Annotated in this window: 52 protein-coding genes and 1 pseudogene (1 of these 53 only partly in view); 23 read left to right on the top strand and 30 right to left on the bottom strand. The window is 70.8% G+C overall.

The features are described from left to right. A protein-coding gene (locus ACFRFH_RS14535) for a multifunctional oxoglutarate decarboxylase/oxoglutarate dehydrogenase thiamine pyrophosphate-binding subunit/dihydrolipoyllysine-residue succinyltransferase subunit (RefSeq protein ID WP_382463706.1) crosses the window boundary here: on the top strand, positions 1-3327 show its 3' portion. It extends 543 nt beyond the left edge of the window; the window shows 3327 of its 3870 coding nt (coding positions 544-3870); its start codon lies off the left edge, out of view; its stop codon occupies positions 3325-3327. A 93-nt stretch (positions 3328-3420) separates the two neighbouring features. On the opposite strand, the gene ACFRFH_RS14530 is transcribed toward ACFRFH_RS14535, so the two are convergent. Further along, positions 3421-3828, bottom strand: coding sequence for an arsenate reductase ArsC (locus tag ACFRFH_RS14530; protein ID WP_382463705.1), 408 nt, complete (start codon positions 3826-3828; stop codon positions 3421-3423). 216 nt (positions 3829-4044) lie between these two features. On the opposite strand from ACFRFH_RS14530, the gene ACFRFH_RS14525 reads away from it, so the two are divergent. Beyond that, positions 4045-4395, top strand: a complete 351-nt coding sequence (locus tag ACFRFH_RS14525; protein WP_370056612.1) for a metalloregulator ArsR/SmtB family transcription factor — start codon at positions 4045-4047, stop codon at positions 4393-4395. Positions 4396-4402: 7 nt separating this feature from the next. On the opposite strand, the gene ACFRFH_RS14520 is transcribed toward ACFRFH_RS14525, so the two are convergent. Both ACFRFH_RS14520 and ACFRFH_RS14515 read right to left on the bottom strand, forming a co-directional pair. Beyond that, entirely contained in the window at positions 4403-5509 is a 1107-nt protein-coding gene (locus tag ACFRFH_RS14520) for an epoxide hydrolase family protein (protein WP_382463704.1), read from the bottom strand. Between the two features lie 37 nt (positions 5510-5546). Continuing rightward, on the bottom strand, positions 5547-7904 hold the full coding sequence (locus ACFRFH_RS14515; protein WP_382463703.1) for an arylsulfatase: 2358 nt from the start codon (positions 7902-7904) through the stop codon (positions 5547-5549). 167 nt (positions 7905-8071) lie between these two features. Between ACFRFH_RS14515 and ACFRFH_RS14510 the strand changes: the two genes are divergently transcribed. The 5 genes from ACFRFH_RS14510 (at position 8072) to ACFRFH_RS14490 (ending at position 12052) form a co-directional block, all read left to right on the top strand. Beyond that, positions 8072-9469 (top strand): MFS transporter, encoded by a 1398-nt coding sequence (locus tag ACFRFH_RS14510; protein ID WP_382463702.1) that lies wholly within the window; start codon positions 8072-8074, stop codon positions 9467-9469. 58 nt (positions 9470-9527) lie between these two features. Next, positions 9528-9944 carry a hypothetical protein gene (locus ACFRFH_RS14505; protein ID WP_382463701.1) on the top strand — a complete coding sequence of 139 codons (417 nt, stop codon included), beginning with the start codon at positions 9528-9530 and terminating at the stop codon, positions 9942-9944. 44 nt (positions 9945-9988) lie between these two features. Further along, complete coding sequence (locus ACFRFH_RS14500) at positions 9989-10768, top strand: VOC family protein (RefSeq protein WP_382463700.1); 780 nt, start codon at positions 9989-9991, stop codon at positions 10766-10768. Positions 10769-10877: 109 nt separating this feature from the next. Next, on the top strand, positions 10878-11564 hold the full coding sequence (locus ACFRFH_RS14495) for a hypothetical protein (protein WP_382463699.1): 687 nt from the start codon (positions 10878-10880) through the stop codon (positions 11562-11564). Continuing rightward, positions 11540-12052: a hypothetical protein gene (locus ACFRFH_RS14490; protein WP_382463698.1), complete on the top strand. Its 513-nt coding sequence runs from the start codon at positions 11540-11542 to the stop codon at positions 12050-12052. The genes ACFRFH_RS14495 and ACFRFH_RS14490 overlap by 25 nt, the downstream gene beginning before the upstream one ends. Before the next feature lie 75 nt (positions 12053-12127). Here the strand turns inward: ACFRFH_RS14490 and ACFRFH_RS14485 are convergent, their stop codons facing one another. After that, positions 12128-12373 carry a zf-HC2 domain-containing protein gene (locus tag ACFRFH_RS14485; RefSeq protein WP_179607524.1) on the bottom strand — a complete coding sequence of 82 codons (246 nt, stop codon included), beginning with the start codon at positions 12371-12373 and terminating at the stop codon, positions 12128-12130. After that, a complete protein-coding gene (locus ACFRFH_RS14480; protein WP_370056606.1) occupies positions 12370-12978 on the bottom strand; it encodes a sigma-70 family RNA polymerase sigma factor in 609 nt (202 codons plus the stop codon). Before ACFRFH_RS14480 ends, ACFRFH_RS14485 begins: the two co-directional genes overlap by 4 nt. 160 nt (positions 12979-13138) lie before the next feature. Between ACFRFH_RS14480 and aroA the strand changes: the two genes are divergently transcribed. The 4 genes from aroA to ACFRFH_RS14460 all read left to right on the top strand — a co-directional run bounded on the left by aroA (position 13139) and on the right by ACFRFH_RS14460 (position 16836). After that, the gene (gene aroA / locus ACFRFH_RS14475; RefSeq protein WP_382463697.1) at positions 13139-14503 is read left to right on the top strand and encodes a 3-phosphoshikimate 1-carboxyvinyltransferase; all 1365 of its coding nucleotides are present in this window, start codon (positions 13139-13141) and stop codon (positions 14501-14503) included. After that, a complete protein-coding gene (gene rsgA / locus ACFRFH_RS14470) occupies positions 14504-15574 on the top strand; it encodes a ribosome small subunit-dependent GTPase A (RefSeq protein WP_382463696.1) in 1071 nt (356 codons plus the stop codon). It begins immediately after the preceding gene. A 67-nt stretch (positions 15575-15641) separates the two neighbouring features. Further along, positions 15642-16115 carry a thioredoxin-dependent thiol peroxidase gene (bcp, locus tag ACFRFH_RS14465; protein WP_382463695.1) on the top strand — a complete coding sequence of 158 codons (474 nt, stop codon included), beginning with the start codon at positions 15642-15644 and terminating at the stop codon, positions 16113-16115. A 103-nt stretch (positions 16116-16218) separates the two neighbouring features. Further along, a complete protein-coding gene (locus ACFRFH_RS14460; protein ID WP_382463694.1) occupies positions 16219-16836 on the top strand; it encodes an acetate uptake transporter in 618 nt (205 codons plus the stop codon). A gap of 12 nt (positions 16837-16848) precedes the next feature. On the opposite strand, the gene ACFRFH_RS14455 is transcribed toward ACFRFH_RS14460, so the two are convergent. From ACFRFH_RS14455 to ACFRFH_RS14425, 7 genes are all read right to left on the bottom strand, one after another. Then, positions 16849-17613 carry an ABC transporter ATP-binding protein gene (locus tag ACFRFH_RS14455; protein ID WP_382463693.1) on the bottom strand — a complete coding sequence of 255 codons (765 nt, stop codon included), beginning with the start codon at positions 17611-17613 and terminating at the stop codon, positions 16849-16851. Next, complete coding sequence (locus ACFRFH_RS14450; RefSeq protein ID WP_382463692.1) at positions 17610-18398, bottom strand: ATP-binding cassette domain-containing protein; 789 nt, start codon at positions 18396-18398, stop codon at positions 17610-17612. The genes ACFRFH_RS14455 and ACFRFH_RS14450 overlap by 4 nt, the downstream gene beginning before the upstream one ends. Continuing rightward, the gene (locus tag ACFRFH_RS14445) at positions 18395-19273 is read right to left on the bottom strand and encodes an ABC transporter permease (protein WP_382463691.1); all 879 of its coding nucleotides are present in this window, start codon (positions 19271-19273) and stop codon (positions 18395-18397) included. Before ACFRFH_RS14445 ends, ACFRFH_RS14450 begins: the two co-directional genes overlap by 4 nt. Then, on the bottom strand, positions 19270-20232 hold the full coding sequence (locus tag ACFRFH_RS14440) for an ABC transporter permease (RefSeq protein ID WP_382463690.1): 963 nt from the start codon (positions 20230-20232) through the stop codon (positions 19270-19272). Before ACFRFH_RS14440 ends, ACFRFH_RS14445 begins: the two co-directional genes overlap by 4 nt. 99 nt (positions 20233-20331) lie before the next feature. Then, entirely contained in the window at positions 20332-21831 is a 1500-nt protein-coding gene (locus tag ACFRFH_RS14435; protein WP_382463689.1) for an ABC transporter substrate-binding protein, read from the bottom strand. Positions 21832-21925: 94 nt separating this feature from the next. Next, positions 21926-22681 carry a DUF1684 domain-containing protein gene (locus ACFRFH_RS14430; RefSeq protein ID WP_382463688.1) on the bottom strand — a complete coding sequence of 252 codons (756 nt, stop codon included), beginning with the start codon at positions 22679-22681 and terminating at the stop codon, positions 21926-21928. A gap of 36 nt (positions 22682-22717) precedes the next feature. Further along, positions 22718-23188, bottom strand: a complete 471-nt coding sequence (locus ACFRFH_RS14425; protein ID WP_382463687.1) for a hypothetical protein — start codon at positions 23186-23188, stop codon at positions 22718-22720. Positions 23189-23414: 226 nt separating this feature from the next. Here ACFRFH_RS14425 and ACFRFH_RS14420 point away from each other — a divergent pair, with 226 nt between their 5' ends. Then, on the top strand, positions 23415-23663 hold the full coding sequence (locus ACFRFH_RS14420) for a WhiB family transcriptional regulator (protein WP_018190103.1): 249 nt from the start codon (positions 23415-23417) through the stop codon (positions 23661-23663). Positions 23664-23868: 205 nt separating this feature from the next. Here ACFRFH_RS14420 and ACFRFH_RS14415 read toward each other — a convergent pair whose 3' ends face one another. Further along, positions 23869-25362, bottom strand: coding sequence for a sensor histidine kinase (locus tag ACFRFH_RS14415; protein WP_382463686.1), 1494 nt, complete (start codon positions 25360-25362; stop codon positions 23869-23871). A gap of 140 nt (positions 25363-25502) precedes the next feature. On the opposite strand from ACFRFH_RS14415, the gene ACFRFH_RS14410 reads away from it, so the two are divergent. After that, positions 25503-26063, top strand: a complete 561-nt coding sequence (locus ACFRFH_RS14410) for an Rv3235 family protein (protein WP_382463685.1) — start codon at positions 25503-25505, stop codon at positions 26061-26063. A 130-nt stretch (positions 26064-26193) separates the two neighbouring features. Further along, on the top strand, positions 26194-26346 hold the full coding sequence (locus tag ACFRFH_RS14405) for a hypothetical protein (protein ID WP_382463684.1): 153 nt from the start codon (positions 26194-26196) through the stop codon (positions 26344-26346). Here the strand turns inward: ACFRFH_RS14405 and ACFRFH_RS14400 are convergent. The 7 genes from ACFRFH_RS14400 to mtrA form a co-directional block, all read right to left on the bottom strand. Next, positions 26343-26546, bottom strand: a complete 204-nt coding sequence (locus ACFRFH_RS14400) for a hypothetical protein (RefSeq protein ID WP_382463683.1) — start codon at positions 26544-26546, stop codon at positions 26343-26345. The two genes, ACFRFH_RS14405 and ACFRFH_RS14400, sit on opposite strands and share 4 nt — an antisense overlap. A gap of 125 nt (positions 26547-26671) precedes the next feature. Beyond that, positions 26672-29476, bottom strand: a complete 2805-nt coding sequence (gene secA, locus ACFRFH_RS14395) for a preprotein translocase subunit SecA (RefSeq protein WP_382463682.1) — start codon at positions 29474-29476, stop codon at positions 26672-26674. Positions 29477-29675: 199 nt separating this feature from the next. Further along, on the bottom strand, positions 29676-30377 hold the full coding sequence (hpf, locus tag ACFRFH_RS14390) for a ribosome hibernation-promoting factor, HPF/YfiA family (protein WP_382463681.1): 702 nt from the start codon (positions 30375-30377) through the stop codon (positions 29676-29678). A 168-nt stretch (positions 30378-30545) separates the two neighbouring features. Further along, the gene (locus tag ACFRFH_RS14385) at positions 30546-31223 is read right to left on the bottom strand and encodes a ComF family protein (RefSeq protein WP_382463680.1); all 678 of its coding nucleotides are present in this window, start codon (positions 31221-31223) and stop codon (positions 30546-30548) included. 109 nt (positions 31224-31332) lie between these two features. Then, positions 31333-33027 (bottom strand): LpqB family beta-propeller domain-containing protein, encoded by a 1695-nt coding sequence (locus ACFRFH_RS14380; protein ID WP_382463679.1) that lies wholly within the window; start codon positions 33025-33027, stop codon positions 31333-31335. Beyond that, a complete protein-coding gene (gene mtrB, locus ACFRFH_RS14375) occupies positions 33024-34718 on the bottom strand; it encodes an MtrAB system histidine kinase MtrB (protein ID WP_382463678.1) in 1695 nt (564 codons plus the stop codon). The genes ACFRFH_RS14380 and mtrB overlap by 4 nt, the downstream gene beginning before the upstream one ends. Before the next feature lie 13 nt (positions 34719-34731). Beyond that, positions 34732-35415, bottom strand: coding sequence for an MtrAB system response regulator MtrA (gene mtrA, locus ACFRFH_RS14370; RefSeq protein WP_345836715.1), 684 nt, complete (start codon positions 35413-35415; stop codon positions 34732-34734). 226 nt (positions 35416-35641) lie between these two features. On the opposite strand from mtrA, the gene ACFRFH_RS14365 reads away from it, so the two are divergent. The 5 genes from ACFRFH_RS14365 to ACFRFH_RS14345 are packed head-to-tail and all read left to right on the top strand — an operon-like array spanning position 35642 to position 41412. Next, the gene (locus ACFRFH_RS14365) at positions 35642-37117 is read left to right on the top strand and encodes a hypothetical protein (protein WP_382463677.1); all 1476 of its coding nucleotides are present in this window, start codon (positions 35642-35644) and stop codon (positions 37115-37117) included. A gap of 2 nt (positions 37118-37119) precedes the next feature. After that, the gene (locus ACFRFH_RS14360; RefSeq protein WP_382463676.1) at positions 37120-37776 is read left to right on the top strand and encodes a DUF4129 domain-containing protein; all 657 of its coding nucleotides are present in this window, start codon (positions 37120-37122) and stop codon (positions 37774-37776) included. Beyond that, positions 37773-39050, top strand: a complete 1278-nt coding sequence (locus tag ACFRFH_RS14355; protein WP_382463675.1) for a DUF4350 domain-containing protein — start codon at positions 37773-37775, stop codon at positions 39048-39050. The genes ACFRFH_RS14360 and ACFRFH_RS14355 overlap by 4 nt, the downstream gene beginning before the upstream one ends. After that, a complete protein-coding gene (locus ACFRFH_RS14350) occupies positions 39047-40072 on the top strand; it encodes an AAA family ATPase (protein WP_382463674.1) in 1026 nt (341 codons plus the stop codon). The genes ACFRFH_RS14355 and ACFRFH_RS14350 overlap by 4 nt, the downstream gene beginning before the upstream one ends. An 8-nt stretch (positions 40073-40080) precedes the next feature. Then, positions 40081-41412: a DUF58 domain-containing protein gene (locus tag ACFRFH_RS14345; protein ID WP_382463673.1), complete on the top strand. Its 1332-nt coding sequence runs from the start codon at positions 40081-40083 to the stop codon at positions 41410-41412. 7 nt (positions 41413-41419) lie between these two features. On the opposite strand, the gene ACFRFH_RS14340 is transcribed toward ACFRFH_RS14345, so the two are convergent. Together ACFRFH_RS14340 and ACFRFH_RS14335 are read right to left on the bottom strand one after the other, a co-directional pair. After that, positions 41420-41827: a hypothetical protein gene (locus ACFRFH_RS14340; RefSeq protein WP_382463672.1), complete on the bottom strand. Its 408-nt coding sequence runs from the start codon at positions 41825-41827 to the stop codon at positions 41420-41422. 23 nt (positions 41828-41850) lie between these two features. Then, complete coding sequence (locus ACFRFH_RS14335; protein WP_382463671.1) at positions 41851-42846, bottom strand: stage II sporulation protein M; 996 nt, start codon at positions 42844-42846, stop codon at positions 41851-41853. Positions 42847-42863: 17 nt separating this feature from the next. Here ACFRFH_RS14335 and ACFRFH_RS14330 point away from each other — a divergent pair, with 17 nt between their 5' ends. Together ACFRFH_RS14330 and ACFRFH_RS14325 are read left to right on the top strand one after the other, a co-directional pair. After that, positions 42864-43742: an RDD family protein gene (locus ACFRFH_RS14330; protein ID WP_382463670.1), complete on the top strand. Its 879-nt coding sequence runs from the start codon at positions 42864-42866 to the stop codon at positions 43740-43742. A 52-nt stretch (positions 43743-43794) separates the two neighbouring features. Next, positions 43795-44697, top strand: coding sequence for a cyclase family protein (locus tag ACFRFH_RS14325; protein ID WP_382463669.1), 903 nt, complete (start codon positions 43795-43797; stop codon positions 44695-44697). Positions 44698-44719: 22 nt separating this feature from the next. On the opposite strand, the gene ACFRFH_RS14320 is transcribed toward ACFRFH_RS14325, so the two are convergent. The 4 genes and pseudogenes from ACFRFH_RS14320 to ACFRFH_RS14305 form a co-directional block, all read right to left on the bottom strand. Further along, positions 44720-45271, bottom strand: a complete 552-nt coding sequence (locus ACFRFH_RS14320; RefSeq protein ID WP_382463668.1) for a GNAT family N-acetyltransferase — start codon at positions 45269-45271, stop codon at positions 44720-44722. Continuing rightward, on the bottom strand, positions 45271-46752 hold the full coding sequence (gene ahcY, locus ACFRFH_RS14315; RefSeq protein WP_382463667.1) for an adenosylhomocysteinase: 1482 nt from the start codon (positions 46750-46752) through the stop codon (positions 45271-45273). The genes ACFRFH_RS14320 and ahcY overlap by 1 nt, the downstream gene beginning before the upstream one ends. Positions 46753-46795: 43 nt before the next feature. After that, positions 46796-48238, bottom strand: a complete 1443-nt coding sequence (locus tag ACFRFH_RS14310; RefSeq protein WP_382463666.1) for a phosphomannomutase/phosphoglucomutase — start codon at positions 48236-48238, stop codon at positions 46796-46798. A gap of 51 nt (positions 48239-48289) precedes the next feature. Continuing rightward, positions 48290-48475, bottom strand: a pseudogene (locus ACFRFH_RS14305) (DUF3499 family protein); the annotation flags it as partial. A gap of 42 nt (positions 48476-48517) precedes the next feature. Between ACFRFH_RS14305 and ACFRFH_RS14300 the strand changes: the two are divergent. After that, positions 48518-48961: a metallopeptidase family protein gene (locus tag ACFRFH_RS14300; protein WP_382457175.1), complete on the top strand. Its 444-nt coding sequence runs from the start codon at positions 48518-48520 to the stop codon at positions 48959-48961. A 36-nt stretch (positions 48962-48997) separates the two neighbouring features. Here ACFRFH_RS14300 and ACFRFH_RS14295 read toward each other — a convergent pair whose 3' ends face one another. The 4 genes from ACFRFH_RS14295 to galE form a co-directional block, all read right to left on the bottom strand. After that, positions 48998-50428 carry a DUF5719 family protein gene (locus ACFRFH_RS14295; protein ID WP_382463665.1) on the bottom strand — a complete coding sequence of 477 codons (1431 nt, stop codon included), beginning with the start codon at positions 50426-50428 and terminating at the stop codon, positions 48998-49000. Further along, positions 50421-53654 carry a glycosyltransferase gene (locus ACFRFH_RS14290; protein WP_382463664.1) on the bottom strand — a complete coding sequence of 1078 codons (3234 nt, stop codon included), beginning with the start codon at positions 53652-53654 and terminating at the stop codon, positions 50421-50423. The genes ACFRFH_RS14295 and ACFRFH_RS14290 overlap by 8 nt, the downstream gene beginning before the upstream one ends. Positions 53655-53725: 71 nt before the next feature. Continuing rightward, complete coding sequence (locus tag ACFRFH_RS14285; RefSeq protein WP_382463663.1) at positions 53726-54049, bottom strand: WhiB family transcriptional regulator; 324 nt, start codon at positions 54047-54049, stop codon at positions 53726-53728. 183 nt (positions 54050-54232) lie between these two features. Next, the gene (gene galE / locus ACFRFH_RS14280; RefSeq protein ID WP_345836732.1) at positions 54233-55195 is read right to left on the bottom strand and encodes a UDP-glucose 4-epimerase GalE; all 963 of its coding nucleotides are present in this window, start codon (positions 55193-55195) and stop codon (positions 54233-54235) included. A gap of 97 nt (positions 55196-55292) precedes the next feature. Between galE and ACFRFH_RS14275 the strand changes: the two genes are divergently transcribed. Then, positions 55293-55790, top strand: coding sequence for a hypothetical protein (locus ACFRFH_RS14275; protein WP_382463662.1), 498 nt, complete (start codon positions 55293-55295; stop codon positions 55788-55790). Positions 55791-55852: the final 62 nt, after the last annotated feature.

The raw sequence follows: 55852 nt of genomic DNA, 5'->3' as shown, positions 1-55852 counted from the left end.
AACATGGACGCCTCGCTCACCGTCCCGACCGCGACCAGCGTGCGGACCATCCCCGCCAAGCTGATGATCGACAACCGCATCGTCATCAACAACCACCTCAAGCGCGCCCGTGGCGGCAAGGTGTCGTTCACCCACCTGATCGGCTGGGCGCTCATCCAGGCGCTCAAGGACTTCCCGAGCCAGAACGTCTACTACGAGGAGGTCGACGGCAAGCCCTCCGTCGTCGCCCCCGCGCACATCAACCTCGGCATCGCGATCGACCTCCCGAAGCCGGACGGCACCCGCGCCCTGCTCGTTCCGAGCATCAAGCGTGCGGACACGATGGCCTTCGGCGAGTACCTCTCCGCGTACGAGGACCTCGTCTCCAAGGCCCGCAACAACAAGCTCACCGCGGGCGACTTCGCCGGCACCACCATCTCGCTGACCAACCCGGGCGGCATCGGCACGGTGCACTCCGTCCCGCGCCTGATGAAGGGCCAGGGCGCCATCATCGGCGCCGGCGCGCTCGAGTACCCTGCCGAGTTCCAGGGCTCCAGCGAGAAGACGCTGGCCGGCCTCGCGATCGGCAAGACGATCACGCTGACCAGCACCTACGACCACCGGGTCATCCAGGGCGCCGGCTCCGGCGAGTTCCTGAAGATCGTGCACGAGCTGCTGATCGGCAAGCGCAGCTTCTACGAGGACATCTTCGCCGAGCTGCGCATCCCCTACATCCCGATCCACTGGAACCCGGACATCTCGGTCGACCTGGCCAGCGCCGTCGACAAGACCGCCCGCGTCCAGGAGCTGATCAACTCCTACCGGGTGCGCGGCCACCTCATGGCCGACATCGACCCGCTGGAGTACGTCCAGCGCAGCCACCCCGACCTCGAGATCGAGAACCACGGCCTCACCTTCTGGGACCTCGACCGCGAGTTCGTCACCGGCGCGTTCGGCGGCGACAAGCGCAAGATGAAGCTCCGCGACATCCTCGGCGTGCTGCGCGACTCCTACTGCCGCACCGTCGGCGTCGAGTACATGCACATCCAGGACCCGGCCCAGCGCAAGTGGATCCAGGACAAGCTGGAGCGCCCCTACGAGAAGCCGACGCACGACGAGCAGCTGCGCATCATGGGCAAGCTCAACGAGGCGGAGGCGTTCGAGACCTTCCTGCAGACCAAGTACGTCGGCCAGAAGCGCTTCAGCCTGGAGGGCGGCGAGTCGACCATCGCGCTGCTCGACACCATACTGCAGGGCGCTGCCGAGGCCGGGCTCGACGAGGCCGCCATCGGCATGGCCCACCGCGGCCGGCTGAACGTGCTCACCAACATCGCGGGCAAGACCTACGGCCAGATCTTCCGCGAGTTCGAGGGCACCCAGGACCCGCGCACCGTGCAGGGCTCCGGCGACGTCAAGTACCACCTCGGCACCGAGGGCACCTTCAAGGGCGCCGACGACGCCGAGATCCCGGTCTACCTGGCCGCGAACCCGTCCCATCTGGAGGCCGTCGACGGCGTCCTGGAGGGCATCGTCCGCGCCAAGCAGGACCGCCGCCCCGCCGGCACCTTCCTCACCCTCCCGATCCTCGTCCACGGCGACGCGGCGATGGCCGGCCAGGGCATCGTCGTCGAGCAGATGCAGATGTCGCAGCTGCGTGCCTACCGCACCGGCGGCACCATCCACGTCAACATCAACAACCAGGTCGGCTTCACCACGCCTCCCGGCGAGGGCCGCACGTCGGTCTACTCGACCGACGTGTCGAAGACCATCCAGGCGCCGATCTTCCACGTCAACGGGGACGACCCGGAGGCCGTGGTCCGCGTGGCGCAGCTCGCGTTCGAGTACCGCCAGGAGTTCAAGCGCGACGTGGTCGTCGACCTCATCGCCTACCGCCGCCGCGGCCACAACGAGGGCGACGACCCCTCGATGACGCAGCCGCTGATGTACAACCTCATCGAGGCCAAGCGCTCGGTGCGCCGTCTCTACACCGAGGCCCTCGTCGGCCGCGGCGACATCACCGAGGAGGAGTACCAGGCGGCGCACGCCGACTTCCAGGACCGCCTCGAGCGCGCCTTCATGGAGACGCACGCCGCCCAGACCAACTCGGTGCCGATCATCACGCAGGGCGAGGCCACGGCCGACCTCGAGCACCCGATCGCGCAGCAGGACGAGAACGACAACGTCGGCGAGCCGGACACCACGGCCGTCAGCCCGCAAGTCATCTCGCTCATCGGCGACGCCTTCAACAACCCGCCTGCCGGGTTCACGGTGCACCCGAAGCTGCAGCAGCTCCTCAACAAGCGCAGCGACATGAGCCGCAACGGCGGCATCGACTGGGGCTTCGGCGAGCTGCTGGCGCTCGGCAGCGTGCTGCTGGAGGGCACCCCGGTGCGCCTCGTCGGCCAGGACTCGCGCCGCGGCACGTTCGTGCAGCGCCACGCCGTGCTCCACGACCGCATGAACGGCCAGGAGTGGCTGCCGCTGGCGAACCTCAGCGACAACCAGGCGAAGTTCTGGATCTACGACTCGCTGCTGAGCGAGTACGCCGCGATGGGCTTCGAGTACGGCTACTCGGTCGAGCGGGCCGACGCGCTCGTGCTCTGGGAGGCCCAGTTCGGCGACTTCGCCAACGGCGCCCAGATCATCATCGACGAGTTCATCTCCTCGGCCGAGCAGAAGTGGGGCCAGCGCTCGTCGCTCGTGCTCCTGCTCCCGCACGGCTACGAGGGCCAGGGGCCGGACCACTCCAGCGCCCGAATCGAGCGCTACCTGCAGCTGTGCGCCGAGAACAACATGACCGTCGCGCGCCCGTCGACCCCGGCGTCGTACTTCCACCTGCTGCGCCGCCAGGCCTACGCCCGGCCGCGCCGCCCGCTGGTGGTGTTCACGCCGAAGGCGATGCTGCGCCTGCGCGGTGCCTCCAGCGACGTCGCCGACTTCACGAACGGCAAGTTCGAGCCGGTCATCGACGACGCGCGGATCACCGACAAGGCGGCCGTGAAGCGCGTGCTGTTCATGGCGGGCAAGCTCTACCACGACCTCGCGAACGAGCTGGAGAAGAACCCCAACCCGGAGATCGCGCTGGTGCGCGTGGAGCAGTTCTACCCGCTCCCCGCCGAGGAGCTGAAGGCCGTGGCCGACTCCTACCCCGACGCCGAGCTGGTGTGGACGCAGGACGAGCCGGAGAACCAGGGCGCCTGGCCGTTCATCATCCTGGAGACCTCCAAGCTGGGCCCGCGCCCGATCGGCGTCATCTCGCGTCCGGCGTCCGCGTCGCCCGCCGCCGGCTCCGCCAAGCGCCACGCGCAGGAGCAGTCGCTGCTCATCCAGCGCGCGCTGACGCTCTAACCCGCGCAGACAACGGAGGAGCCGCGGCCCGATTCGGGCCGCGGCTCCTCCGTTAACTGCTTTTTGCGTGCGTGGCGGGCGGGATCTCCTCCTTTAGCCGCGCGCTACCTCTGCCAGTAGTGCCTCCACGCGCTGCCGGATCTCATCCCGGATCGGCCGAACCTCCTCGATCGGCCGCCCCGCGGGATCGGTCAGATCCCAGTCCTCATACCGCTTGCCCGGGAAGATCGGGCAGGTGTCGCCGCAGCCCATCGTGATGACGACGTCGGACTCCTTGACCGCCTCCGTGGTGAGGATCGCGGGCGTGTTCGCTGCGATGTCGATGCCCTCCTCCGCCATCGCCTGCACGGCGATCGGGTTGAGCCGGTCGGCGGGCTCGGAGCCGGCGGAGAGGACCCGCACGCGGTCTCCCCCGAGTGCGCTCAGGTAGCCGGCGGCCATCTGGGAGCGGCCGGCGTTGTGGACGCAGACGAAGAGGACGGTGGGGGTGGTGTCGGTCATCCGGTTCTCCAGGTTCGAGGGTGGTGGGCCGCCGCGTGGGCGACGGCCCGGTGGACTCAGCAGCAGTCGGGCGGGCAGGAGCCGTCCGGCAGCGGCTGGCATTCGGTCGTGTCGCAGCAACCCATGTTCATTCTCCCTTCTTCATCGACGGTTGTCGATGAACCAAGGATGAACAACTACATTGACGTTTGTCAATATATCGAGGAGGATCGAGCTATGGCGATCACCGAGCTCCTCCCCCTGCGCGACCTCCAGGCGTGCTGCGCACCGATCACGAAAGAAGTGATCAGCGAGGAGAACGCCGTCTCGGTCGCCCGGGCGATGAAGGCACTGGCCGACCCGGCCCGCCTGCGGCTGCTCTCGATGGTCGCCGCTCACGAGGACGGCGAGGCGTGCGTCTGCGACCTCACCGAGCCGCTCGACCTCTCCCAGCCGACGGTGTCGCACCACCTGAAGATCCTGGTGGAGGCCGGATTCCTCAGCCGCAGCAAGCGCGGCACCTGGGCGTACTACCGGATCGTGCCCGGCTCGCTCGACATCGTGTCGTCGTTCCTGACGTCGGTCTGACACCGGGTCAGGCTTCGGCGCGCAGCCGCGCGTGGAAACCGCGGATCGCCTCCGCCGCGGCCTCCGGGTGCTCGAACCCCGCGAAGTGCCCGCCCGCCGGCGCCTGCACGAACTCAACCAACCGTGGCGCCGCGCGCTCGGCCAGCGACCGCGGGAAGCCCGTCATGGCCGGCTCCCGTGCGAGGTAGACGCCGACCGGCGCCGCGATCGGCGGCCGGGGCGGGTTCTGCTCGTAGTCGTAGTACTGCTGGAAGGACGTCCCGATGCTGTCGGTCGTCCAGTAGAGCGTCGCGATCGTGTAGAGGATGCCGGAGTCGACCACACGCTGCCAGGCGCCGTCCTCCCGGTCGTCGATCCAGTCGTGCCATTTGTCGGCGATCCAGGCCAGCAACCCGGCCGGGGAGTCGTTCAGCGCGGCCGCGATGGTGTCGGGACGTGTGAGCATGATCTCGCTGTAGCCGCCGTCCAGCCGGTCGTACTCGTCCAGCGCGGCGAGGTAGCGGGCTTCCGCCTCGTCCGCCGCGTCGCCCTCCGGGAACGGGCCGCTCAGCAACTGGATGCCGACGAGGCTGTCCGGGTGGTCGACACCGAGCCAGGTGGAGGCCCCGCCGCCGATGTCGCCGCCGAAGGTCGCGTAGCGCTCGAAGCCGAGCACCTCCGTCATCAGCCCGTGCAGCGCGTCCGCGATGGCGCGCCGGGTCAGCGGCGGCTCCAGAGCTTCGGAGAACACGAACCCGGGAAGCGACGGGACGATGACGTCGAACGACTCGGAGAGCAGGCGCGCGAGCGGGAGGTATTCGGCGAACGCGCTCGGCCAGCCGTGCAGGAGCAGCAGCGGGGTGTGCGCGCCGGCGCCGGTGCCGCGGACGCGCGCGAAGTGCATGCGGTGGCCCGCCACCTCGGCGACGTGCTGCTCAACGGCGTTCAGCCGCTCCTCCTCGGCGCGCCAGTCGAACGCCAGCCAGCCGTCGACCAGCGCGCGCAGCTCCTCCCCGCCGAGCCCGCCCTCCCAGCCGGACCGCGGCGAGCGCAGGTGCCGCGTGCGGGCGAGGCGGTCCCTCAGGTCCGCGAGGACGTCGTCGGGCACCTGGATACGGAAGTCGTCGATGGCCATGCGGCCACCGTACCGGGAGGGCCCGACAGCCGACCCGCTACTCCCGCGCCAGCATCGCCGCGGCCTGCCGCTCCAGGTCGAGGTACGGGTCGCCGCTGACGTCCACGACCACGCGGTGCAGCGTGCCGCCGGTGAACCGGAACGGCCGCTCGCCCGGGTAGTCGTCGGTCACCGGCTCGCCGCCGTCGTACCCGACGCAGAGCCCCTCGCCGCTCAGCGAGAAGTAGCCGGGCTGCGTCGTGATGCGGCCCTCACCCACTTTGCGGTCGCCGTAGTACAGGCTCAGGACACCGGTCGCCAGGCCGGGCGCCTCCTCGCCGTCCTTTTCGAACGCGGCCGACAGGATGAGGTTCTCGCCGGTCGGGACGTCCTCGGTCGCGTCGATGCGCTGCTCCCGGCTGCCGACGAAGTTGTAGACGTAGTGCAGCCTCCCGTCCTTGAGGTAGAGGGTGTGGCCGCCGAACCGCGCGCCGTGGGCGAAGAGCACGCCCTCGGCTCCCGGAGCCGGCAGGTCCACGAGCGCACCGATCGCGTACGAGCGATTGCGGATGTTGACGGCCTGCGCCTCCGGGATCTCCGCCCCGCCCACCCGGTAGACGTAGCGGTCGCGCGGGCTCGTCAGCGTCGGGCGCGGCGTCAGCAGGATCTCGATCGCCGAGCGGTCGTCCAGCGGGAACCCCTGGTTGGCTCCCGCCTCGGCGAACCACAGGTTGACCAGCTCGCGCACCTTGTCCGGGTGGTCGGCGGCCAGGTCGTGGAGCTCCGAGCGGTCGACATCGGTGTGGTACAACTCCCAGGTGTCGTCGTTGAACCGGCTCCATCCGCTGAGCACCGGGTGGTTCGACACCGCCTTCCAGCCGTCGTGCCAGATCGAGCGGGAGCCGAGCATCGCGTAGAACTGGGTCGGCCGCGTCGTGGGCTCGTCGGCGTCCGCGACGGCCGAACGCATGCTCACCCCGTCCATCCGGGACTGCACATGCCCGCCGATCTGCTCGGGGACCTCCACCTCCAGCAGGTCGAGGATGGTCGGCACGATGTCGACGGCGTGGTGGTACTGGTGCCGCAGCTCGCCGCCGTGGCCGAGTCTCTTCGGCCACGAGATGATGCAGGGATCGGCCGTCCCGCCGTTGTAGTCGTAGCGCTTCCACATCTTGAACGGGGTGTTGAAGGCCATCGCCCAGCCGTTCGGGTAGTGGTTGTAGGTCTTCGGTCCGCCGAGCTCGTCCAGCATGGCGAGATTCTCCTCCAGGCTGTCCGGGATGCCGTTGAAGAACTTGTTCTCGTTCACAGAGCCCTCCGGCCCGCCCTCGCCGCTCGCGCCGTTGTCGGAGACCAGCACGATCAGGGTGTCGTCGAGGATCTCCGACGCCTCCAGGTAGTCGAGCAGCCGGCCGATCTGGTCGTCGGCGTGGGCGAGGAAGCCGGCGTAGACCTCAGCCATGCGCGCGTAAAGCCGCTTCTCGTCGTCGCCGAGCGAGTCCCACGGCTTGGTCACGTCGAGCGCCGGGAACGGCTGCCCTTCGGGACCGCTGCGGGTCTCGGGCGTGCCGATCGGGTTGATCGGCGGCAGCTCGGTGCCCTCCGGGACCAGCCCGAGCGCGATCTGCCGCTGCAGGATCTCCTCCCGGATCGCCTCATAGCCGCCGTCGAAGCGCCCGTCGAACTTCTCGATCCACTCCTTCGGCGCGTGGTGGGGCGCGTGCGCGGCTCCGGGCGCGTAGTAGAGGAAGAACGGCTTGTCCGGCGCGAGCGCCTTCGCGTCGCCGATGAACTGGATGGCCTTGTCCGTGAGGTCGACGGTGAGGTGGTAGCCGTCCGCCGGCGAGGCCGGCTGGTCGACGGGGTGGTTGTCGTAGACCAGGTCCGGGTACCACTGGTTCACCTCGGCGCCGAGGAAGCCGTAGAACCGCTCGAAGCCGCGGCCGGTCGGCCAGTTGCGCCGGGTGGAGGCGAGGTTCATCTCGTCCGACGGGCACAGGTGCCACTTGCCCACGATGTAGGTGTTCCAGCCCTGCTCGCCGAGAATCTGGGAGATCATCCCGTTCTCCTGCGGGATGGTGCCGCTCGCGTTCGGGAACCCGGTCGCCGCCTCCGTGATGCACGCCATCGAGTTGCGGGTGTGGTTGCGCCCGGTGAGGAGGGCGGAGCGCGTCGGCGAGCACAGCGCCGTCGTGTGCCACTGCGTGAAGCGCACGCCGGAGTCGGCGAGCCGGTCGATGTTCGGGGTGTCGATCGGGCCGCCGTAGCAGCTCATCGCCGAGAACCCGACGTCGTCCAGCACGATGAGCACGACGTTGGGCGAGCCGTCCGGTGCTTTGGGCGGCTCGAACGGCGCCCAGTCAGGCTCCGAGTCGCGGATGTCCAGGTCGATCCGGCCTCGGAACGGTGCAGGCATGATGTCCCCTCTCGGCTCCGGCTGGCCGACACCGAGCGGCGCCGGCGACCCCGGACGGCCGCACCCTAACCCGGTCCTTCCGGCGGCGGCAACCCCGATTGCACCGGCCGATCCCGGCGCAGTAGCATCCGGCCGAAGCAGCGAACGAGCAGACCCCGGGAGCCGACATGACCGGAACGACCGCAGCGGCCTCGCAGGCCACCATCCGCCGCATCATCGCACCGCTGGCGCTGGCCCAGTTCATCTGCAGCTTCGCCGGCTCGAACATGAACGTGATGATCAACGACATGTCGCGCGATCTCGGCACGACTGTCCAGGGCATCCAGGTCAGCATCACGCTGTTCCTGCTCACGATGGCGGCCCTGATGATCCCGATGGGCAAGCTGACCGACAACATCGGCCGCAAGCGCAGCTTCGTCATCGGCCTGATCGTCTACGGGGTCGGCGCGCTCGTCACGGCGTTCGCGCCGGGCCTGTGGGCCGTGATCCTGGGCAACTCGCTGCTGGAGGGCATCGGCACCGCCATGCTCATTCCGCCGGTCTACATCCTCACCACGATCTGCCTCCCGGACATCCCGACCCGCGCTGTCGCGTTCGGGATCATCAGCGGGATGGGCGGCGTCGGGGCGGCGGCCGGTCCGCTCATCGGCGGCCTGATCACGACCGGGATCAGCTGGCGAGCGGCGTTCCTGTTCCAGGCCCTCGTGATCGTGGTCATCCTGCTGCTCAGCCGTTCGCTCACCGACCCGCTCCCCGCCGACCCGTCGCGACCGTTCGACCTCGTCGGCGCGATCCTGTCGGCGCTCGGACTGTTCGTGCTGGTGACCGGCATCCTCGCCGCAGACACGAGCGTGCCGCTGATGATCGTGCTCGTGCTCGCCGGGGTCGCGATCCTGGTCGGGTTCTTCCTCTGGGTGCGCCGGCGCGAGCGCACCGGGAAGGCGCCGCTGCTGTCCACGAGCCTGTTCCGGGTGCGGGTGTCGAACCTCGCGCTGATCACCCAGAACCTGCAGTGGGTCATCCTGATGGGGACCTCGTTCACCGTGTCGGCGTACCTCCAGGTGATCCGCGGCTACAACGCCATCCAGACCGGCGTGATCTTCACCGCTGCGACGGTCGGGCTGCTGCTGACCTCCCTGCTCGCCGGGAGGCTGGCGCGCCGGTTCTCGCAGCGCGGGCTGATCGTCACCGGCTTCGTGCTCTGCGTGCCCGGCGTGGTGCTGCTCATCTGGCTCGCGGCGGGCACGACAGGAGGCTGGCCGTTCGTGCCAGGGCTGTTCCTGATCGGCGCCGGGCTCGGCCTCATGCTGACGCCGTCGGTGAACGTGGTGCAGTCGGCGTTCCCCGAGCGGGTTCAGGGCGAGATCTCCGGGCTCTCGCGCAGCGTCTCCAACCTCGGCTCCACCTTCGGCACCGCCATCGCCGGCACCATCCTGGTGGCTAACCTCCAGCGCGGAGGCGAGGCGTACGGCATCGCGATGGCCGTGGTCGCGGTGCTCGGGGCGACCGGGTTGATCGCGGCGGTGCTGCTGCCGCGCACGACGGCGGAGCCGGCGCCCGCCTGACGGGCATTGTCGCGGCGCCGAGCGCCGTTGTACCGTGTGGCCGACCGGGGAGGCTGCCATGAGCGACGAAAGACCGACCGCGTGGATCGGATGGGGCTGGTTCGCCGCCATCATGATCCTGATCGCCGGCGCCATCGAGATCCTGTTCGGGATCCTCGCGATCCTCCTGCCGGCGAGCCAGTACTTCACGACGAGCGAGGGCACCACCGTGTATTACGTCTCCCTGTGGGGCTGGTGGCACCTCCTGATCGGCCTGGTGCTCGTCGCCACCGGCATCGCGCTCGCGAACGGCCGCACCTGGGCACGGATCGTCGCCGTGATCGTGGTCGCCGTCAACGCCGTGAGCCAATTGCTGTCGCTGCCGGCGCAGCCGTGGTGGTCGATCATCGTGTTCGCGCTCGACCTCATCGTCATCTACGCGCTCATCGTGCACGGGCGCGAGCTGCGGGCGTACGACCGCGCGCAGTACCGGTGACCGGCGGCTAGCGGGGCGGCCTCCGCCGGGCGTACGTTGACCGCATGACCGTCGTGACCACGCACCGTCTCGGTGAGCCCTGCTGGGTGGACTACGCCGCCACCGACCTCCCGCGAGCGCAGGAGTTCTACACGTCGCTGTTCGGCTGGACCGCCGAGGCCGGCGGCGGTGAGTACGGCGGCTACGTGACCTTCCGCCGGGACGGGCACCTCGTCGCCGGGATGGGCGAGGCGATGGAGGGCCAGCAGCCGAACGCGTGGCTGACCTACCTGCTCGTCGAGGACGCCTCGGCCGGCGAACGGGCCTCGGCGAACGCGGGCGCACAGGTGCTCTCCCCCACGATGGCCGTCGGCGACCAGGGCAGGCTCGCCGTCGTGGCCGACCCGGGCGGCGCGGTCCTCGGCCTGTGGGAGCCGGAGCAGCACCGCGGCTTCGAGCTCGTCGCCGAGCCGGGCGGACTCTCCTGGCACGAGCTGTACGCCCGCAGCTACGCGGAGCAGGTCGAGTACTACAAGCGGGTGTTCGGCTGGAGGACGCAGGTGCTCGGCGACACCGCGGACTTCCGCTACGAGACGTTCGGCGACCCCGACGCGCCGAGCGGTGGCGTCTTCGACGCGGACGGGATGCTGCCGCCGGACGTCCCGTCGCACTGGGTGGTGTACTTCGGCGTCCAGGACGCGGCGGCCGCCGTCGCCCGCGTGGTCGAGCTCGGCGGCACCGCGATCCGCGACCCCTGGGACAGCGAGTTCGGCCGCTTCGCGCAGGTCACCGACCCGCTCGGCGGCCTCTTCTTCCTCCACGAGGTGCCGGGGTCGATCGCCTGAGGGCGCCTCCCAGCCGATCAATGCGAAGACTCTGTGTCATAATTATTCCGATATCGGCACTATAATGACACAGCGTCATAATCGACGGCTACCGGAGGGATGACGAGCCATGAGCGAGCTGACAGTCGCCCAGACAGCCAAGCGCCTCGGAATCGGCGAACGCCAGGTGCGCAACCTCGTCGCGCACGCAGGAGCCTTCACCGCTCGACAGCTCGCTTCCGGCGAGTGGCTGATCGACACCGACTCGATCGCGCGTTTCGAACTACGTCGCAGGGCCGCCGGACGGCCCCTCCGGCCCGACACCGCGTGGGCGCTCCTCTACGAACTCTCGGGCGTCGACTCCGCCACTCTGCTTTCGAAATCCACCTATTGGCGAGCAGAGAACCGCATCCGTGATCTCTCCCCTGTCGAGCTTGCCATCGCTGTCGGCGGACGGACGATCGCTCACCGTTACCGCTCCGCGAACACGGTGAAGGCGCAGGCGGACCTCGTGCCCACTGGGCGTGCGGCGTCCGACCGCATCGGCAGCGACCTCCTGCCCGATGACCGCCGCGTCCGCGGTTACCTCCCCGCGGGCGTCAGTCGATTCGACTACGCGCGCACGCACTTCATGGTCGAAGACCCGAGCGGTCAGGACCTCCTCTACGAGAACACGGCCCCCGGAGGCCTGACCGCGCCGCTTCCCGCTGTGGTCGCCGCCGACCTGGCACTCAGCACCGATACACGGGAACGAAGCGCAGGCCTCGCTGCCCTCGGCGCCCTGAAGGACCAATGGCTGCACGAACACACTCGCTGAACCTCGGTGACGACGACACACTGCCGGCATGGCAGACGGTGATCGGCCTGTCCGAAGTCATGGACACCAGCCGCCTGACGATCATCGGCGGGCTGATGGTCTACCTGCATGCCAGTCGCGGCGGAGTGCAGATGCCACGCTCGACCGACGACGCCGATCTGCTACTGGACATGATCGTGCACCGCGACGGACTCAGCGCCTTCTCCCGCGCGGTGAAGCAGCTCGGTTTCGAACTGCGACGGGAGGGGCGCTACGCGTACCGGTTCCATCACGCGGACGGCAGGAAGGTGGATGTGCTGGTCCCCGACCACCTTCCCTCCGGTATCCGCCCGCGGCTCGCCCGGAAGCCGGCGCTTGAAGCCCCAGGCGGCCAGCAGGCTATCGACCGACGCGAGGCGTACACCCTCGAATTCGGCGGCGGTCAGGTCGTCACCGTCGGCGTCCCCGATGAGATCGGCGCACTCGTCATGAATGCGATGGGCGCCTGACGCCCGCGACATTCGTCACGAATCGCGCGTTTCAGCGCCGCGAAGTCGACATTCGTGACGAATCGCGCGTGGAGCTCAGTGCACCGACGCCTGGAACGACCGGATGCGCAGCAGCACCTCGGTGCGGAGCGTCTCGGGCGCCGTCTCCTTGCAGGCGCGCTGCACCACTTCGGTGAGCACGACGTTCAGGTGCGCCTCGCTCGAGCAGCCGTCGCAGTTCGCGAGGTGCTCGCGCACGTCTGCAGCATCCTCGTTGCAGAGCTCGTTGCGCAGGTACTCCTCGAGTTCGGCTTTCGCCTTCTCACAGCCGCAGTCGGTCATTTCGTTCTCCTGGTGGTCTGCACGGCCGGGCCCTGGACCGCTGAGAGCCCGCGTTCGTGCGCGTAGTCGGTCAGAAGCTCCCGGAGCATCCGGCGGCCGCGGTGGAGGCGGCTCATGACGGTGCCGATCGGGGTCTTCATGATGTCGGCGATCTCCTGGTAGGAGAATCCCTCGACATCGGCGAGATAGACGGCCAGCCGGAAGTCCTCCGGGATGGCCTGCAGCGCGTCCTTGACGGCACTGTCGGGCAGGTGGTCGATCGCCTCCGCCTCGGCCGAGCGGCTGGAGGATGCGGTGGTCGACTCCGCGCCTCCGAGCTGCCAGTCCTCGAGTTCGTCGATCGTCCCCTGATACGGCTCGCGCTGCTTCTTGCGATAGGTGTTGATGAACGTGTTGGTGAGGATGCGGTAAAGCCACGCCTTCAGGTTCGTGCCCTGCTGGAACTGCGCGAAGGCGGCATACGCCTTGACGTACGTCTCCTGGACCAGGTCTTGGGCGTCCGCCGGGTTGCGCGTCATGCGCAGCGCGGCCGCGTAGAGCTGGTCCATGAAGGGAAGCGCCTGCTCTTCGAACAGCGCGCCCTTGTCCTCGGTTTCGGTGCTCATCAGGGGCCAGTCTAGTTGCGGCGACCGCTGAGCGACCCGACGGGAGGGTCGGACCCTCGACGGCGCCAGCGCACGGGTGCGCGGGGCGTCGAGGACAGCGGTGGCTGCGGGCACGGGCCGATCCTTCCTTCGGGCTCGATCACGGATACCCTTGACAACAATGCTCATCTCGAAATATTCCGCCCCCGAGTTCGACCCGTACGGCGACAACCGCGCCGAGGAGCCGAACCCGCTGTGGCCCGCGCCCGTCGCCGGCGGCCCGGTCACGGCCTCCGTCTCGCTGCCCGGCTCCAAGTCGCTGACCGCCCGCGAGCTGGTGCTCTCCGCCCTCGCCGACGGCCCGTCGCTGCTGCGCGCGCCGCTGCACTCCCGCGACACCGCCAACATGGTGGAGGCGCTGCGCGCGCTCGGCGTCTCGATCGTCGAGAGGCCGGGCGAGAGCGAGTTCGGCGCCGACTTCCTGATCACGCCGGCGGAGGAGCTGCTCGGCAGCACCACGATCGAGTGCGGCCAGGCGGGCACGGTCATGCGCTTCGTGCCGCCGCTCGCCGGCCTCGCGCTCGGGCCGACCATGTTCGACGCCGACGACTCGGCGCGCGGCCGGCCGATGGGCGCGATCATCGCTGCGCTGCGTGCGCTCGGGGTCGACGTGAACGACGACGGCCGCGGCGCCCTCCCCTTCACCGTCCACGGCACCAGCGCGGTCCAGGGCGGCGCCATCGGGATCGACGCGTCCAGCTCCAGCCAGTTCGTCAGCGCGCTGCTGCTGTCGGCTAGCCGGTTCGAGGAGGGCCTCGACCTGACGCACTCCGGCGAGCGCCTCCCGAGCCTCCCGCACATCGAGATGACCATCGCCGCCCTCGCCGCGCGCGACGTGACGGTCGAGTCGCCGGAGATCGGCCGCTGGATCGTCCGGCCCGGCGCCATCGGCGCGCGTGACGTCGACATCGAGCCCGACCTGTCCAACGCGGCCCCGTTCCTGGCCGCCGCCGTCGTCACCGGGGGCTCCGTCACGATCACCGGCTGGCCGGAGTCGACCACCCAGGTAGGCGCCGACCTCGCCGACCTGCTGCCGCTGTTCGGGGCGACGGTGGCGAAGGACGGCGACCGCCTCACCGTGACCGGCCCGGAGACCATCCGGCCGATCTCGATCGACCTCTCCACCGGCGGCGAGCTCGTCCCGGCGATCGCGGCGATCGCGGCGTTCGCCGACGGCACCAGCGAGATCGCCGGCATCGGCCACATCCGCCACCACGAGACCGACCGGCTCGCCGCCCTCGCGGCCGAGCTCAACGGCCTCGGCGGCGCCGTGACCGAGCTGGAGGACGGCCTCCGCATCGAGCCGCGCCCGCTGACCGGCGGCGTCTGGCGCAGCTACGACGACCACCGGATGGCGACCACCGGCGCGATCGTCGGCCTGGTCGTCCCCGGCGTGGAGATCGAGAACATCGCGACGACCGCCAAGACCCTGCCGCAGTTCCCGCAGCTCTGGACCCGGATGCTGGCCGAAGGCGCGGCGGCGTAGATGTCGTGGTGGTCGGATGACGGCGACGAGGACGACGAGTACGACCTCTACGACGAGTCGGCCATCCGCTCCCGGCCGAACCCCAAGGGCAACCGCCCGCGCACCAAGACCCGGCCGGAGCATGCCGACGCGGAGATCGCGCGCGTGCTCGGAGTGGACCGCGGCCGCTACACCGTGCTGCTGGACGAGGACACCGCCGAGGAGCGCCAGGTCACCGCAGCACGCGCGAGCGAGCTGAGACGCAAGCCGATCGTGACCGGCGACCGGGTGGCCGTGGTCGGCGACACGACCGGCGAGGAGGGCACGCTCTCGCGGATCGTGCGCATCGAGCCGCGCACGACCCTGCTGCGCCGCAGCGCCGACGACACCGACGAGGTCGAGCGCGTGGTCGTCGCGAACGCAGACCAGATGCTCATCGTCGTCGCCGCTGCCAATCCCGAACCGCGCACCCGGCTGGTCGACCGCTACCTGGTCGCCGCGTACGACGCGGGCATCGAGCCGATGCTGTGCGTCACGAAGATCGACCTCGCCGACCCCGCGCCGTTCCTGGAGAACTTCGCCGGCCTCGACCTCCCGGTGTTCACCAGCCGGGAGGACCACATCCCGGTGGACGAGATCAAGGCGGCGCTCGTCGGCCACGACACCGTGGTCGTCGGCCACTCCGGCGTCGGCAAGTCCACCCTGGTGAACGCCATCGTGCCGGGCGCCAAGCGCGCGACCGGCCACGTCAACGTGGTGACGGGGCGCGGGCGGCACACGTCGTCCTCCACGGTGTCGCTGCGGGTGGAGAGCGCCGACGGCCGCGGCTGGGTCATCGACACCCCCGGTGTGCGCTCATTCGGGCTGGGCCATGTGGACACCGCGAGCATCCTGAAGTCGTTCACCGACCTGGCCGCGATCGCCGAGGACTGCCCGCGCGGCTGCACGCACCTCCCCGACGCGCCGGACTGCGCGATCATCGAGGCCGTCGAGGAGGGCCGCCTCGGCGACACCGGCCGCGCCCGCCTCGACTCGCTGCAGCGCCTCCTCGCCACCTTCGCCCCCGCCCACCAGGCGTCGAAGGGCACGTAGACGCCCCTAAAACCGCGTTTTGAGGGCGTTTACGTGCCCCTCGGCGGTTCGCGGCAGAATGGGGAGCATGACTGACGTTCGACTCGAAGCGGGACAGCCCGCCCCCACGTTCACCCTCACGGACCAGGACGGCAACGCCGTCTCGCTCGCCGACTACTCGGGCGACAACGTGATCGTCTACTTCTACCCGGCCGCGATGACGCCGGGCTGCACCACCGAGGCCTGCGACTTCCGCGACAACCTCAACTCGCTCGCCTCCAGCGGCTACAAGGTCATCGGCATCTCGAAGGACGTCCCGGCCAAGAACAAGGAGTTCCAGGAGCAGGAGCGCCTGAACTTCCCGCTGCTGTCGGACGAGGACCTCGCCGTGCACAACGCGTACGGCGCGTACGGCGAGAAGAAGCTCTACGGCAAGACGGTCACCGGCGTCATCCGCTCCACCTTCGTGCTGAACCCGGACGGCACCGTGCGGCTGCCGCTCTACAACGTGAAGGCGACCGGCCACGTCGCGTCGCTGCGGAAGAAGCTCGGTCTGGACTGACCCCGGCCAAGCGCCTGACAATAGGCGTTTGCAATCTGCGATCTGGCATTCTACTGTCGAGGGACGGCCGTTCCGGCTGACCACGTACGAAGGAGTGCACTGCATGAGCGCGACCGCCGAGCGGACCATCGCCCACCCCGCAACACCGGCCACGGCCCCGGCCCGCGCCGAGGTCGCCGATCCCGGCCCGCTCGGCCTCGCCGCGTTCGCGTTGACGACGATGCTGCTGAGTCTCGCCAACGCGGGCCTGGTCGGCGAGGCGGGGGCCACGGCCGTCGCGATGGCGCTGTTCTACGGCGGCCTGACGCAGTTCGCGGCGGGACTGTGGGAGTTCGCGCGCGGCAACACGTTCGGAGCCACCGCCTTCACGTCGTACGGCGCCTTCTGGCTGTCGTTCTGGTGGCTGCGCACCGCCCCGGGACTGGCGGAGGACGCCGGCTCCGTCGGCGTCGGCTTCTTCCTGCTCGCGTGGACGATCTTCACGGCGTTGATGACGGTCGCCGCGGCGAAGAGCAACGGCGCGACGCTGACGGTGTTCGTGCTGCTGACCCTGACGTTCGTCGCGCTGTCGATCGGGGACCTGGCTGGCGCGCCGGGAGCGACGCAGACCGGCGGCTGGCTGGGACTGGCGACCGCCGCCGTCGCGCTCTACACCTCGTGGGCCGGCGTCACGAACGCGACCTGGAAGCGCGAGGTGCTGCCGGTCTGGCCGCGCGCGTAAGCGCCACGGCGGTCAGGCGGGCAGCCGCGGCACGGAAGCGATGAGGCGCTGCGTGTAGGCATCCTGCGGAGCGCCGAGCACGTCCCGCGTCACCCCCTGCTCCACCACCCGGCCGTCGCGCAGCACGACCGTCTGCTCGCAGAGCGTCGCGACCACGCTGAGGTCGTGCGAGACCATCACCACCGTCATCCCCTCCTGCGCCGCGAGGTCGCCGAGCAACTCGATGATCTGGATGCGCGTGGTCACGTCGAGCGCGCTGACCGGCTCGTCGGCGAGGAGGACGCGCGGACGCGAGACGATCGCGCGGGCGATCGCGATGCGCTGGCGCTGGCCGCCGGAGAACTCGTGCGGGTAGCGGGCCGCCGCATCCTCCGGCAGGGCGACCGCGCGCAGGGCGTCCGCGACCCGCGAGCGGGCGTCGGCGCCGGAGGCGATCCGGAGCGACGCGAGCGGCTCGGCGACGATCCTGCCGACGCTCTGGCGCGGGTCGAGGGACGAGTACGGGTCCTGGAACACCGTCTGCACGCTTCGGCGGAACTCCCGCATCAGCGCCCGGTCGCCACGGTCGAGCGGCCTGCCATCGAACAGCACGCTGCCGGAGGTCGGGCTCGCGAGCCCGAGGAGCAACGAGAGCAGGGTGGTCTTGCCCGCGCCGGACTCCCCCACCAGGCCGACGCTGCGGCCGGGCTCGACGGCGAAGGACACGTCTTCCAGCGCCGGGGCGCTCGACCGGCGGTAGCGGAAGCCCGCGTCGCGGAGCTCGAGGACGGCGGTCATCGCACCTCCAGGGCGGCGTCCAGCTCGCGCGCGCTGCGCACGAGCTCGGCCGTGTACGGGTCGGCAGGGTCGGTGAGGATGCGCTCGATCGTGCTCTCCTCGACCACGCGGCCCGCGCGCAGCACCAGCGCGCGCTCGGTCATGCGCGAGACGACCGCGAGGTCGTGGCTGACGAACAGCAGCGCCATCCCGCGCTCGGTCACGAGGGAGTCGATGAGGGCGAGGATGTCCGCCTGCACGGTCACGTCGAGCGCCGTCGTCGGCTCGTCGGCGATGAGCAGCTGGGGGCGGCAGGCGAGGGCTGCGGCGATGGCCACGCGCTGACGCTGGCCTCCGGAGATCTCGTGCGGGTACGCGCGTGCGATCCGCTCCGGGTCGGGGAGGCGCACCTCCGCCAGCGCCGTGTGGACGGCGTCGCGCAGTGCTGTGCCGCGCAGCCCGAGGTGCCGGCGCAGCGGCTCCGCCACCTGTGCGCCGAGGCGCATCAGCGGGTCGAGCGCGGTCAGCGGCTCCTGGAAGACCGTCGATGCCGTGCGCCCGCGCAGCGGGACCAGCGCGCGCTCCTTCGTGCCGACCACCTGGACACCCGCGAGCTCCACGCTTCCGGTCGGGGTCAGGCCGTCCGGCAGGAGGCCGGTGATCGCGAAGGAGGTCAGCGACTTGCCCGACCCGGACTCCCCGATCAGGCTCAGCCGCTCCCCCGCATCCAGCCGGAAGGAGACGTCCGACACCAGCGGCGAACCGTCGCGGGCCGTCACGCCGAGGTTCTGCACGTCGAGGATCATCGCGACCTCCTCCGCGTCGGGTCGGCGACGTCCCTCAGGCCGTCGGCGATCAGGTTGACACCGACCACCAGGACGACGAGCGCGACACCGGGCGCGATGGCGCCGACGGGCGCGACCGCGACCGTCCCCTGCGCCTCCTGCAGCAGCCGGCCCCACGACGCGTTGGGCGGCGGCGCACCGAGGCCCAGATACGAGAGGCTGGCCTCCGCGAGCACGGCGACGCCGAACTGGAGCGCCAGGTTGACGCTGAGCGTCGGCCAGATGTTGGGGAGGACGTGCCGGGCGACGATCCCGCCCCACGATGTGCCGGACGTGCGAGCCGCCGTCACGTACTGCTGGGCGAGCACGCGTCTGGACAGCACCCGAGTGAGCCGGGCGACCACCGCCGACATCGCCAGTCCGATCGCGAGGATGGCGGTGCCGAGCGAGGCGCCCTGCGCGGCAACGATGAGCATGGCGAGCAACAGGACCGGGAAGGCGATGATGATGTCGAGCACCGCCGAGATCGTGTCGTCGAGCCAGCGCGTCGCGAAGGCCGCCAGCATCCCGATCGTGATGCCGACGACGGCGCCGATCACGACCGCGCCGACGCCGACGGCGAGCGCGATGCGTGCCCCGATCATGAGCTTCGTCGTGAGGTCGTGCCCGAAGATGTCGGTGCCGAGCCAGTGCGTGCCGTTCGGCGGCTGCAGCCGGCCTCCCGAGGTGTCGCTCTGGGTGAACGGCAGCCACACGAACGAGAGCGCGGCGACGAGCACCACGATGCCCACCAGGGTGAGGCCAATTCCGAGGGTCACCGACCGCCGGGCGCGACGGCGCGCCCGCTCCCGCGGATCCGGCGCCGTCTGCGCCGCCTGCTGAACCACCGCGCTCATCGGTTGCCCGAGATGCTCTGCCGCAGGCGCGGGTCGATCAGCCGCTGGGCGATGTCGGCGAGGAAGCCGACGATCAGCACCAGCAGGGTCGAGACGAACAGGATGCCCTGGATGTCCGGGTAGTCGTGCTGCTGGATCGCCGTGAGCAGCATGCTGCCCAAGCCAGGGAGCGTGTAGACGCTCTCGACCACGACGGCGCCGAGGAAGGTCGTCGCCAGCTCGATGCCGAGGATGGAGATGACCGGCACCGCGCCGTTGCGCAGGCCGTGCCGCCACATCGCCCGCCCGAACCCGGAGCCGAGCGCGCGGGCGTTGCGCAGGTAGTCGCTGCCGATGACGTCCAGCGTCGCGCTGCGGACGTACCGCGAGATGGAGGCGCTCATCACGATGGCGATGGTGATGACCGGGAGCGCGAGCGACTGCAGCGCCGATGCGGGGTCGGCCCAGTCGTCGCGCGGGAACCCGCCGGACGGGAACCAGCGCAGGTTGACCGCGAAGGCGTCCACGAGCAGGATGCCGACCCAGAACACCGGGACCGCGATGCCGAGCTGCGAGAAGGCGGACAGCACCAGCCCGTACCAGCGATCGGCCTTCCAGGCGGCGACGAAGCCGATCGGCAGCGCCAGCACGAGCGCGAGCACGAACGACAGCAGGGTGAGCGGGATGGTCACCGCCAGCCGAGAGGCGATCTCCGGCCCCACCGGCAGCGACGTGATGAACGACTGCCCCAGGTTCAGGGTGAGCAGAGAGCCGAACCAGTTCGCGAACTGCTCGGGCAGCGGCAGGTTGCTTCCCACCTGCTCCTGCGCCGCCTTGATCTGGTCGGGCGTCGCGCTGGCCGACAGCAGGGCGTTGGCCGGGTCGCCCGGCAGCACGCGCAGCAGGAAGAACAGCACGACCATCGCCAGCAGCAGGGACACCACGAGGAACGCGGTGCGGCGGAGGAGATAGGAGGTCATGGTCATTTCAGCGTAGATGCTCGGGAGACCCGGTGCGGGCCTCCCGAGCATCAGTGGATAACTCGACGAGGAAGAGTGCCTGTGGAGGACTCCGCCTGCCTACTTCTTGACGATGTCGTACGCGTAGAACTGCGAGTTCAGCCCGTTCACCGGGTAGCCGCTCACCGAGCTCGACGCCACCACGATCTGCGGGTACAGGTACAGCCACGCGCTGGCGGCGTCCTTCGCGATCTGCTGGTTGACCAGCTTCAGCTTCGCCGTCTGGTCGGCCGTGGTGGACGACTGCTCCGCCTCGTTGACCCAGGTCGTGACCTGCGGGTTGTCGTAGCCCCAGTAGAAGTCGGGGTTGCCGTACCAGACCACGTCGCGGTCGTTGACGTGCTCCTGCAGGGTCGCGGTGAAGTCGTGGTTCTTGAACACCTTGGTGTACCACTGGTCGGCCGAGATGGAGTTGATGTTCACCGTGATGCCGACCTTCGCGAGCTCGCTCTTGAGGAACTCGGCGACCGCGGGGTGCGGGTCGTACGTGGGCGTGTCGAGGGTGAACGTGAAGCCGTTCGGGAGGCCGGCCGCGGCCAGCTCCTTCTTCGCGAGGGCGGTGTCGTACGGGTTCACCTTGGTGAGGTCCTCGTACCAGGGGTCGCTCGGCGGCACCATCGAGCCGATGAGCGTGCCGTACTTGCCCCAGATCGAGCTGAGCAGCTTCTTGGTGTCGATCGCCGAGTAGACCGCCTTGCGGACCTCCGCGTTGTTGAAGGGCGCGACCTTGTCGTTGAAGGCGAGCAGCTCCTTCGTCGTCGACTTGCCGTTGCTGATCGTGTAGCTCTTGTTGCCCTCGAACTGGGTCAGCGAGTCCGGGCTCTGGATGCTGGTGACGACGTCGACCCGGTTGGTCAGCAGGGCGTTGGAGAGGGCGCTGGCGTCGGTGAAGTAGTCATAGACGACCTCCTTGTTCTTCGCTTTGGCGCCCCAGTAGCCGTTCGAGCGCTCGAGGCTCAGCGAGCTGCCGCGCTTCCAGGTGCCGAGCGTGTACGGGCCGGTGCCGTCCTCCGCCGTCTTGTAGTTCGTGGTGCCAGGGCCGTAGATCCAGACGTAGCTGAGGTTGTACGGCAGCGAGATGGAGCGCGACTTCAGCGAGATGACCACGGTCTTGTCGTCCGGGGTCTGGATGCCGGAGATCACAGCGAGCTGCGACTTGCGGGCCGACTGGGAGTCGGCGGCGAGAACGCGCTCGATGCTGGTCTTGACGGACGCGCTGGTGAGCTGCTTGCCGGAGTGGAACTTCACCCCGTCGCGGAGGGTGAAAGTGTAGGTGAGGCCGTCGGAGCTCGTCGTGTACTTCGTGGCGAGCAGCGGCTGGACCTTGCCGTCGTCCGTGAGCTTGAACAGGCCTTCGTAGACGTTGCCGTTCAGCGCCTCGGTCACGCCCTGGCCGCCGCCGGCGGTGTTGTCCAGGTTGACGGGCTCGTAGAGCGAGCCGACGGCGATCGACGCGTCAGTGCCGCTGGTGGACGACGAGGACGCGCCGGAGCAGCCGGCGAGCGCCAGGGACGCGGCGATGCCGATCGCGATCGTGGCGAGCAGTGGGGTCTTTCTCAACAGAGTTCTCCTGTGCTGTGTGGAGTGGGGGTGATCGAAGGGGTGAAGCAGAGGGGGGGTGAAGCAGAGTGGGTGAATCAGAGGGAGCAGAGGCTCAGTGCGTGACGCCGTCGCGGAGCACGACGCGCTTCTCGCCCGCGGTGACCGGGACGGGGAAGCGGTTGTTCCGCGGCGGCAGCGGACAGTTGTACTGGTCCGAGAAGCCGCACGGCGGCACGAAGGCGCGGTTGAAGTCGAGGACGGCCCGGTCGCCGTCGCGCGTCACGAACAGGAAGCGTCCGGAGGCGTATGTGCCGTCCGGTCCGTCGTCGCCGTTCGTCGGGTCGCCGAAGACCAGGAGCAGCGTGCCGTCGTCGTCGAACGCGCTCAGCGTGTAGTCGACGCCGTCGCGCTCGAAGGTGATGTCGCCCGGCACGACCAGGTCGCGGGTGCCTCCGTTGTCCCGGATGTGCTCGAACGGGATGGTGCGCTCGCCGCTCACCGGCGTGAAGGTGGCCTCCACGATCCAGGACGGGTCGAACGGGAACGCGTCGATCGTCTCGAACGCGCGGATCGCGGGCGAGGCCGCGTCCCAGAGCCGGATGCCGCGCTCCGGTGCGCCGGTGTCGAGGTTGCGGCGGCTCAGCTCGGTGGCGGTCACCGTCTCCTGCTGTCCGGCGAGCGCCTGCTCCGCGGTGGTCTCGTCGCCGTCCGCGAGCCAGCGGGTCTCGATGAGCGCGAGGTTGCCGGTCGGGGCTGCGACGGAGGAGAGGCGCCAGGCGCGCCAGGCGGCGTAGCCGGCCTCGGCGGTCTGGATGGTGGACGGGGACGCGAGGGCCGGAGCGGAGAGTTCAGTCACGATGTCAGCCATAACAGTGCGAGTGTGCGCCTTGTTCCCGCCGTCACGCTATTCGTGTGTCCCCGTATTGCGATCGGCGTCCTCGTCGGCCTCCACCGGGCGCGCGGTGGCCCGGACCACGGAGGGCGCGAGCGCCAGCACGCCGGCGATGACGGCGGGGACGAGCAGCGCCCAGCCGACGTCGGGCCGCGCGACGAGGCCCTCGAAGCTGCCGACGGCCACCGCGATCATCAGGATCTGGATGGTGACGGTCGAAGCGCGCGCCCACGCGTGCAGCCGGAGGATGCCCACCAGCGTGAGGATCAGCCACGCGGCGCCGAGCGCCACGAGGATCGTGATCGCGACCGCGGTGGTGTACGACTGAGGGGTCGTCGTGAGAAGCTCCACCAGCAGCCACACCGCGACGCCCGTGACCAGCAGCGCTTCGAGGGTCAGGATCACCGCCAGCGCGATCAGCAGCGGAGGCCGGGAATGCGCCGGATCGGACGCGGGACGGCCGGGCGCGGAGGGGTCGGTCACTATAGCATCCTGACGTTTCATGCTTGTGTTCACAGCGTTATCCCATGCAGAACTATTGATCCGAATCAACTGCTATGGGAGCATATTCAAGGCCGAGTTAGTGCTCACAGGGTGGTGGGCAGGTCTCATTCCCCATGGATCTGAAGAACCCTGTAACGCGGCTGCTTACCTGCATTCTAGGCCCGCTCGGGCCAGGAAACATCCAGCGAACAAGGAGCATATCTTCATGGATTGGCGCGACAAAGCCGCCTGCCTGACCGCAGACCCCGAGCTGTTCTTCCCCGTCGGCAACACGGGACCCGCGGTCGACCAGATCGACAAGGCGAAGGCGGTCTGCGCGCGCTGCACCGTGACCGAGATCTGCCTGCAGTACGCCCTCGAGACCGGTCAGGACTCCGGCGTCTGGGGCGGACTCTCCGAAGACGAGCGCCGCGCCCTCAAGCGTCGCGCCGCCCGCGCCCGCCGCGCGTCCTGACACGGGGCCCACGAACACAGCGATCCATCCCGAATCACAGCACCCCCGTCGCCGAGGCGGCGCTTCCGAACACCTAGCAGACGTCACCGTCCGGAAGCGCCCCTCGGCGCTTTCGCGTGCGGCGCCAGGTCGAAGGGCACGTAAACGCCCCTAAAACGCGCTTTTAGGGGCGTTTACGTGCCCCTCGGCGGGTGGCCGGCGGGGGTCAGACGGTGGTGAGGTAGCGGAGGGGGACCTCGATGGTCACCTCGGTGCCCTGGCCCATCATCGTGTGCCAGTCGATGGCGCCGCCGAGCTCGCCCTGGATGAGCGTGCGCACGATCTGCGTGCCCAGGCCCGAGCCGACCTTGCCCTCCGGGAGCCCGGAGCCGTTGTCGACGACCTTCACGCTCAGCGACTCCTCCGTGCGGTCGGCCACGATCTCCACCTGGCCCTCGCGGCCCGCGAGGCCGTGCTCGACGGCGTTGGTGACCAGCTCCGTCAGGGCCAGCGCCAGCGGCGTCGCGTATTCGCTCGGCAGCGAGCCGAACGTGCCCGACTTCTTCGGGTGCACCGTCGTCGTGTGGCTGGCGGCGACCTCCGCCACCAGTAGCAGCACCCGGTCGAACACGTCGTCGAAGTCCACGATCTGGGCGAGGCCGGTCGACAGCGTGTCGTGCACGACCGCGATCGCGGCGACGCGGCGCATCGCCTGGCTGAGCGCCTCCCTGGCCTCCTCGGAGTGGGTGCGCCGCGCCTGGATGCGGAGCAGCGAGGCGACCGTCTGGAGGTTGTTCTTCACCCGGTGGTGGATCTCGCGGATCGTCGCGTCCTTTGTGATGAGCTCGCGCTCCTGGTGCCGCTGCTCAGACACGTCGCGGCACAGCACGATCGCGCCGACGCGCTCCCCGCGGTTGCGGATCGGGATGGTGCGCAGCGACACGGTCACGCCGCGCGCCTCGATGTCGGTGCGCCACGGCGCCCGGCCGGTGACCACCAGTGGGAGGGACTCGTCCGACGTGAGGCTGCCGGCGAGCAGCTTCGTCGTGACGGTCGCCAGCGACTCGCCCTCCAGCTCGCCGGTGAAGCCCATCCGGTTGAAGGCGCTCAGCGCGTTCGGGCTGGCGAAGGTCGTGATGCCGGTGTCGTCCAGCCTGATCAGCCCGTCGGCCGCGCGCGGGGCGCCCCGGCGTGGAGCGGCGGGCGCGCCCAGGTCGGGGAAGTCGCCCGTCGCGATCATGGCGAACAGATCGTTCGCGCAGTCGTTGAAGGTCAGCTCCTGGCGGCTGGGGGTGCGCGCCTCGCTGAGGTTGGTGTGCCGGGTGATGACGGCGACCGGCTCGTCCGCCGTCTGCGGCGAGTGGACGCTGAGCCGGCGGATCACCGGGACCGCGCGCACGCGCGTCGGGGTCTCCTCGTACCAGTCCGGGGCGGAGGTGTCGATGATCTGCTTGGTCAGGTACGCGTCGGTGACCTGCTGACGCCACTCCGGCTTGATCCGCTGGCCCACGAAGTCGCGGTAGAACAGCGTCGCCGCGCTCGACGGCCGCGCGTGCGCCACGGCGACGAAGTCGTCGTCCGACGTCGGCACCCACAGCACGATGTCGGCGAAGGCGAGATCGGCCAGGAGCTGCCAGTCGCCGACGAGGCTGTGGAGCCACTCCACGTCCGCCTCGGAGGAACGACCTTGGGCATTGACGAGATCACTGAGCGTCGACACTCCCCCACTATAGACAGCCCGCGCGGCGCCGGTTGTCCACAGCCGCGTTCAGGCCCTGGACCACCCGCGAGGCGCGCTGATTGAGTGTTCACCACGCACCGACGAACACCGTCGACGACACAGAATCGAGCACCACCAGCATGAACGCACTTCTCTCATCCGTCCTCGAAAGGCCCGTCCTCGAACGGCCCGCGATCGAGCGGCCGAACACGGCCAGGCCGCCGCTCCGGCTCGTGCCGCCGCAGCGGGTCGTGGCGCCGCCGGTGCCAGGGCCGCCACCGGATGTGGCGCCCTTCGAGCCGCGCACGCTGGACGCCGAGCTCCAGGTCTCCGGTGACGGCCTGCGGACGGACTCGGGCATCGGTGAGGATGCCCGCCTCCTCTGCGCGAAACTCGCGCTCTGCGTCATCGAGATCCTGGCGGGCGCGCGTCCGCTCGATCAGCTCGGCCGCTGGGTCAGCGACTCCGTCTTCATTCAACTTCTGCGCCGCACCGTCATCGCCGCCCGGTCCCGGGAGGTCACAGGCGACGAAGCCCGGCGTCCCCGCGTGCGCGTGGGTGAGCCGCTGCTCAACCGGCTCGGCGACTCGGTCGTCGAGGCGGTGGTGATGATCCACCAGCCGTCGCGGTCGAGGGCGGTGGCGCTGCGGCTGGAGCGCCACCGGATGCGCTGGCGCGCCACGGCGATCACGGTGCTGTAGCGGGCCGGCGCAGGCCGGAACCGACGCCGTGGACGACGAACGGCGGAGCGGTCATCGACCGCCCCGCCGTTCGGGGAATCACGTTCTGCACACGCGAGTGAACCAGAGGGATCGCGGTAGGCTGCGCGGCATGGACTCCCTCTGGCCGATTTTCATCATTTTCGCGCTCATCGTTGCGTTCGCAATTGCGATGGGCTATTTCGTTGTAAAGGGCCGGAACGAAATGCAAGCGAAGGCACTCGCTGACGAGCTGGAGAAGCGAAAGCGCGAAGGCAGGCTCTAAGCGCCCGACTGCTCCAGCACGTACTCGTAGATGTCGATCTCGGCTCGCTCAGGAGCGAGAAGGTAGCGGCGATGAACGCCGTCGTGGTGTGTGTAGTCAAGCCACTCGTCGGGCTTCCCGTCGACGAGCGGAAACTGGATCATCTCGACGGTGCCGTCGAATCGGTGGACGCGGGCGGTGTAATAGCGATGCTCATTCATGGTCGGATCGTAGCCCGCCCACCAGCGCTGCCGTCGTTGCGGCATTCTTGCAACTATGTGCTTCGACGAACGGCGGAGCGGTCATCGACCGCCCCGCCGTTCGGGACCTGCTGAGCGCGTGAGGGTCAGCGCTTCTTGGCCTGGGCCCGGCGCTCCGCGCGGTTGACGGGAGCCTCGTCCTCGTCCGCCACGCGCTGGCCGAACGCGCCGCGCTGCGCCGCGCCCTGGGCCGGCGGCGCCGCCTGGGCGGGGGCCGCCTGGCGCTGCTGGCGCTGCGCGCGGTCCGTGGCCGCCTTCTCGAGCTGGCCGCGCTGGTTGCGCACCTCGACCTCGCCCTGCTCGCCCGGAGCCGAGTAGCTGAGGGGCGCCTCCGACTCTCCGCGGTTCAGGCCCTTCGCGGCCACAGCCGGAGCGATCTCGTCGGTGGCCTGGTTGACCTCGACCTCGAGGTTGAACAGGAAGCCGACGGTCTCCTCGCGGATCGCGCCCATCATCTGCTGGAACATCGCGTAGCCCTCGCGCTGGTACTCGACCAGCGGGTCGCGCTGGGCCATCGCCCGCAGGCCGATGCCGTCCTTGAGGTAGTCCATCTCGTAGAGGTGGTCGCGCCAGCGGCGGTCGATGACCGAGAGCACCACGCGGCGCTCCAGCTCGCGCATCGCCGGGGAGCCGATCGACTCCTCGCGCTTCTGGTACGCGATCTTGGAGTCGGACATGATCTCGCGGCGCATGAAGTCGCGGTTGATGCGGCCCTTGTTGCCCGCCTCGGCGATGACCTCGTCGATCGAGACACCGACCGGGTAGAGCGTCTTGAGCTCGGCCCACAGCGCGTCGAAGTCCCAGTCGTCGCCGCTGCCCTCGCCGGTGTGCTGGTCGAGGATGTCGTCGATCACGTCGGTCAGGAACTTCTGCACGCGCTCGTGCAGGTCGTCGCCCTCCAGGATGTGACGGCGGTCGCCGTAGATCGCCTCGCGCTGACGGTTGAGGACGTCGTCGTACTTGAGGACGTTCTTGCGGATCTCGGCGTTGCGCGCCTCCACCTGCGACTGCGCGCTGCGGATGGCGCGGCTGACGACCTTCGACTCGATGGCCATGTCTTCCGGGACGCTGGTGCGGCCCATCAGGCTCTCGGCGGCGCCGGCGTTGAACAGGCGCATCAGGTCGTCGGTCAGCGACAGGTAGAACCGGCTCTCGCCCGGGTCGCCCTGACGGCCGGAGCGGCCGCGGAGCTGGTTGTCGATGCGGCGCGACTCGTGGCGCTCGGTGCCGAGCACGTAGAGCCCGCCCGCGTCGATGACCTTCTCGGCCTCCTCGGAGACCTTCGCCTTCACGTCGCCGAAGACGCCCTCCCAGGCCTCCTCGTACTCGTCCGGCGTCTCGACCGGCGAGAGCCCGCGGGCGTTCATCTCCGCGACGGCGATGAACTCGGCGTTGCCGCCGAGCATGATGTCCGTTCCACGGCCGGCCATGTTCGTGGCCACCGTGACCGAGCCGAGGCGACCGGCCTGGGCGACGATCGCGGCCTCGCGGGCGTGGTTCTTGGCGTTCAGGACCTCGTGGCGCACGCCCTTCTTGGCGAGCAGGCGCGAGAGGTACTCGCTCTTCTCGACGCTCGTCGTGCCGACGAGGACCGGCTGGCCCTTCTCGTACCGCTTGGCGATGTCCTCCACGACCTGGTCGAACTTCGCCTTCTCGTTCTTGTAGACGAGGTCCGGCTGGTCCTTGCGCTGCATCGGCTTGTTCGTCGGGATGGGGACGACGCCGAGCTTGTAGGTGCTCATGAACTCGGCGGCCTCGGTCTCGGCGGTACCGGTCATGCCGGACAGCTTCTTGTAGAGGCGGAAGTAGTTCTGCAGCGTGACGGTGGCGAGGGTCTGGTTCTCGGCCTTGACCTCCACGCCCTCCTTGGCCTCGATCGCCTGGTGGATGCCCTCGTTGTAGCGGCGGCCGACCAGGATGCGGCCGGTGTGCTCGTCGACGATGAGCACCTCGCCGTTCATCACGACGTAGTCCTTGTCGCGCTTGAACAAGGCGTTGGCCTTGATCGCGTTGTTGAGGAACGAGATCAGCGGGGTGTTCGCCGACTCGTAGAGGTTGTCGATGCCGAGGTAGTCCTCGACCTTTTCGATGCCGGGCTCCAGCACGCCGACGGTGCGCTTCTTCTCGTCCACCTCGTAGTCGACGTCCGCGGTCAGGCGTGTGGCGAGGCTGGCGAACTCGTTGAACCAGCGGTTGGCCTCGCCGGAGGACGGGCCGGAGATGATGAGCGGGGTGCGCGCCTCGTCGATCAAGATCGAGTCGACCTCGTCCACGATCGCGAAGTAGTGGCCGCGCTGGACCATGTCGCTGGCCTGCCACGCCATGTTGTCGCGCAGGTAGTCGAAGCCGAACTCGTTGTTCGTGCCGTAGGTGATGTCGGCGGCGTACATCTCGCGGCGCTCCTCGGGCGTCTGGCCGGAGAGGATCACCCCGGTCGTCATTCCGAGAGCGCGGAAGACGCGGCCCATCAGCTCGGACTGATAGCTCGCCAGGTAGTCGTTCACCGTGATGACGTGGACGCCCCGGCTCGTGATCGCGTTGAGGTAGGCCGCGGTGGTCGCTACCAGCGTCTTGCCCTCGCCGGTCTTCATCTCGGCGATGTTGCCGAGGTGGAGCGCGGCGCCGCCCATGATCTGCACGTCGAAGTGGCGCATGCCGAGGGTCCGCTTGGACGCCTCGCGCACGGCGGCGAACGCCTCGGGGAGGAGGTCGTCCAGCGACTCGCCGTTGCTGTAGCGCTCGCGCAGCTCGACGGTCTCGTGCATGAGCTCGTCGTCGGTCAGCTCGCTGAAGTCGTCCTCGAGAGCATTGACCGCCTTCGCGTACGCCTCCAGGCGCCGGAGGGTGCGTCCTTCGCCTACGCGGAGAACCTTTTCAAGAACTGAGGCCACTGATGCACTCCATTTTGATCGATCGGGCCGGTGATGCCCGCGCCACGGCGGACGCACGCCGCACGGCATACTCCGCCGACGATAGAGAACATCGTACTTGGTCCTCCCCGGAGGTCGTCCCGTGATCCCTGGGAGGGCCCTGCGAGACCGGTGAATGCCGATGGCGTGCGCCGCCTGGGCGCACGCCATCGACGCGAACTCAGCCGAGCTTGCGGCTCGCCGTCACGACCTCCTGCAGCTCCTCGGCATCGTCGTCGAGGGCGATCACGCCGTAGTCCCAGCCCTTGCGGCGGTAGACGACGCTCGGCCGCTTGGACTCCTGGTCCACGAACAGGTAGAAGTCGTGGCCGACGAGCTCCATATAATAGAGGGCGTCGTCGACGGTCATCGGGATGCTCGCGAAGACCTTCTGGCGGATCACGACCGGGCTGTACTCCTCCTCGGTCTCCCCCGCCTCCGCCGTCTCGTCGGACACCACGGGGACACTGCCGGTGCGCACCTGGTCGAGCACCGACACCGGGGCCGCCGCGAGCCCGACCGCGCTGAAGCCGTCGGTGCTCGCCTCGCGAAGCGAGGTCGGCCGATGCTGCCCGCGATGCACCTTACGCCTGTCCTTGGCCCTCCTGACACGTTCGAGAAGCTTCCCGAGCGCGATGTCGAACGCGGCGTACTTGTCCGTTCCGGTCGCTTCGGACCGGACGACGGCTCGCGGTCCGACCAGGGTCAGCTCGACCCGGTCGTCGCCGTTCTGGGAACCCAGCTTCTCGTTGTGCCTGCTGACCTTGATCTCGAAGGAGATGGCCCGCTCGGCGAGATGCGCGACCTTGTCAGCCTTTTCTGTCGCGTACTCACGGAAGCGATCAGTGATTCCCAGGTTGCGTCCGACGATGTTGATGTCCATGAAGACCTCCCTGATCCGGCGTGATGTCCGCCCGGATCACGAAGGGCGGATCACTCGCGCCTTTTCGACCACCGTAGTGCTCCCCCGCACGTAACGGAACCGTGATCGGCGGGTGAATTCCACGATTCTGCTGACCGTCCGCTGGATGTTGGAGCACGGGACTGGTCATCATCGCCGGCGAGGCGTAGTGGCGATGGTCGCGGCGCCGCCCACGGTGCCGCCGGCCGCCCGGATCGCGCGCGCGGCCTCCGCGATCGTGGCCCCGCTGGTCACGATGTCGTCGACGATCACGCACCTGCGGCCACGCAGCCGCCGGGACGCGACCATGCTGCCCGCACGGTTGTCCGCGCGCTGGGCGTTCCCGAGCGCCGCCTGGTCGGCGGTCTGCCGGGTGAGCCGGAGGGCGTGCCACAGCGGAGGCGCGAGCGCCCTGGTGCGCGCGAGCACCATGCCGGTCGGATGGTAGCCACGCCGCCGCCACGCCGCACTCGTCGACGGGATCAGGACGGGGACCGTACCGCGACCGCGCGGCCCGGCCGCCGCGGCGAGCGCCGGAGCCAGCGCACCGGCCAGCGCACGCGCCGCGTCCACCCGCCCGCCGTCCTTGTAGGCGAGGAGCACGGTGCGCGGCACGTCGTCGTAGTCCAGCGCCGACCACACGGCGACGCCTCTCACGGTGCGCTGCCGCACCTCGGGGGTGAGGGCGCGTGTGCAGCCGGCGCAGAGCGAGCGGTCGGCGGCGGCGCATCCCGCGCAGCTCACCGGGAGCAGCACGGCGGCGGCATCCAGGACGGCGTCGCGGATGGTCGAACGGAGGTCGGAGCGAGGGGCTTCAGTGATCGTCATGTGTCCAGCCTCGTCACGTCGGCCCGTGGCTGGACGCCCACGACGAGATCCGTGGAAAAGGCGTCGACCGCCGTCAGCGGTGGAGGACAACCGAGCCGTGACGGAGGGCTCAGGGCTGCCCGAGCTGCACCGCGACCGCGCCGACCTTGTCCGCCTGCGTCTGCCAGCCGCTCCCGGTGGGCGCCTGCAGCGTCCCGTCCCCCGCGAGCACCAGGTAGCGCGACAGTCCGCCGGCGCCCACGATCGTCCGCCCGGTCGCCGGGCCCGTCGTGGTCGACGTCGTGCCGCCGATGGTCTGCTCGGCGATCCCGGTCGCGTCGCCGTTCGTCGTGCTCAGTACCACGACAGTGAGCTCGCCCGTCCAGGCGATCGAGGTCGGGACGCCGTCGCCGACCGAAAGCTCGATCGGCGCCGTGATGGACGTGGGCAGGCCGTCCGACCCGCGGACGACGCCCGCGGCGACCACCGAGTAGCCCGTCGCCGTGCGCACGATCGCCACCACCCGCGTCCCGTCCCGGGAGACGGCGAGCGCGACGATGCCGATCGCGCCCGGCCAGTCCACCTTCACGGCGTGCGGCTGCCCGTTGACGCCGGCGACCTGGAGCGCGTCGGGCGACGACGCCGGCACGCTCCACAGCCAACCCTGGTTGTCCAGCGCAGGCGCGATGAGCCCGGGGCGGATGTCGACGTGCACCGGATCGCCGGACTTCCGCACCAGCACCGCGGCGCCGCGCGACAGCACCGCGACCTCGTCGCGCGCGGCGTTCACCGTCGCGGCGCTGGGCGCCAGGGCGACGACCTTGTCGCTGAGTCCGCTCAACGGAGTGATGGTCGAGCCGTTGAGGAGGCCGAACGACTCCCCGCGGTAGACCACGGCGTGCGAGTCCACGGGCGGGTCCTGCTGCGGCACCGACCCGTCCGGCAGCGGCGGCACCTGCTGCTGGTTCCCCTCGATCGAGAGCTGGACCGACGACGCCAGCGACCCGAGGCTCTGTTCGAGCTGGAGCTGCATCCTCTGCAGTTGGAGCTGGTTCGCCTGACTCGCCTCCGAGCTGAGGTCGACGTGCGCGGCGCCGTTCGACGTGGTGACGGAGGGGACCGCGAGCTGCGTGCCCTGCGGGAAGGCGCTGATCACGGCGCCGTTCAGCCACTTGGCGGGCCCGGCGAGCACGGCGCTCGCCACACGCGTTGCCGCCGTCGCCACGCGGGCGGGGAACCAGCGGGCGTCGGGCACCAGGTAGGAGTAGTCCGCGTTGTAGAAGTAGAGCGTCTGCTGGCTGTAGACGGCACGGAAGGTCGGATCATCGATGACCACCCCGGCCGGCGCCGCGGAGATGCGCCACTGGCCGTTCTCCTTGGCCACCTGGTAGCTGAGCCCAACCGGCGCCTTGCTCGACACCGGATGGTAGGTCCCTGCGCTGTCCACGTTGGCGACCGGGCTGACGTCGACCGACCACTGGTTGCCGCTGTGGTCGTACGTGCGGCTGCGGCCGTCGTCAACGGTGACCGATTCGTCCGGGTTCCAGGAGGCCGCCGTCGACCGGGTGAGGTACTCCCGGGCGATCTGGAAGTTGTTCTTCGGGCTGGAGGCGGCGTCGATGAAGCCCTGCACGATCCGCTGCGGCGTCGCGCCGTTCTCGGGCGGCGACGGGTTGAAGTCGAGGTCGAGCTGGTCGTTGACCTGCGCGACGGGACCGCCCTGGCGCACGGGGCCGCCGTCGGGGATGCTCGCGCACGCCGCGAGCACCAGCGCGAGCGCCAGGGCGAGGGCGGCGCCGAGTCCGCGGGACGTCTTCCGGATCATGCGTGCGCCTCGCTTCCCGGCCGCGGCGCCGGGTCGAGGTTGCCCGCCCCGCGGTCGAGCGGGCCGCTGTCGTCGGCCGCATGCGCCTCGGAGCGCGCGGGCTTCGCCCCTGCGTCGACGGGAGGCAGCGGGATCGGGGAGGCGATGATGCCCTTGCCGGTGAACCGCGGCAGGGTGAGCCGGAAGCACGACCCCTGCCCCGGCATCGACCAGACCTGCAGCCAGCCCGAGTGCAGGGTGGCGTCCTCCAGCGAGATGGCGAGGCCGAGCCCGGTGCCGCCGAGCGTGCGCTTGCGGGACGGGTCGGCGCGCCAGAACCGGTCGAAGACGTGGTTGACATCCTGCTGGCTCATGCCGATGCCGTAGTCGCGGACCGCGAGCGCGACCGCCGTCTCGTTGCTGTCGACGGTGACCACCACCGGTGCGCCCTCGCCGTGCTCGATCGCGTTGCCGATGAGGTTGCGCACGACGCGTCGGATGCGGCGCGGGTCCATGCCCACGTCGAAGTAGCCGCCCGGCGCCTCCAGGCGGAGCTCGGAGCCGTTCTGCTCGGAGAGGGTGCGCAGCTCGTCGACGACCTCCTCCGCCAGCCGCACCAGGTTGGTGGGCTCCGGGTCGAGGGCGACGGAGCCGGCGTCGTAGCGGCTGATCTCCAGGAGGTCGGAGAGCAGCCGGTCGAACCGCTCGATCTGGGTGTGCAGCAGCTCGGCCGTGCGGGAGGTCGCCGGCGGGAACGAGCTGCGCTGGTCGTAGATCACGTCGCCCGCCAGGCGGATGGTGGTCAGCGGCGTGCGCAGCTCGTGCGACACGTCGGAGACGAACCGCTGCTGGAGCTGGGACAGGGTCGCGAGCTGGTTGATCTGGCTCTGCATGCTGTCCGCCATCCCGTTGAACGAGCGGGCCAGCGAGGCGAAGACGTCCTCGCCCTTCTCCGGGATGCGCACCGCGAGGTCGCCCGCGGCGAGCCGCTCGCTGGTCCGCGCGGCGACCCGGATGGGCTCGACCACGAAGCGCACGATCAGCCAGGTGATCGCGCCGATGAGGACGATGAGGGCCAGGCCTGCGAGCAGCAGCGTGTTCTGGACGAACAGCAGCGTGCTCTCCGAGTCGCTGAGGTTGTAGCCGATGTAGAGCTCGTAGCGGCCGTACGACGGCAGGGTGAGCTGGGTGCCGACGACGATCCCGGGGTCCGTGGAGTCGGTCGACGCGGGCAGCGCGACCGACTGGTAGAACTGCTTTGTCCCGCCGTTCTCGACGGCGGTGCGCAGCTCCGGCGAGATGACCGGGTTGAGCGCGGGGCTGCCGCGGTCGGGAGGCGCGAGCACGCTGGTGTCCTGGCCGGGGACGCGGTAGGCAGCGATCAGCCGGCTCGAGGTCGAGGCCTGCACCGACTGCAGCGTCGAGTTGAGCAGGTTCTTGCCGCTGTCGCTGGAGGAGATGTCGGACGCGTTGAGCGTCGACTGCGCGGCCGTGGTCGCTCGGCTGGAGTCGCGGAGCGCCTGGTCGAGCCGCGACTGGTAGAGGTCGTTGCTGATGCTGAGCGCCATGTAGACGCCGGTCACGAGGATCGCGACGCCGGTCAGGAGCACGGTGATGGCGACGGTGCGCAACTGCAGCGAGCGCCTCCACAGGCGCGACAGCTCGGACGGCACCTGCCGCCACCACTCCCTGTCGGGCCACCGGAAGCGCATCGCGGACTCCCGGTCAGGTCGCCGCGCCGGCGCGGTATCCGACCCCGCGCACGGTCATGACGATCTTGGGGTTGTCCGGGTCCTGCTCCACCTTGGCGCGCAGGCGCTGGACGTGCACGTTCACCAGCCGGGTGTCGGCCTTGTAGTGGTAGCCCCAGACCTGCTCAAGCAGCATCTCGCGGGTGAACACCTGCTGCGGCTTGGAGGCCAGGGCGAGCAGGAGGTCGAACTCGAGCGGAGTGAGCGCGATGCGGCCGTCGCCGCGGCGCACCTCGTGGCCGGCGACGTCGACGACGAGGTCGCCGACGCGGAGCTGCTCGGCGGGCGGGCTGGTCGGGGCCGGGCGCAGCCGGGTGCGGATGCGGGCGACCAGCTCCTTGGGGTTGAACGGCTTGACCATGTAGTCGTCGGCGCCGGACTCGAGGCCCTTCACGACGTCCGCCGTGTCGGATTTGGCGGTCAGCATGATGACGGGCGTGCCGGACTCGGCGCGGATGCGGCCGCACACCTCGATGCCGTCGAGGCCGGGCAGCATCAGGTCGAGGAGGACGAGGTCGGGCTTGGCCGCGCGGAAGATGTCGAGCGCCTGAGCGCCGTCCTCGCAGAACACGGGGTCGAATCCCTCGGTGCGGAGCACGATGCCGATCATCTCGGCGAGGGCGGTGTCGTCGTCGACCACCAGGATGCGACTAGTCATGTCCGAAGAATCCCCTGAACCCCTCTCGGGCGGCGCGGGCCGCAACAGTATCGGGTCAAGCGTAGTCGAGGAGGCTGCACGAGCCTTGTATGCCGGCCCGGCGCGGGCTGTGGGCACGTCGAGACGGTGGAGAACCGGGTCGTCCCCGTGCCCTATCAGCGGGGCATCGGTGGGACGGCGGATGTGCCAGCATGGGAGCAACCAAACGGGGGATGAGAGGCACGGCGTGAGCGACGACCAGAGCTGGCGGGCACCTGGGGGGTCCGGGGACCCGGACGGTCAGGGCACGGGAGCCGACGGCTCCGCGCCCGCGGGGCAGCAGCCGGGTGGGCCTGCGCCGGAGCAGCCGCGGTACGGGGAGTACGCGCCGGGGTATCCGCAGCAGCCGCCGCAGCCGCCCCAGCAGGAGCAGTCGCAGCAGCCTGGATACCCGCAGCAGCCTGGATACCCGCAGCAGCCCGGCTATCCGCAGCAGCCCGGGTACCCGCAGCAGCCCGGGTACCCGCAGCAGGGATACCCGCAGCAGGGCTACCCTCAGCAGCCCGGCTACCCGCAGTACGACTATCAGCAGGCCTGGCAGCAGCAGGGCTGGCAGCAGCCCTACGACGCCACCGGCGCTCAGCCCGGCTGGGCTCCGCCGCCGAAGCCGGGGCTCATCCCGCTGCGCCCGCTGTCGTTCGGCACCCTGCTCGGCGCGCCGTTCCAGGCGCTGCGCCGCAACCCGAAGATCACCGTCGGCGCGGCCCTCCTGCTCCAGGGCGTCCCCGTGATCCTGGTCACCGCACTCCTGTACGGCGGTCTCTACCTCCTCTTCTCGCGGGTCGCGACGGCGGACGCCGCCGACCGCAGCACCATCACCGCCGGCGCGGTGGGCGGCAGCATCGTGCTCGGAGTCCTCGTCGTCGTCATCTCGGGGATCTTCAGCGCGCTGCTCCAGGGCATCATCGTCGCCGAGGTGTCGCGTGAGACGCTGGGTGAGAAGCTGAACCTGCGCGCGCTCTGGCGGCTCATCCGCTCCCGGTTCGGCGCCCTGGTCGGCTGGACGTTCCTGTGGTCGCTGTTCTGGCTGGTGGCCCTCGCGCTCGTGGTCTCCATCATCGTCGCCCTCGCGATGCTCGGCGGCACGGCCGGTGTGCTCGGCGCGGTCCTGGTGGGGATCGGCGGCAGCCTCGGCCTGCTGGCCGTCTTCATCTGGCTGTACACCAAGCTCTCGATCGTGCCGAGCGCGATCGTCATCGAGCGCCTCCCGTTCCGCTCCGCCATCGCCCGCTCCTGGCGGCTCACGACCGGCTACTTCTGGCGCACGTTCGGGGTGATCGTCCTGCTGGCGATGATCATCTACGCCGTGACCCAAGTCATCGCGTTCCCGTTCGCGATCATCGGCGGGATGCTGGGCGGCATCTTCGCGCCGACCTCGCTCAGCACCGCCGACCCGAACTCGTACAGTCAGGCCATCATCGGCCAGCTCGGCGTGAACGCGCTGTCGGCGATCGTGAGCGCGATCGTCGGCGCGATCGGCAGCGTCGCGCAGTCCGCCGCCCTCGGCCTGATCTACATCGACCTGCGGATGCGCAAGGAGGGGCTCGACCTGGAACTCGTGCGGTTCGTGGAGGCCAGGCAGACCGGCCAGGAGCTGCCCGATCCGTTCACGCAGCCCGCGCCGAGCGCGACCGCCCCGAACGCGGGCTGGCCGGGCGCCTGAGCGTGCACCTCGACATCCCGGTCGATCCGAGTTCGCCGCAGGCGCAGGACTGGATCCGCAACGAGCTCGCCAAGCCGGAGTACCAGACGGCGAAGCCGACGTGGTTCGACATCGCCTCCAAGGCGGTGCAGGACTGGCTCGCGTCGCTGCTGAACGGTCCGACCGGGAGTGCCAGTCCTGTCCTCCTCGTCGTGGTCGTGCTAATCGTGGCGGCGATCATCGTGGTCGCGTTCCTCGTGTTCGGCCGGCCGCGGGTCAACCGGCGCGCCGCGTCCACCCCGCGGGCGCTGTTCGGCGCGGGCGACGCCCGCTCGGCGGACGAGCTGCGGCGGTCGGCGGCCGACGCGGCGCGGGCAGAGGACTGGCCGCTCGCGATCGAGGAGGAGTTCCGCGCCATCGCGGCCGCACTCGACGAGCGCACCCTGGTGGAGGTCCGTCCCGGCACCACCGCGACCGAGTTCGCCGCCCAGGCCGCCCGCGCGGCGCCCGCGGAGGCGGCCGAGCTGCGTCAGGCGGCCCGGACCTTCGACGAGGTGCGCTACCTCGACCGGCCGGGCTCCGAGGCCGGCTACCGGCACCTCCTCGACCTCGACGGGCGCCTCCAGCGGGTGCGGCCGGCTCAGGAAGCGCCCAAGGGCATGACCGGGACACTCGCATGACCGGAGCACTGGCACCAGAGGCCGAGCGCCCGTCCGTGCAGGAGCCCGGCCCGGCGGACGCGCCCGCGGTCTCCCCCACCGTCCGTCGCGTCGCGCGCCGCGCCGTGCCGTGGATCATCCTCGCCGTCATCGCCGCGATCGTCGGGCTGTCCGGCGTGCTGCTGAACGGCGACCGCAGCATCGCCGGCGACCCGCTGAGCATCACCAACCCCGGCCCCGCCGGCGCCAAGGCCCTCGCGCAGGTTCTCGGCCAGCAGGGTGTGAGCGTGCGCACCGCCGGGTCGCTCGACGAGGTGCGCAGCGCCGCGGGAGACGACACCACCGTGCTCGTCTACGACCCGGCGGGCAACCTCGCCAAGCAGGGCTACGACCAGCTCAGCTCGATCGCGAGCACCATCGTGCTGGTCGAGCCCGACTTCGCCGCCCTTCAGGCACTCGCTCCCGCGGTGCACGCGGCGGGCGACCCCGGCTCCATCGTCTCCGCCGGCTGCGACCTGCCCGTCGCGCAGCGCGCGGTCCGGATCGACCCCCGGCCCACCGCCAACACCGAGGGCGTCGGATCGCCCGGCAGCTTCCGCGTGACCGGCGACGCGACCGCCTGCTTCGTGGCGTCGGGAGACCGCGCGTCGCTCGTGCGCACGACCTACCAGGGCCGCACGGTCTATCTGCTCGGGTCGGCCGCCACCCTCATGAACGACGGCGTCGACCGGCTCGGCAACGCGGCGCTCGGTCTCGGCCTCCTCGGCGAGCACCGCACGCTGGTCTGGTATCAGCCCGGCCTGCTCGACCGGCCGGTCACCGGGCCGGCCGACCTCGCGACGCTGACGCCGGGATGGGTGACGCCGGTCCTCCTGCTGCTGACGCTGGTGTTCGTCGCCGCCGCCGTGTGGCGCGGCCGCCGCTTCGGGCCGCTGGTGGTCGAGCACCTCCCCGTCGTCGTGCGCGCGGGCGAGACCCGGGAGGGCCGCGCGCGCCTCTACCAGCGGTCGTCGGCACGGCTCCGCGCCGCCGACGCGCTGCGCATCGGGGCGATCGGCCGGCTGGCCGGCCAGGTCGGCCTCCCGCGCGTGGCCACGACGGAGGAGGTCGCCGACGCCGTCGCCGCGATCACCGGCCGCGACCGGGCCGGGATCCTCCACCTGCTCCTGGAACAGCGTCCGGACAGCGACCGGGAGCTCGTCGAGCTCTCCGACCGGCTGGCCGAGCTCGAGCGCGCGACGGCCGACGCCGCCGCGCCACACAGCCCACGAACGACCGGAAGAATGGAACCATGACCGACCTCACGACCGGCTCCCACTCGGCCTCGGCAGCACCGGACGGCATCGCGCCGCCTCCGTCGCCCGGCTCCTCCGACCTGCGGCACGCGCTGGCGCGCGTGCGCGCCGAGGTGGGCAAGGCCGTCGTCGGCCAGGAAGGCGCGGTCACCGGGCTGATCATCGCGCTGCTCGCCCGCGGCCACGTCCTGCTGGAGGGCGTGCCCGGTGTCGCGAAGACGCTGCTCGTGCGCGCGCTCAGCGAGGCGCTGAGCCTCACGACCACACGCATCCAGTTCACGCCCGACCTGATGCCGGGCGACGTCACCGGCTCGCTCGTCTACGACGCGCAGACCGGCGGGTTCGTGTTCCGCGAGGGCCCCGTGTTCACGAACATCCTGCTGGCGGACGAGATCAACCGCACGCCACCGAAGACCCAGTCGGCCCTGCTGGAGGCGATGGAGGAGCGCCAGGTAAGTGTCGACGGCGTGAGCCGCCGCCTCCCCGACCCGTTCATCGTCGCGGCCACCCAGAACCCGATCGAGTACGAGGGCACCTACACCCTGCCGGAGGCCCAGCTCGACCGGTTCCTGCTCAAGCTCACCCTCGACGTGCCGGAGCGCGAGGCCGAGGTGGAGGTGCTGCGCAGGCACGCGGCCGGCTTCAACCCTCGCGACCTCGCCGGGGCGGGCGTGACGCCGGTGCTCGACGCGCGGCAGCTGGAGGCCGCCCGCGCCGCCGCCGCCTCCGTCGGCGCCAACCCGGACGTGCTCGCTTACATCGTCGACCTGGCCCGCGCCACCCGCCGCAGCCCCTCGGTGCGCCTGGGCGTCAGCCCGCGCGGCACGACCGCCCTGCTCGCCGCCGCCAAGGCCTGGGCGTGGCTGTCCGGCTACGACTCGATCACGCCGGACCACGTCCAGGCGATGCTCGTGCCCGTCTGGCGGCACCGCATCCAGCTGCGCCCCGAGGCGGAGCTGGAGGGCGTGGGCGCCGACGCCGTGCTGCGCTCGATCGTGCAGCAGGTCCAGGTTCCGATCTAGGCCCGCCGATGACCCTGTCCGGACGTTTCGTCGCCCTGCTCGCGCTGGGCGCCGTCCCCGTCGTGCTGCTCGGCGGCGCGACGGGAGCCGCCTACACCGCGCTCGGCGGCTGGGTGCTGCTGTGCCTGGTGCTCGGCGCGATCGACCTCGCGCTAGCGGCCTCCCCGCGGCGGCTGCGGCTGAGCAGGGAGCTGCCGCCGCGCGTCCGCCTGGGCGCGGAGGCCGCGAGCGAGCTTTTCGTGACGAACACCGGCGCGCGGACGCTGCGCGGCGTGCTGCGCGACGCGTGGGAGCCGTCCGCCGGGGCGGAGCCGACGCGCACCGCGATCAGCATCCCGCCCGGCGAGCGCCGCCGCGTTGTGGTGTCGCTGACGCCGTGGCGGCGAGGCGAGCGCCGGGTCGAGCAGGTCACCGTGCGCGCGTGGGGACCGCTGGGCCTCTGGGCACGGCAGGCCACGCTCTCCGCTCCCGGCCGGATCCGCGTGCTGCCGCCGTTCAACGCCCGCAAGCACCTGCCGTCGCGGCTGGCGCGGCTCCGCGAGCTGGACGGCACCACGAGCGTGATGCTGCGCGGCCAGGGCACCGAGTTCGACTCCCTGCGCGAGTACGTGCGCGGCGACGACGTGCGCTCCATCGACTGGCGGGCGACCGCCCGGCGGCACGACCCGACCGGAGGCCGCGGCGCGCGGGTGATGGTGCGCACCTGGCGGCCGGAGCGCGACCGGCGCGTCGTGCTGGTGATCGACACCGCCCGCACCTCGGCGGCGCGCATCGCGGACGAGCCGCGCATCGACACCGCGTTCGAGGCCTCGCTGCTGCTGGCGGCGCTGGCCTCCCGGGCGGGCGACCGCGTCGACCTGGTGGCGTACGACCGCGTCGTCCGAGGCCGGGTGCAGGGGGCGGCCGGCTCGGAGCTCCTCTCCCGGATGGTGGACACGATGGCGGGCATCGAGCCGGCGCTCATCGAGATGGACTGGTCGGCGGTGCCCGCCCAGGTCGGCACGCTGACCAGCCAGCGCTCGCTCGTCGTGCTGCTGACCTCGCTCGACGCGCCGGGAGGCTCGCGCGGCCTCCTCTCCGTGCTGCCGCAGCTCACCCGCAAGCACCTCGTGCTGGTGGCGAGTGTGACCGACCCGGACACGGAGGCCGCGACGACGCAGCGCGACCGCCGCGAGGACGTCTACCGGGCGGCCTCCGCCGAGCGGGCGCTGCTCGACGTGGCGCGCGTGTCGGCCGCGGTGCGCCGCCTGGGCGGCGAGGTGGTCACGGGCTCCCCCGCCGACCTCCCGCCGGCCCTCGCCGACCGCTACCTCGCGCTGAAGGCCGCCGGCCGCCTCTGAGCGCGCGTCACATTCGTACCGAATCGCGGCTCTGCCGCCGCGAAAGGCGACATTCGGCACGAATCGCGGCTTTGCCGCGGCGAAAGGCGACATTCGGCACGAATCGCGCCTTCGCCGCCGCGAAACGCCACATTCGGCACGAATCGTCGCCGGCACATTCGGCACGAATCGCGGCTTCGCCGCTGCGAAACGCGACATTCGGCACGAATCGCGGCTTCGCCGCCGCGAAAGGCGACATTCGACACGAATCGCCGCCAGCGCATTCGGCACGAATCGCGGCTTCGCCGCCGCGAAAGGCGACATTCGGCACGAATCGCGGATTTGCCGCCGCGAAAGGCGACATTCGGCACGAATCGTCGCTGGCACATTCGTGCCGAATCGCGGCTTTGCCGCCGCGAAACGCGACATTCGGCACGAATCGCGGCGCGGGGCGGCGCGTCAGCCGGCGACGACGCGGCGGTCGCCGGCCTCGAACTCGGTGAGGTCGCCGGTCTCGCCGGCGCGCACGGCGCGGCCGCCGACGAAGAGCATGTAGAAGAGGTACAGGCCGAGCGCGAGCGCGCCGATGGCGATCTTCAGCCAGACCGGGAGCGCGGACGGCGTCACGAAGCCCTCGATCAGGCCGGAGACGAACAGGCTGATCACACAGCCGATCGCGACCGTGAACAGCGCGCGGCCGTCCTCGGCGAGCGCCTGCCCGCGCGTGCGGGCGCCCGGCGCGATCCACGCCCAGAAGATCCGCAACCCGGCCGCGGCGGCGACGAACACGCTGGTGAGCTCCAGGAGGCCGTGCGGCAGGATGTACGAGAACAGCACGTCCCCGCGGCCGTACGCGAACATGACGCCCGCCGCGGTGCCGATCCCGACCGCGTTCTGGATGAGCACGTACGGCACCCAGAGCCCGGTGATCCCGAACGCGATGCACTGTGCGGCGATCCAGGCGTTCTTGGTCCACACCTGGCCCGCGAACGACGCCGCGGGGTTGTTCGAGTAGTAGTCGACGAACGAGTGGTTCACATACTGCTTCAGGGCGGCGTCGTCGCCGAGGTTGCGCAGCACGTCCGGGTTGCCGCTGATCCACAGCGCGTACAGCGTGGAGACGATGACGGTCGCGACCGCGACGGCCAGCACGATCCAGCGGATGCGGTAGAGCGCCGCGGGCAGTTGCAGGGCGAAGAACCGCGGGACCTGCGAGAACAGGTTCGAGCCGGCGCCGGTGAAGCGCAGCCGGGCGGAGGCGAGCGTCACGGAGAGCCGGTCCCCCACTGCGGTCGAGCCCGCGCTGGTCTGGATGGCCGACAGATCGGCCGCCCCGGACTGGTACAGGTCGATCAGCTCGTCGGCGTCGCGGCCGTCCAGGCGTCGGCGGCGGGCCAGCCGGGAGAGCCTCTCCCAGTCGGCGCTGTGCGCGGCAGTGTATGCGTCGAGATCCATCTGCTTGAATGATAGCCATGACGGCATCTGCGCCCCTCCTCCCGAGTGGGGGCCTTTCTGCGGCGGGACTCTCGACGGGGGGTCCTGCGACCGAGCGCGAGCTGGTCACGGGCGAGGCCGTCACCCTCGACGTCAAGCCGGCCAGCTACATCCTCCGCGCGGCGGGCACGATCATCGACTGGCTGTTCTCGATGCTCGTCATGCTCGGGTTGATCCTGATCCTGGTCAGCACCGGCGGCGGACTCGACCAGGCGCTGGTGCGCGCGCTGGTCATCCTCATCCTGGTGTTCGGGACGGTGATCCTCCCGACCGGGATGGAGCTGCTGACCCGCGGCCGTTCGCTCGGCAGGCTTGCGGTCGGCGCCCGCATCGTGCGCGACGACGGCGGCGCGACCGGTTTCCGCCACGCGTTCATCCGCGCCCTCGCCGGCGTGCTCGAGATCTACTTGAGCTTCGGCGGCATCGCCGCCCTGACCGGGCTCCTCAACTCCCGCTCCAAGCGGCTCGGCGACCTGCTGGCCGGCACCTACAGCCAGCTCGAGCGCGTCCCGCACCCGCAGCCGCTCACCCTGTACCTGCCGCCGCAGCTCGCCGGCTGGGCGCAGAACGCGGACGTCGGGAGGCTGCCCGACCGGCTGTCGCGCCGCATCGCGCAGTTCGTGCGGCAGGCTCCGCAGCTCACCGCCGCGGCCAGGTACGGGCTGAGCACCGAGCTCGCCCGCGAGGCGGCGCCGTACGTGTCGCCGCTGCCGCAGGTGGACGCCGAGGCGTTCCTCGTCGCGGTCGCCGTACTCCGCCGGCAGCGGGACGCCGCCGGCCTGGCGCTGGAGGCCGAGCGGCTGCAGCGCCTGGAGCCGGTGCTCGACGCGCTGCCGCACTCCTTCCCTGACCGCTGATCCGCCTTCCCTGTCCGCTGATCCGGCCGACCCCGCACACCCAGGAGCGCGAATGACCGAGTACCGTGCCCACTTCGACGCGAGCGTGTCGTTCGTCAACGGCGGCGGCCTGACCGCGGAGGGGTTCCGTCTCGACGTGCCGTCGGCGTCGGTCGGCGAGGCGGAGGTCGCCGAGCTCTTCGTCCGTCACCTCGGTCTGGCGCTCGTCGGCACGGTCGAGCTGCGGGGGCTGCGGATCGTGGCCGAGCCGCACCGCGGCAGCCGCGGGATGGCGACGCCGTCGCCGGACGCCCGGGCGCGCCGCGTCGTCGACCTCAGCCACCGCATCCGCGCCGGTCTGGTCACCTACCCCGGCCTCCCTGAGCCGGTCATCACCCCGCACCTCACCCGGGAGGACTCCCGCGCGCGCTACGCCGCAGGAACCGAGTTCGCGATGGACGTCATCACGATGATCGGCAACACCGGCACGTACCTCGACAGCCCGTACCACCGCTACGCGGACGGCGGCGACCTCGCCTCGCTCGACCTCGCGACGCTGGTCGGGCTGCCCGCCGAGGTGTTCCACCTGGAGGATGCGGCCGAGCGCGGCATCCCGGCCTCGGTGTTCTTCGACCGCGACCTGGCCGGCACGGCCGTGCTGCTGCACACCGGCTGGGACACCCGCTTCGGGACGCCGGCCTACGCGTCAGGCGCGCCCTACCTCACCGAGGCCGGCGCGCAGCACCTGGCCGACGCGGGCGTGACGCTGGTCGGCATCGACTCCCTCAACATCGACGACACCGAGAGCGGCGGCACGCGCCCCGCGCACAGCATCCTGCTGGCCCACGGAATTCACGTCGTGGAGCACCTGACCCGGCTGGGCGACCTGCCCGCCCGCGGCGCGCGCTTCACGGCGGCGCCGCCGGCGGTGGAAGGGTTCGGGACGTTCCCGGTGCGGGCGTTCGCGGAGGTCTGACGAGAGCCCTCCGGAGCCCTGCTCAGTCGTGCAGGATCTTCTGGAAAAGAACGTGGTCCTGCCAGCGGCCGGCGATCTTCAGGTAGTTCGGCGCGACGCCGATGCGCTCGAAGCCCGCGCGGGTGAGGACCGACTGGGAGGCGTGGTTGGCCAGCAGGGTCGCCGCCTGCACCCGGTGCAGGGCGTAGTCGTCGCGGGCGGCGTCGAGCACGGCGGTCAGCGCCACCGACACCAGGCCGCGGCCGGTGTGGCCGCGGTCGAGCCAGTAGCCGACCATCGCGCTCTGGAAGGCGCCCCGGACGATGTTGCTGAGGTCGATGCCTCCGGCGATCTCGTCCCCGTCCACGATCACGAGCGGCACCGCGGTGTCCAGCGAGCGCAGTGCCAGGAGCTCCAGCGTGCGGGTGCGCTGGCCGGCCTCCGTGAAGAACTCCTCCGAGCGCGTCGGGTCCCAGGGGGCCAGGTGGCCGCGGTTGCGGAGGTAGGCGGCGGCGAGCGCCGCGGCGTCCTCCTCCCGGCGCAGGCGCAGGAGGAGGCCGCCGGGGAGCTCCCGGTCTGCGAAGTCGAGCGCCATCAGTAGCGGTAGTGGTCGACTTTGTACGGGCCGTCGACCGGCACGCCGATGTAGGCGGCCTGCTCGTCCGTGAGGGTGGTCAGGTTGACGCCGAGGGCGGCCAGGTGGAGGCGGGCGACCTTCTCGTCCAGGTGCTTCGGGAGCACGTAGACGCCGATCGGGTAGTCCTCGGTCGAGACGAAGAGCTCGAGCTGGGCGAGCACCTGGTTGGCGAACGAGTTGCTCATCACGAAGCTCGGGTGGCCGGTGGCGTTGCCGAGGTTCATCAGGCGGCCCTCGGACAGCACCAGGACGCTGCGGCCGTTCGGCAGGCGCCACTCGTGCACCTGCGGCTTGATCTCCACCTTCTCTGCGCCGGGCAGCGCCTCCAGGGAGGCCATGTCGATCTCGTTGTCGAAGTGGCCGACGTTGGCGACGACGGCGAGGTGCTTCATCGCGAGGATGTGGTCGAGGGTCACGACGTTGACGTTGCCCGTGCCGGTGATGAGGATGTCGACCTGGTCGATGACGGACTCCAGCGTGGTCACCTGGAAGCCGTCCATCGCCGCCTGGAGGGCGTTGATCGGGTCGACCTCGCTGACGATGACGCGGGCGCCCTGGCCGCGCAGCGCCTCCGCGGCGCCCTTGCCGACGTCGCCGTAGCCGGCGACGAACGCGACCTTGCCGCCCATGAGCACGTCGGTGGCGCGGTTGAGGCCGTCCGGCAGCGAGTGGCGGATGCCGTACTTGTTGTCGAACTTGCTCTTGGTGACCGAGTCGTTGACGTTGATCGCCGGGAACAGCAGCTCGCCCTGCTTGGCCAGCTCGTAGAGGCGGTGGACGCCGGTCGTGGTCTCCTCGGTGACGCCGAGGATGCCGTCGGCGACGCGCGTCCAGCGGTCGGTCGACGTGGCCAGGGAGGCGCGCAGCGCGGCGAGGATGACGCGGTACTCGTGGCTGTCGCCCTCGGCGTCGGCGGGCACGGCGCCGGCGAGCTCGAACTCGCGGCCCTTGTGGACCAGCAGGGTGGCGTCGCCGCCGTCGTCCAGGATCAGGTTGGGGCCGGTCCAGTCGGCGCCTGCGGCTGCCGCCTCCGTGCTCCAGTCGAAGATCTGCTGGGTGCACCACCAGTACTCGTCGAGAGTCTCGCCCTTCCACGCGAACACGGGGACGCCGGCGGGCGCCTGGGCCGTGCCGTGCGGGCCGACCGCGATGGCCGCTGCGGCCTCGTCCTGCGTGGAGAAGATGTTGCAGCTCGCCCAGCGCACCTGCGCGCCGAGAGCGACCAGGGTCTCGATCAGCACGGCGGTCTGCACGGTCATGTGCAGCGAGCCGGCGATGCGGGCGCCGGCGAGCGGCTGGGAGGCGCCGAACTCCTCGCGGAGGGCCATCAGGCCGGGCATCTCGTTCTCGGCGAGCCGGATCTGGTGCCGGCCCGCCTCCGCGAGCGAGAGGTCGGCGACGCGGAACGGCAGGGACGTGTCAGTGACGGCGGAAGGCATGGGGATATTGTCCCATGCCCTCCGGATCACGCCAGCCGGATGGCTATTCGGCGCGGATGAGCGCCAGCACCTCGTCGCGGATGCGGGTCATCGTGGGGGCGTCCGCCGCCTCCACGTTGAGGCGCAGCAGCGGCTCCGTGTTGGAGGGGCGCACCGAGAACCACCAGAACGGCTCGGTCTCGTCCGTGTAACCGGTGATGGTGAGGCCGTCCAGCTCGTCGAACTCGGCGCGGCCGGTGAACGCCTCCACGACGCGCGCGTAGGCGGCAGGGACGTCCTCCACGGTCGAGTTGATCTCGCCGGACTGCGAGTACGGCGTGTACGCCGCCGCCAGCTCGGACAGCGGTCGCTCCTGCGCCCCGAACTCGGCCAGCATGTGCATCGCGGCCAGCATGCCGTTGTCGGCGCTCCAGAAGTCGCGGAAGTAGTAGTGCGCCGAGTGCTCGCCGCCGAAGACGGCGCCCGACTCGCGCATGGCCGCCTTGATGAGCGAGTGGCCCACCCGCGTGCGGTACGGGGTCGCGCCTGCGGCCTCGATCGTCTCCGGGACGATGTTGGAGGTGATCAGGTTGTGGATGACTGTGATCTCGGCGTCGGGGTCCTCGGCGCGGGCGCGGTCGATCTCGCGGAGGGCGACGATCGCGGCCACGGCGGACGGCGACACCGCGCCTCCGGTCTCGTCCACGACGAAGCAGCGGTCGGCGTCGCCGTCGAAGGCGAGGCCGAGGTCGGCGCCGTGCTCCACGACCGCGGCCTGGAGGTCGACCAGGTTCGCCGGCTCCAGCGGGTTCGCCTCGTGGTTCGGGAAAGTGCCGTCGAGCTCGAAGTACAGCGGGACGATCTCGATGGGCAGAGCGGGCAGCCCGGCGGCCTCGCCGAGCACCGCGGGAACGGTCAAGCCGCCCATGCCGTTGCCCGCGTCCACCACGATCTTGATGGGGCGGATGTCGCTGAGGTCGACCAGGCCGCGCAGGTACGCGGCGTAGTCGGCCAGGACGTCCTGCTCGCGGTACGAGCCGGGCTCGGCGACCGGCTCCATACCCTCGGCCAGGTAGACGGCCGCACGGTCGCGGATGGCGGCGAGGCCGGTGTCGAGGCTGAGGCCCTGCGCGCCGGCGCGGGAGAGCTTGATGCCGTTGTAGGTGGCCGGGTTGTGGCTCGCGGTGAACATCGCGGCGGGCGCCTGCAGCGCGCCGGAGGCGAAGTAGGACTCGTCGGTGGAGCACAGCCCGATCGATACGACGTCCGCCCCGCGGGCCTGCGCACCCCGCGCGAACGCGGCGGCGAACTCCGGGGAGGAGTCGCGCATGTCGTGGCCGACCACGACCTCCGACCCTGCTGCGCCGATCTCGTCGACGAACGCCGCGGCGATCGCGGTCACGATCTCGGGGGTCAGGCCGCTGCCGACCAGCCCGCGCACATCGTAGGTCTTGATCACTGCGGAGAGGGCGTCGCGGTAGTCGTCGATCGAGTCAGATGAGTGCACCCGGTCACACTACTTGATCGAGCCCTACCTGATGTCGCCGAAGACCTCGTGCCGCACGATCTGCCAGCCCTGCGGCGCGGACAGGCGCTCGGCGTGGATGGCGCACAGGTCGTACGAGTGCGGCTCGTGGTTGAGGCTGAGCGGGCCCAGCACCGCCATCGAGTCCGCGTAGACGTACGTCAGCGTCGACACGGCGTCGCGCGGACACGCGACACGGGAACACGGGCGGCTCAACATCGGCCTCAGACTACCGGAGCCCCACCGACGTAGGATTGCGACATGCCCCGCAACCGCCGCACCAGCAGCAACCCCCCGGCGACCAGCCGGTGGCGCAGCCGTCACGGCCGCGGCGCACGCGGACCGGTCACGGGTCCGCATCTGCCGATGCTGCAGAACCGCATCGACTTCTTCGACATGACCGTGGCCTCCACCGCCGACTACCTCAAGGGCGTCTGGCCGGAGGAGTTGGCGGACGTGCACTTCGAGGTCGCCGCCACGCCGATGGGCAACACCGGCAGCGACGGCGTCGACCGCTGGTACGTCGACCACGCACGCCGGCGCGTCGTGCTCTACCGCGTGCCCATCCAGCGGCTGACCAAGCTGCACCGCGACGACGACCTGCACCGCAGGATGTACATCGAGGGCTGCGTCTTCCGTGCGGTCGCCGAGTTGCTCGGCAAGGACCCGTGGGACCTCGCGCCCGACCGCTTCCGGCACTTCTGAGCCGAAGCGTGGCCGCAACCCGGCGTGAGCCGGGCGTCAGTGCGGGTAGACCTCGATCGCAGCCGCGAGCGGGCCGGCCGGCGAGACCGCGAACGCGCTCGTCTGGCCGTCTCCGATGAAGCTGACGCTCACCACCAGGCCGTCGCCTCCGGTGATCGTGTAGCGCCCGCTGGGCACCACCGCGCCAGTGCCGCCCTCCGCGGGCACGGTGAGCGGGATCGGCGCGCCCGAGGCGGGCTGGATCTTCACCTTGACGTCCTTGTCCGCGGCGTTGGCGAAGTGCACGCGCGCGCCGGGTCCCGGCGGCACGGCGACGAGCTGGGAGTCCGTGATCGGCGGGGACGACACGAACCAGGCGAAGTCACGCGTCTTGGTCCCGATGACCGAGGTGCGGACGGCGGCGACGACGGGCACGTTCGAGCGGACCGTGACGTCGAAGTTGCCGTCCTTGAGGTGGTCGAGCGGGATCTCGGCGACGTTGCCCGCCTTCACGGTCTGCGCGTACGAGTTGCCCGCGGCCGTGCCGGTCTCCCCGACGGCGCCGACCGTGATCTGGGCGTCCTGGGTCCCCGGCACGAAGACGCGCACGGTCGGGAACTCGACGCTGACGGCCTCCGCGGACTGCGCGGCGGTGACGGCGGCGAGCGAGTTGATGGTCACCCCGGAAATCGTCTGCACCTGGGAGGGCGCGCCCGTCGGGCCGGCCAGCTCCACGCCGCGCGGGTCGATGCCCTGCTCGAAGCTCTGCTGCATGGTGGCCACGACGGCGCCGCCGGTGGTGCTCACATGGACGACGGGCGCGGTGGCGGAGGGCGCGAGGCCCGCGAGCGGGACGACCTTCTGCGCGCCGGCGGGGACCAGGATGCCGGTCGCGCCCGGCGCCGCGACCCGGCCGGTCTCGGTGTAGATGTCGAGGTTGACGGTCGCGTCGACGGACGTCGGGTTGGACAGCAGCACGAGGCTGGTCTGGCCGAGCGTGGTCGCGCCGGCGACGAGCCAGCTGTCGGCGCTCGCCTCGCCGCACGAGGCGGCGGCCAGCCCGGCGAGGTCCTGGCTGCTGACGCTCTGGACCTGGGCGCCCGCGAACAGCGGAGGACGGGTGGCGCCCTGCGGGGTCGTGGCCGTCAGCGCGAGCGGGGCCTGGTCGGCCGACTCGGTGGAGGCGTCCGGCTTGAGGTTCCGGGTCTGGGTGTCCGGCCCGTCGGTGCCGTAGACGGGCGAGAACCGCCCGATGGCGCTCGGCTGCGAGGCCTGTCCAGCGTCGGCGGCGAGGGCGAGCACGGGTCCGGGGCACACGCGCTGCTGGTCGGCCGGGACCGGGTGGACGGTCTTCGACGGCGCGTCGATGGCGAAGCCGGACAGCGGGAGCAGGGTCGCGCCGGCGATGACGGCGGCGGCGATCCCGATGCCGACGAGGCCTCCGATCGCGCGGACGCCGCCCTGGGCGAGGGCACGGCGGTCAGCCACGGTCGCTCCTCTCGATGGCGGGACGGGGCCGGATGATGGTCTCGTCGAGGCCTTCCTCCAGCGTGGTCGGTGCGTCGAACGAGATGGCGGCCTGGAGGGCGAAGTCGTGGGCGGTGGCGTTCGGGCCCGTGGCGGGCTCCGGCAGCGCGGGCTCCTGCGCTGTGAGGTGGCTCGGCTCCGGCTTCGGGGCCGTGGTCTCCTCCGGCTCGGGATGCGCCTCGCGCGCCTCGTCCTCGTCCGCGGACTCGATGACGGCCTCGTCCTCCGGCTCGGCGTCCCATTCGTCCAGGCTCTCGCCCGCGACGGGGATGTCCCCGTCCGACGGCGGGAGGGGCTCGTCGTCCGGCTCGATGGCGGGAGGCTCCCCGCCGTGCTTGCGTGCGGGGCGGCGGGAGTTCAGCTCGGAGACGCGGTCGGCGGACCGCGTGGTCGGGATGGCCAGCAGCAGTGTGAAGCCGACGATCAGCCCCTGGATCAGGAGCACGATCACGCGCCACATCCCGCCCGCGTCCGGCGGGATCAGCGCAGCGGGCGGCTCGACGGTCGTGCCGCTGCTGAAGGCCCACAGCGAGCCGGTCGTGGTCTGCCCGACGGGCGCGAGCAGCGAGTTCGCGTCCATCGCGACGCTCGCCCGCGTCCGGGTGGCGTCGGCCGCCGTGGTGTCCGGCTTGGTCCCGACGTGCTCGTCCAGCGCCGTCGCCGACGGGGTGAGCAGCACGAAGTCGATGCCGAGCCGCTTCAGCTCGCCGGAGGCGTCGAAGCCGCTGCGCGAGGCGAGGTTGCCGGCGAGCGTCGCCAGCTCCTGCTGACCGGACGACAGCGAGCGCCCGGTCGAGCTGAGCGTGGTCTGGCCGTCGAGGGTCTGCCCGGCTCCGCGGACGACCTCCGCCCGGATGCCGCCGTCCGGCTGCGGGGTGATCCGCAGCGTGCCGGTGCGCGGCTGGGTCGAGGCCTTGGCCGTCACCACCGCCGGCATCGTCCGGCCGTCGCTCGCCGTCACCAGGGCTTGGCCGTCGTGCGTGGCGATCGCCGACGGCACGGCCGCGATCGCGATGGTCGCCATCGCCACCCAGGCCGGTGCGAGCGCGCCGCGCCGGAGGGCGGAGAGCGCGAGCACGGCGGCGCCGATGAGGCCGAGCCAGTAGAGGCTCACGGCGCTCCCCGGCCAGATCGGGACGACCGCCGACCCGGAGACCGCCAGCTCGACGTGCAGCGCCGTCACGGCGGTGAGGAAACCGGCGAGCGCGACCAGCAGCGCGACGACCGCCCTGACCGTTCCGCGCAGGAACAGCGCGAGGATCGCGAGGATGCCGAGCGGCGCGAGCAGGATGGGCACGATGATGGTGCTGGGCAGGGCGCCGAGCCCGAACGCGTGCGCGAGGGCGTGCCAGCCGCCGAGCGCGCCGTCGGGGAAGCCGAGCGCGAGCTGCCACGCGGGCGTCTGCCTGGCGTCGAGCGGCACGCCCGGGTCGGCGAAGATCGAGAGCCACGCCCCGCGGGAGGCCTGCTGCCAGACCAGCGGCGCGAACAGCACGACGGCCGGCAGCGGGATGAAGACGATGCGCGCGGCGCGGCGGCCGGCGAACACGATGGCGGCGATCCAGGCGATCACGAGCGCCGGGATGAGCACGGGGGCGCAGGCGACGGTCGCGGCCGCGATCAGGGCGGTCGTCGCGCTGGCCGTCCACGAGCGGCGGGCGGCGAGTCCCGCGAAGAACAGCCACGGCAGCAGGATGTGCGCGAGCACGGCGCCGGGGCGGCCGCCCTGCAGCGCGACGAACAGCGTCGGAGCCAGCGCGTAGACGACGGCGGCGAACGCGCGGAGGGTCGGCCGGACGGTCAGCCGTGCGGCGGCGAGCCAGGCGCCGAGGGCCGCGAGCGGCAGGGCGAGCAGCCAGAGCGCCACGAGCGACACGCTCGGCTGCCAGAAGGTGAGGGTGCCGAGGACGGCGAGCACAGCGGAGAACGGGTCGGCGGCTCCGGTGAAGCCGAGGTTGATGTCGCGCCAGCCGTAGCCGAGGTTCGCCCAGAGGTCGCCGACGGAGGTGTTCAGTGGCAGCATCCCGCCGCCGGTGATCGCGCCGGAGCCGGCCAGCGGGTAGAAGAGGAGGACGCCGACGGCCAGCATCGCGAGCACCGTCCAGCCGCCGCCCGTGCCCCAGAAGTCGAGCTCCTGACGCTCACCGTGCTGGCGGACCATCGCCGCCTCGCGCTTGAGCGCACGACCGCGCCGCACCTCGGCGAACGGCAGCCGCAGCGGCGCGATGGCCGCCCAGCCGACGGTGCGGGCGCGGGAGAGCCGTCGGCGGGCGTTGCCGACCGCCATCCCGGAGAACGCGACCCGGAAGGCCGCGCCGAGCTCGCCGCCGACCGAGCCGGGCTCCTTGCGGAGCAGGCGCACGATGGAGCGCAGGATCGCCAGCGGCACGAGCGTCAGCCAGTGCGGCACGAGCGCCCAGCCCGGCGCGTAGACCATCCGGCGGTGGAGCTGCGCCCTGCGGCGCTCCCCCGCGAGCTTGCGGCGCACCGACCACTTGCGGGACAGGTTGGGGCCGGCCAGGCCGTCGCCGCCGACGGCGACCCTGGCCTGCGCGACGAGCGTCACGCGGTAGCCGGCCAGCCGCGCCCTGGTGCAGAAGTCGAGCCCGGTGTCGATGGCGGGCAGGGCCGGGTCGAAGCCGTCGAGGGCGTCCCACACCGGCTGACGGACGAGCATCCCGGCGGTCGACACGGCGAGCACGTCGCTCAGGCCGTCGTGCTGGGCCTGGTCGAGCTCGTTCTCGACCAGCGGGAGGGAGGCGCCGAAGGGCGTCATCGACTCGCCGAACTCGCGGATGAACGCGGCGTCGTCGGCGTCCACCAGCTTGGGGCCGACGACGGCGACGGACGGCGAGACCTCGAGAGCGCCGATCAGCGCGGCCAGGGCCTCCGGCTCCGGCGCGGTGTCGTGGGCGAGCAGCCAGAGCAGCTCGTCCGACGAGGTCGTGGGCGGGAGCACGCGCACGGCGGTGGCGATGGCCGTGCCGAAGGACAGCTTCTCCGGGCTGCGGAGGAGCTGGGTGGGCTTGGCGTCGGCGAGGAGGCGGGCGGCGTCGTCCGTGCTCGCGCAGTCGACGGCGATCACGGCGTCCGGCTGTCGGGTCTGTGCCGCGAGGGCGTCGAGAGTGCGCTGCAGGCTGCTGCCGCCGCTCGGGGCGACGACGATGGCGGTGACTCTCGGATACATCGGGAGTCAGCCTAAGTTGGGGCTGCGCCGATCCCGGTAGTGCATCGGGCGCGGCGCGTATTCGACCCGGCTCAGCCCGCGCGCTTGCGGAGCTTGCGACGCTCGCGCTCCGAGAGCCCGCCCCAGATCCCGAACCGCTCGTCGTTGGCGAGCGCGTATTCGAGGCACTGGGACCGGACTTCGCACGAGGTGCAGATCCGCTTGGCGTCGCGAGTGGAGCCGCCCTTCTCGGGGAAGAACGCCTCCGGATCCGTCTGCGCGCACAGGGCGTCGGACTGCCAGGCGAGCGGGTTGTCGTCCTCGACAGCCGCTGCCCGGACTCCCGGAACCCCGAGTCGAACCGGATCCACGAACCAGTCGTCGGGTACCCCAGAACGATATTCAGGAATTGCCATATCGGTTCCCCACCCTCTAACTGACGTACACGTTTGTCGTGTCGCAATAATTACACCGTTGTCATTCGCTTCCGTCAAGTCGCGAATCGTAAAGCCTTAACGCCTGGTCGAGAGTTCACGACGCGCCGAGGCACGACAACAATCGCGACACGCCCGACCTGTCTACCCCCATCGACCTGCAGGTCAGGACGCCGCCTGCCGTGCTTCCCAGGCGCTGCCTACCATTTCCTCGAGGGAGTGGCGCATCTTCCAGTCGAGGTCGCGCGCGGCGAGCTCTCCTGAGGCAACGATCCTCGCCGGGTCCCCCGGCCGTCGAGGCCCCACTTCTGGGGTGAAGGCGATTCCGGTCACGCGGGCCACCGTCGACATGATCTCGCCCACGCTGACCCCGTCGCCGCTGCCCAGGTTGTAGACCGGCTGGATCGGCTCCCCCGCGTCCAGGCGCTTGGCCGCCGCGACGTGCGAGACGGCGAGGTCGGCGACGTGGATGTAGTCGCGCACGCAGGTGCCGTCCGGCGTCGGGTAGTCGTCGCCGTTGACCCGCGGGGTCCGGCCGGCGACGAGGGCGTCGAAGACCAGCGGGAAGAGGTTGTGCGGGCTGGTGTCGCGCAGCGCGGGGTCGCCGGAGCCGACGACGTTGAAGTAGCGCAGCGAGGTGTGGCGGAGGCTCGCGGCGACGCCCTGGTCGCGCAGCAGCCACTCCCCGATCAGCTTGGACTCGCCGTACGGCGACTCCGGGCTCTTCGGGGTGGACTCGGTGACCAGGTCGACGTCCGGGGTGCCGTACACCGCGGCGGACGAGGAGAAGACGATCGCGTCGACCCCCGCCTCCTGCATCGCGGCGAGCAGCACGGCGGTGGCGGTGACGTTCTGCTCGTAGGTGTGCAGCGGCCGCTGCACGGACACGCCCGCGTACTTGAAGCCGGCGACGTGCACGACGCCGGACACGGTGTTCTCCCGGAAGATCCGCTCCAGCAGGGCGCCGTCGAGGATGGTGCCGCGGTAGAAGGGCACGTCGGCCGGGACGAACTCCTCGTGCCCGCTGGACAGGTCGTCGACCACGACGACGTCGATGCCTTCGGCGCGGAACGCCTGCACGACATGGGAGCCGATGTAGCCGGCCCCTCCGGTCACCAACCACGCCACGGGCGTCCTCCTGCTCATTCGCGATCCTGGGGTCCCGGCCACCTTATCGTTCCCGGGATGGACGCCAGGCGGCCGCCGTTCGCCTAGCGTCGATGCTGTGCGCACCATCACCGCCATCCGGATCTGGCTCGCCGTCTTCATCGTCGGCCTCGTGCTGAGCGGGGTGACGGCCTTCCCGCTCCAGGCGGAGCTGACCCTGCTGTCCCAGACGCTGCACGGGTCTCCCGCGCCCGGACTCCTGCCCGGGCTGGTCGAGTGGGTGGACAGGGTGCGTCACGCGCTCGACGACAGCGGCACGCGCTATCCGTTCCTGTCCTACGGAACCGACTGGCTGGCGTTCGCGCACCTCGTCATCGCCGTCGCGTTCATCGGCCCGCTGGTCGACCCTGTGCGCAATGTCTGGGTGATCTGGTTCGGGGTCATCGCCTGCGCCGGGGTGATCCCGCTCGCGCTCATCGCGGGAGGCATCCGCGGCATCCCGCTCGGCTGGCAGCTCATCGACATGTCCTTCGGCCTGCTCGGCGTGATCCCCCTCCTGATCGCCCTCCGCCTCACCACCCGCCTCCCGACCCCCCACACCCCCGCCGAGACGTGAGTCGTTGCGGGTTCAGCTCGCGCGATTCCCGCAACGACTCACGTCTCGGCGGTGTGGTGGAG

It is taken from the genome of Leifsonia sp. NPDC056824, assembly GCF_042789575.1.
Classification (GTDB): Bacteria; Actinomycetota; Actinomycetes; order Actinomycetales; family Microbacteriaceae; genus Leifsonia.
The sequence above is the reverse complement of the archived record's forward strand: the minus strand, read 5'-3'. Positions and strand labels throughout refer to the sequence as shown.

Excerpts from the sequence above, each read along its gene's own strand:
- ACFRFH_RS14530 (WP_382463705.1), bottom strand. The coding sequence starts at position 3,828 with ATGACCGACACCACCCCCACCGTCCTCTTCGTCTGCGTCCACAACGCC.
- ACFRFH_RS14525 (WP_370056612.1), top strand. The coding sequence starts at position 4,045 with ATGGCGATCACCGAGCTCCTCCCCCTGCGCGACCTCCAGGCGTGCTGC.
- ACFRFH_RS14520 (WP_382463704.1), bottom strand. The coding sequence starts at position 5,509 with ATGGCCATCGACGACTTCCGTATCCAGGTGCCCGACGACGTCCTCGCG.
- ACFRFH_RS14515 (WP_382463703.1), bottom strand. The coding sequence starts at position 7,904 with ATGCCTGCACCGTTCCGAGGCCGGATCGACCTGGACATCCGCGACTCG.
- ACFRFH_RS14510 (WP_382463702.1), top strand. The coding sequence starts at position 8,072 with ATGACCGGAACGACCGCAGCGGCCTCGCAGGCCACCATCCGCCGCATC.
- ACFRFH_RS14505 (WP_382463701.1), top strand. The coding sequence starts at position 9,528 with ATGAGCGACGAAAGACCGACCGCGTGGATCGGATGGGGCTGGTTCGCC.
- ACFRFH_RS14500 (WP_382463700.1), top strand. The coding sequence starts at position 9,989 with ATGACCGTCGTGACCACGCACCGTCTCGGTGAGCCCTGCTGGGTGGAC.
- ACFRFH_RS14495 (WP_382463699.1), top strand. The coding sequence starts at position 10,878 with ATGAGCGAGCTGACAGTCGCCCAGACAGCCAAGCGCCTCGGAATCGGC.
- ACFRFH_RS14490 (WP_382463698.1), top strand. The coding sequence starts at position 11,540 with ATGGCTGCACGAACACACTCGCTGAACCTCGGTGACGACGACACACTG.
- ACFRFH_RS14485 (WP_179607524.1), bottom strand. The coding sequence starts at position 12,373 with ATGACCGACTGCGGCTGTGAGAAGGCGAAAGCCGAACTCGAGGAGTAC.
- ACFRFH_RS14480 (WP_370056606.1), bottom strand. The coding sequence starts at position 12,978 with ATGAGCACCGAAACCGAGGACAAGGGCGCGCTGTTCGAAGAGCAGGCG.
- aroA (WP_382463697.1), top strand. The coding sequence starts at position 13,139 with ATGCTCATCTCGAAATATTCCGCCCCCGAGTTCGACCCGTACGGCGAC.
- rsgA (WP_382463696.1), top strand. The coding sequence starts at position 14,504 with ATGTCGTGGTGGTCGGATGACGGCGACGAGGACGACGAGTACGACCTC.
- bcp (WP_382463695.1), top strand. The coding sequence starts at position 15,642 with ATGACTGACGTTCGACTCGAAGCGGGACAGCCCGCCCCCACGTTCACC.
- ACFRFH_RS14460 (WP_382463694.1), top strand. The coding sequence starts at position 16,219 with ATGAGCGCGACCGCCGAGCGGACCATCGCCCACCCCGCAACACCGGCC.
- ACFRFH_RS14455 (WP_382463693.1), bottom strand. The coding sequence starts at position 17,613 with ATGACCGCCGTCCTCGAGCTCCGCGACGCGGGCTTCCGCTACCGCCGG.
- ACFRFH_RS14450 (WP_382463692.1), bottom strand. The coding sequence starts at position 18,398 with ATGATCCTCGACGTGCAGAACCTCGGCGTGACGGCCCGCGACGGTTCG.
- ACFRFH_RS14445 (WP_382463691.1), bottom strand. The coding sequence starts at position 19,273 with ATGAGCGCGGTGGTTCAGCAGGCGGCGCAGACGGCGCCGGATCCGCGG.
- ACFRFH_RS14440 (WP_382463690.1), bottom strand. The coding sequence starts at position 20,232 with ATGACCTCCTATCTCCTCCGCCGCACCGCGTTCCTCGTGGTGTCCCTG.
- ACFRFH_RS14430 (WP_382463688.1), bottom strand. The coding sequence starts at position 22,681 with ATGGCTGACATCGTGACTGAACTCTCCGCTCCGGCCCTCGCGTCCCCG.
- ACFRFH_RS14420 (WP_018190103.1), top strand. The coding sequence starts at position 23,415 with ATGGATTGGCGCGACAAAGCCGCCTGCCTGACCGCAGACCCCGAGCTG.
- ACFRFH_RS14410 (WP_382463685.1), top strand. The coding sequence starts at position 25,503 with ATGAACGCACTTCTCTCATCCGTCCTCGAAAGGCCCGTCCTCGAACGG.
- ACFRFH_RS14405 (WP_382463684.1), top strand. The coding sequence starts at position 26,194 with ATGGACTCCCTCTGGCCGATTTTCATCATTTTCGCGCTCATCGTTGCG.
- ACFRFH_RS14400 (WP_382463683.1), bottom strand. The coding sequence starts at position 26,546 with ATGAATGAGCATCGCTATTACACCGCCCGCGTCCACCGATTCGACGGC.
- hpf (WP_382463681.1), bottom strand. The coding sequence starts at position 30,377 with ATGGACATCAACATCGTCGGACGCAACCTGGGAATCACTGATCGCTTC.
- ACFRFH_RS14385 (WP_382463680.1), bottom strand. The coding sequence starts at position 31,223 with ATGACGATCACTGAAGCCCCTCGCTCCGACCTCCGTTCGACCATCCGC.
- ACFRFH_RS14380 (WP_382463679.1), bottom strand. The coding sequence starts at position 33,027 with ATGATCCGGAAGACGTCCCGCGGACTCGGCGCCGCCCTCGCCCTGGCG.
- mtrB (WP_382463678.1), bottom strand. The coding sequence starts at position 34,718 with ATGCGCTTCCGGTGGCCCGACAGGGAGTGGTGGCGGCAGGTGCCGTCC.
- mtrA (WP_345836715.1), bottom strand. The coding sequence starts at position 35,415 with ATGACTAGTCGCATCCTGGTGGTCGACGACGACACCGCCCTCGCCGAG.
- ACFRFH_RS14355 (WP_382463675.1), top strand. The coding sequence starts at position 37,773 with ATGACCGGAGCACTGGCACCAGAGGCCGAGCGCCCGTCCGTGCAGGAG.
- ACFRFH_RS14350 (WP_382463674.1), top strand. The coding sequence starts at position 39,047 with ATGACCGACCTCACGACCGGCTCCCACTCGGCCTCGGCAGCACCGGAC.
- ACFRFH_RS14345 (WP_382463673.1), top strand. The coding sequence starts at position 40,081 with ATGACCCTGTCCGGACGTTTCGTCGCCCTGCTCGCGCTGGGCGCCGTC.
- ACFRFH_RS14335 (WP_382463671.1), bottom strand. The coding sequence starts at position 42,846 with ATGGATCTCGACGCATACACTGCCGCGCACAGCGCCGACTGGGAGAGG.
- ACFRFH_RS14330 (WP_382463670.1), top strand. The coding sequence starts at position 42,864 with ATGACGGCATCTGCGCCCCTCCTCCCGAGTGGGGGCCTTTCTGCGGCG.
- ACFRFH_RS14325 (WP_382463669.1), top strand. The coding sequence starts at position 43,795 with ATGACCGAGTACCGTGCCCACTTCGACGCGAGCGTGTCGTTCGTCAAC.
- ACFRFH_RS14320 (WP_382463668.1), bottom strand. The coding sequence starts at position 45,271 with ATGGCGCTCGACTTCGCAGACCGGGAGCTCCCCGGCGGCCTCCTCCTG.
- ahcY (WP_382463667.1), bottom strand. The coding sequence starts at position 46,752 with ATGCCTTCCGCCGTCACTGACACGTCCCTGCCGTTCCGCGTCGCCGAC.
- ACFRFH_RS14300 (WP_382457175.1), top strand. The coding sequence starts at position 48,518 with ATGCCCCGCAACCGCCGCACCAGCAGCAACCCCCCGGCGACCAGCCGG.
- ACFRFH_RS14290 (WP_382463664.1), bottom strand. The coding sequence starts at position 53,654 with ATGTATCCGAGAGTCACCGCCATCGTCGTCGCCCCGAGCGGCGGCAGC.
- ACFRFH_RS14285 (WP_382463663.1), bottom strand. The coding sequence starts at position 54,049 with ATGGCAATTCCTGAATATCGTTCTGGGGTACCCGACGACTGGTTCGTG.